This window comes from Bacteroides sp. An51A, from assembly GCF_002161565.1.
Classification (GTDB): Bacteria; Bacteroidota; Bacteroidia; order Bacteroidales; family Bacteroidaceae; genus Phocaeicola; species Phocaeicola intestinalis.
This window is the reverse complement of sequence record NZ_NFIC01000007.1, coordinates 1-57671: the sequence shown is the minus strand read 5'-3', so window position 1 is coordinate 57671 and position 57671 is coordinate 1. Positions and strand designations below refer to the sequence as shown.

Below are 57671 nucleotides of genomic sequence, written 5' to 3'. Positions count from 1 at the left end.
AGATTCTGGAAGCACTGAGCAAAGTGAACAGCTTCTCTTCCAGCCAAGACCAAACCCTCGCCCTGCTGGACGAAAATGGTACCGAAGTTCTGACGCTGACACGCAACACAGGTGAAAAGCTTTCGGGCAACTAATCACTTGACTGCAACACGGCTTGATGTTGATTGCATGGTGGATTGCACCTATATTCATCTAAAAAACTCAAATCGTAACCGCATCCACCTCAATCCGCATCAAGCAGCGTTTCTTTCACTTCATACGCTCGAAACGATAAATGAAAGAAACCATGGCATACTCTCTCAATTGTTCTTCATACCGTTCGCTGAAAGCCGTAGCACTGGCATAACGCGTAAAGCTTTTCCGCTGGCTCAGGATATCTGCCCAGTAAACTGACAATTCTCCTCGCCTCTCTTTCAAGAACTTCCACGAAATTTTCAAGTTCCACAAAAGTTCATTATCGCTTTTTCCATCCATACCGGTTCCACTACGGAATACATAACCGGCATCTGTACTTACCATGAAATGAAACGGCAAATTAACCGAACTTTCTATGCCGCACGTATAGTTCCGGGTATACGTATTACGGTTCTGTAACGAGTTCTTCGATTGGTAAAATGTCCATGTACCAGTCAAATCAATATTGCCCCACGACGGCAAGTAAGCCAACCGCACATTACTGCTCAATGTAGTAGCCCCCGTCACACTCCGGCTATTCTGAGTCCCGTCTTCATTGATTAAACTCACGTTGCGGTCGTATCCTCCCGAAGCATTTATGTTCACATGAAATTGCTTGATGCGCTTGTCGTAATACCCGTTTCCCATAATCCCCCAATTACCGTTAATATTAACCGGAAGAGTCTCGCGCCCTCCTGTCTCTCTATCATAATAGGTAGCACGCGTCACCGCGTTGAAGGTCTGATTCCACATAAGCGAAGCCATAAAACCTTTTTGGAAATTGTTGAATATCGCATGTATCGAATGCCGGTACGAAGGACGCAAGTGCGGATTGCTCCGGCGAATATACAAGGGCGAACTGTAATCGGTAGGTGCCATCATATCTTCCAACCGAGGCTGCGAAGTATTCCCGTTATAACTTAACACAAAAAAACGTCCGTCTTTCTGGTACGAAAAACTCAGTTGCGAACGCCATTCTACCGAACGTACCACTGTATCAGCATAATGTTCGCCCGTAGCCTGTTCAATAGAACGGCGTTGGGGAGTCATGTCCACACTTGCCACCATTCCCCAAACTTCATCCGTATAGTTGTAACGAAATGAAAGATTATGTCCAAGGGTACGACTATGACTTCTTGTACGCAGACTATCCACCTCATCCACTTCATATCCTTCCGGCAAAGCACCTAAGACAAAATGCCCGGTTTCCCGACGAGACAAATCATAAGTCATACCGTCTAAACGTTCATAATCATTCTCTAATCCGTACGAAAGCTGTATATGTGATTTCTTGGTAAAAGCATGTGTATAGCCCAAACGCACTTCATCATTCATCGAGCTTTGAGGCGTATGGCGGTACTGGTTCTGATAATAAAGCGAATCACCTCCCGACACATTCTGCAATTGGTAATAGTCTATAGAAGAAAGTGTATAAGCATGCTGGCGGTTCTTTTGATAAGTATGGTTGACATCAAGGCTTAAAAAATCTCCCTTCGTGCCGATTTTCTGCACCAGTTCCAGGCGCAAATCATAATTGAAACGTTTGCCTCGCCCCAAAGTTTGCTGACGGTTGTCGTTTATCCACATCTCCCTGCCTATCTCGTCAATATGGGCAAAAGGTGCTTTCGTATCAGCATCCAGAGGAGCATTGAAAGTAGCGGTACGGCTTTCGTTCCGGCTTTCATCATCGCCATAACCTCCCATAGCAGAAAAGATAAGAGTGGTCTGCTTGCTGATATCCCAGTTCATATCGAAACGTCCATTCGTATTCTGGTTCTTCCCCAACTGATCATTTTCCGACAAAAGATACTGATTACCACTACTCAAGTATTGTTCACTATATGTCCCTGATTGCCCTCCGTCACGGTTATACATGTAATTGACATTTCCCGACAGACTTAATCCTTCTTTCACATTCTTCGAAACATTCAGGTTGACCGAATTGGAAATGTTGTCTTCATCAGCGGTGGTAGAATTGCGGTTAGTCGAACGTGCGCTTACCATAAAATTATCCCCATTCTCTTTAAAACGCATCATCCTGCCATTCAGATCACGACGTTTGTGCGTGCCATAACCAGCTTCAATATTTGCCAGCAGGGTTCCATTAAACTCCCGTTTGGTTTGCAAGTCGAGCACATAATTTTTCTCATTCGATTTCATGCCGGTAATCTTTTCCTGTTCTGTCGGTTTGTCATACACTTTCAGCTGGCTGACAAATCTAACAGGCAGGTTTTCCAGAACCACATCTTTGTTTCCACGGAAAAAGTCTTTCCCGTTTACCGTAATCTGCCGAATAGGATAGCCGTTAAATTTCATTTCTCCGCTCTTCGGATCATACGACAACCCAGGGATGCGCCGTACCAAGGCTTCCAAATATGAACCTTCGGGAGTAGGAAATGCCGCTACATTGTAAATGGTAGTATCCCCCTTCTGTTCCATCGGTTTAAGTGGAGCTGTCACTACCACTTCCGAGAGACGTAAAGCTTCATCATGCATCCGCAACGTTCCCAACCGGATAGTATCTCCCACTTCATCAAGTACTTTCAGCAAAGGAACACATCCGGTAAATGAAGCCCTCAATAAATAGCCGATTTTACTTTTTCTCTTGAAGTCTAGACAAAAATGTCCACTGGTATCCGTAACCACACCTTTCACCAAGAGCGTATCCGGTAAACGAAAAACCGCCACGTTGGCATATGAAAGAGGTTCTTCATGATTCCCGTTTTCCAATACCAACCGTCCGGTCACTATCTGATGTTGAGCTTGTGCGGCTGTTATTCCCAAGAACCATCCGATTGCTATATATATAATAAGGTATAGATATTTCATGACTCTTTTACTAACGAAAGGGCAAAAATAACGAAAAACCCGACACATCCGCATTAATAAAGTCTAAATCGAACAGTAACAACCTGCCAATACTGCATTGATATCCGGTTCGAAAAAGCCACAATCTGCACTTCTATCCGACACACTGTCTAAGCATATCTACTTAGCTTGTCAGTTTCGACCGACATTTTGTCAGTCCACACAAAACAAAACAAAGGACTTTTACGCTTGGCACAGCATTTGTTTACTAATAAGCGTAACGCTTCGGTGTTACAAAATCAACTTAATTAGCAAACAAATAAAAAAAATACAATTATGGGAAAGATTATTGGTATTGACTTAGGAACTACAAACTCATGTGTAGCAGTATTCGAAGGTAACGAACCGGTTGTGATTGCCAACAGCGAAGGCAAACGCACCACTCCTTCAGTCGTAGCATTCGTAGACGGCGGCGAACGTAAAGTGGGCGACCCCGCTAAGCGTCAGGCTATCACGAACCCGAAACGTACAGTATATTCTATCAAACGTTTCATGGGTGAAACATACGACCAAGTTCAGAAAGAAATCTCTCGTGTTCCTTATCAAGTAGCAAGAGGAGAAAACAATACACCGCGTGTAGACATCGACGGACGTCTGTACACTCCGCAGGAAATTTCAGCCATGATTCTTCAGAAGATGAAGAAAACCGCTGAAGATTATTTGGGCCAGGAAGTAACCGAAGCCGTTATTACCGTTCCGGCATACTTCTCAGACTCACAGCGTCAGGCAACGAAAGAAGCCGGACAGATTGCAGGACTGGACGTGAAACGTATTGTCAACGAACCGACAGCAGCCGCTTTGGCATACGGTGTCGACAAAGCCAACAAGGACATGAAAGTAGCTGTGTTCGACCTCGGTGGCGGTACATTCGATATTTCAATACTGGAATTCGGTGGCGGCGTATTCGAAGTATTGGCAACCAATGGTGATACACACCTGGGTGGTGATGACTTCGACCAAGCTATCATCAATTGGCTGGTTCAAGAGTTCAAGAACGATGAAGGTGCCGACCTGACTACTGACCCGATGGCTATGCAACGTCTGAAAGAGGCAGCTGAAAAAGCAAAGATTGAATTGTCTTCTTCTTCATCTACCGAAATCAACTTGCCGTACATCATGCCGGTAGCCGGTGTGCCCAAGCACTTGGTTAAGACACTGACTCGTGCTAAATTCGAACAATTGACCCACGATTTAATCCAGGCTTGTCTGGAACCGTGCAAGAAAGCCATGAGCGATGCAGGCTTGAGCAACTCGGATATCGACGAAGTCATCCTTGTAGGTGGTTCTTCACGTATCCCGGCAGTTCAGCAACTGGTTCAAGACTTCTTCGGTAAAGTTCCTTCAAAAGGTGTAAACCCGGATGAAGTAGTAGCCGTAGGTGCAGCTATTCAGGGTGCCGTATTGAACAAAGAAGCTGGTGTAGGCAACATCGTATTGCTGGATGTCACTCCGTTGACCTTGGGTATCGAAACCATGGGTGGTGTCATGACCAAACTGATTGACGCCAACACGACTATCCCGTGCAAGAAGAGCGAAGTATTCTCTACGGCAGCCGATAACCAGACCGAAGTGACCATCCACGTATTGCAAGGCGAACGTCCGATGGCAGCACAGAACAAGTCAATCGGTCAGTTTAACTTGACAGGTATCGCTCCGGCACGCCGTGGTGTTCCCCAGATTGAGGTTACATTCGATATCGATGCCAACGGTATTCTGAAAGTATCTGCCAAAGATAAGGCTACCGGCAAGGAACAGGCCATCCGTATCGAAGCTTCCTCTGGCTTGAGCAAAGAAGAAATCGAACGTATGAAAGCCGAAGCATCTGCCAATGCAGAAGCCGATAAGAAGGAACGTGAGAAAGTAGATAAGCTGAATCAGGCAGACAGCTTGATTTTCACCACCGAAAATCAGTTGAAAGACCTTGGCGACAAGATTCCTGCCGACAAGAAAGCTCCTATCGAAGCCGCTCTTCAGAAATTGAAAGATGCCCACAAGGCTCAGGATTTGGCAGGCATAGACGCCGCAAGCGCAGAACTGCAGGCTGCCTTCCAAGCCGCAAGTGCTGAAATGTACGCACAGACCGGTGCTCAAGGCGGTGCACAAGCAGGTCCTAACGCTGGTCAGGCAAACAACAGCCAAAGCACAAACAACAAAGACAATGTGCAGGATGCTGATTTTGAGGAAGTGAAGTAAGTATCAGTAAACAACGATAACCAATCATAGAAAAGTAGGGTGTAGCTCAATGAGTTATGCCCTATTTTATTTTGTCAACGTACCCATTTCCATAATTACGACCCGACTTTAGAGCAGTATCCCTAAAGGCAAAACTGCTACAGCGCGGTAAGCATTCGATAAACTACAAGTTTTAAACCTTTATATACAACAATAGCGACTGTCACTATGAACCTAATAGTTTCAGTCGCTATTATTTTGTTGAACCTATATGTTGCATATGGCATTAGTTGTCAGATACCCCATTTTGTTTTGTCAATATACTTTCCGGATGTTTCAACTTCCATTTGTGTGGAAGCAGATCCAAAAGTTTCTCATGAGTTGCATTCTTGTGATAAGGCATTTGGGCGATTACATCATTCAGGTAATCCCTTGGGTTTACATCGTGTGCCTTACAAGTAGCCAATAGGGAACAGAGAACAGACATATTAACTGCTGCTTCGGGATTGGTCTTGAAGGCTGTCTCATAACCTACAAAACCATCGCATTGAAGATATCCTCTATATGTATATTGATTTGCCAGAGATTCGATGACCGCTCCTGCCCGGGATCCATCATCATAATAGAAAATGACCAGTTTTTCCATGACTGACCTTACCATCCATAGATATTCCTTGTCAGCCTTGTGCTTTTCCCTGTTGATGACTGGGACTGTGGTTTCATCCGCCTGTACATAGTCACAGGAGAAGACCTCCCGCTTGAGTACCTCATATAGAGGTTTGAGCAGCTCCATTGTTTTTTTGAACCATCCGTCCAGCATACTTTCGGTCAGGCCTTTCATTCCAAGATGTCGGTACTGTTGTATCTGACGGTAGAACGGGACATGATATTCATACTTCTGAAGCAGTATCTCGGCAAGCAGGCTGGTATCAGCGATGCACTTGTCAACAGGCATCAGCGGCATGGGGGCAATCTCCACTCCTTTCTGTCCAGCCGGAGGAAGCATGGTGCTGTCCTTGAGTGCATATTTGGGACGGATGATTTCCTTGACGTAAAGCATCCCCGGCTTGTGTTTGACGACTTTTGTTATCTCTTCGCCTATTCTACGGTATAAAGACAGGTCAACACCTGTCGGTTCTATTGTCTCGGTCTCCAGTACGGGTAAGTCCTCTATCATTTTTCGGTTCTGACGATTCTGCTTCCGTACTTCCGCCGATTCCTTTTCAATCTTCTCAACGGCTTCATCGCGCTTTTCTTCCGCCTGATGTTGGAGTCCGGCAAACTCGTCTGCAAAAAGATCGGGGATATTAGGATCATATGCGCGAAGCTTCTCCGATTTACGCCCAAAGAGTTGACGGTTCAGCCATGCGACCTGAGCCGTCAACTCTTTGATACGTTCCTGCAGGTTTTTAATCTGATCTGACTGTTCTTTATTGGTGGCAGACAACGAAGCAACAGTGGCATTCAGCCCTTCTATCGTCTTGAGCAAAATATCCTTTTCTTTCATTGCCTGCTTGTTTTTTGTTTGCGTAAAAATACTAAATATTAGCTAATTACACAACAAAACAAGCACTTTTATTCAACCTAAAAGCATGTCATACATGGTATTCCTTTCGTTCTGCCCTTAACCGCCGGAGTCTCTGTTCAGGATTCTCCTGAATACCCTCGACCATCATCACCAGGTCACGCCATTCCATGGAATAACTTTTTGACTCAGGATCGTATTTGGGCAGTTTGAAGCGACCGGCTTCCAGACGTTTCACATACATCACCATGCCTCCATCTTCTGCATGAAGCAATTTCATGAGTTTGCGGCTGGCCCCGATGAAGATGAAGACATCACCGTTCTTCACTTCACTGTTCATCTTTTCATGTACCACTCCGCACAACGAACTGATACCTTTGCGCATATCTGTAATGCCCGGACACAGGAAGTAGCGCATCGTGTCGTTCAAGTTAAACATGGCCGCCTCCAAGACTTTTGGTCAATAATTCCATAAGTATCTCTTCAGAACCATTTCCGAAGTGGGCACGAAGACCATTGGGAAATAGTAATGCCACACCATGGGGTATTTGTTCTTCAAGGGAAGATTCCGTAGCTGCCTGTTTGAAACAGATGGGAGCCAACTCTTGCTTGACACTATTCTTGCCAACTGAACATTTTTTACGCCAATAGTGATAGGTGGAATAACTCACTCCTATCTGTCGTAGGTACGACTTCAATGACAGGCCGCTTTGTTGCACCTGCATTTCTAATTCTTCAAATCCAGTTCTGTTCATTGCTATTCGGTTTGATTGTTATGCGGGGGCAAAATTACAATCAAACCATAGGACATGCATGTGTATTTCTTAGAATGCTTACGGAGCTATATGATACCGGTAATGAAGAGTGGATTATGATGACGATTGACCTGCTTGACAAAAACATGGATAAATGGGTGACATCCAGAAGAAATGGTAACAGATATCTTCTCGAAAAATTCAAACTAATCTACCTATTAGAAGATTCAGATGCATTGTTATATTGCTCAGATACAGAAAGGATTCGATACTAAAATATGCTATCTAATACCACTCAACATGCTGATATTTTTTAGAAGCTGTTTTGATTTCATTCGATAAATTTGTTAAGCATGATTTGTATGAATGCAAGCTGTACCATAGTTTCCGCAGTTTCAGCAAGGAATTCGTAATCGATGGTCAGCCTTCTGAAGTTTTCCAGCCATGAGAAAGAGCGTTCCACAATCCAGCGTTTGGGCAGTACCTGAAATTTGGACGGACATTCGTCCGGCCTGAGTATGACCTCCAATATCCATCCGAATTTCTTCTTGACCCAATCAGCCAAATCTCCCCTGTAGCCTCCGTCCGCCAAGATTTTCACCAAGCGCGGAAATTTATAAGCGAGTTTTTCTATGGCTTGTGGGGCGCCCTTGCTGTCATGCAGGTTGGCTTCATGGATTGTGACGGCTAACGGAAGGCCAAGCGTATCGACTATGATGTGCTCTTTCCGTCCCTTGATTTTCTTGTTCCCGTCTATACCACGGTCAGAATCAACATGATGGGAAGTCTTTACGCTTCTGGAATCCATGATGCCAAGACTGGGACTTTCCTCCCGTCCCGCCTGTTTACGGATAAGGGAGTGCAAGGCATCCATCACCTCTTCAAACACACCTTCAAGCTTCCACTTGCGGAAGTAGTAATAGACGGTTTGCCAAGGGGCGAAGTCAGAAGGAAGCATACGCCACTGGCAGCCGGTCTTGTTGATATAAAGGATGGCATTCATCCCGGCAGTCCGCTTTGTTGTAACTGCAGTTCTAATTCTTCAAATTCTAGTCTGTTCATAATACTTGAGGTTTGATTGTATTTGCTATCGCAAAGCTACAACAAAACCTTAAAGTGTAAAAGGTGCATTTGTTCAAATGCTTACTGATATTCTGATTGGAATATTATAAAAACATCCTCATCACTTAAACGTCTGCCGTCTGTCACTACATGTATATTCACATGATAGCCCATTAACAGCTTCTTCCTCCTGATAAACCATATGGTTGTGGACAGTTCTATCAAATCGGATAATGCCTGGCTGTTGAAAGTTGTCAAGAATCATATTATCAAATATCAGAATCAAGCAAATTATCAGCACTATTTCGAATCAGTGCCGATAATTTGCATACTACCGATTTTCAAATAGATTGCCAAAGTACGTCAGCCGATGAAAAATAAGAGTTAAGTAGCCCTAAGCTTCTCCACTTCCTGCCATTCTACATTAGAGACAATCGCCTGATATTGCTCCTTAGTCAGAACCGAATTAGAATCGTCCGAACATTCATATTTCCACGGCAGTTCATAGACAGTGCCCTCTTCCTGGTAACCCATATAGTTGTGAAAGGAGTCGGGAAGCAGCCGCACATAATCTTCTTCAAGCAGGATTTTCAGGAGCTTTTCTGCATCGTATATCAGCAGCGGTGTCCCGGCCTTATACAGAGCCGTAGCTACCTCAATAGCCAGCCCGACATTGGACGAGTAACTGTTGGAAACAACAATCTTCCATCCCTGAGGTTGAACATTTGAAGCTAAGATATTCAGACGTGAAAGCCCAAGTTCACCGTAATGGTCAGTTGCGAACCGCATGAAATCCTCCGGACTGTCAATGTCATACATTTCCATTACATCCCCGAACTTCTTCCGCTTGTAGTAGACTACATCACGCAATTCTTCCGGAACATCCTGCGGATCTGTATAGATACGCCCCCTGAATCCACGCTTCCGGTGATAAGCCTCATACACCTCGTTGGCAATGCGGTAATAGGTGCAATACTTTCGGATGGTCATGGTTTCTAAAAGAGGGGCAGAATGCCAGTGCACCGACTCCTCCAATGCCTTGATAGCCATTTCCCGATCTTCCACCTCAATTTTGAAATTCGGTACTATGCGGTTAAATACCTTTTGTGCAATCCGTCCTGTACGCTGCTGGTACGGCAGGTTATGTGCCACGTAATCGTTGAACCCATCGGAATTCGAGACAACGACATCAATCATCCTTTGCAGATAGTTGAAGAGGCGGGTCAGGTTCTCTCTGCACCACGTATTATCTGGCTCTGCATCCGTGCACTTGGAGTCATTCGTAATAATAAAGCTGATCCGCTTCCGGTCCGTAACACGGATTGACCGGGAATCCACGTATCGGTTCGAAGCAACATGGAACCACCTGGTCTCCATCGGGTTGAATGCCAACCAGTCAGCTAAGAACACCTCCCGGCTGTCATATTCCCCGAAAGCAATCAACTCCTCAACATCTCCCCATTCTTCCGGAGTAGGTCGCGGCACCTCGATATAGAATCCCCGGTATTCATCATCGCCCATTGCGGCCAACCGCTCGAACCGATGTTGAATATCAACCAGCCGTTCCAACATATCGCCATCAACAGCAATCTCCCATTGGCGGCTTTCGCCCAACGCCTCCAGATGCGAAGCGTTCAAGCCAACCTCCTTCGCCAAATCGGCAAGGAGCCTTCTATCTATGATCTTTCTTTCGTACATTTCTGTATGTCCATTAAATTTCAATAAACTTGCTCGGATCAAATCCGTTCATCAGGTGTTCATCTTCAAAAACATATCCCATCTGGTTACAGATTATACGGGTTCCGCCAATCACAGTGCCGATATTGGTATGCGAATGCCCGTAAATCCAGGCATCAATCCGGCTGTCAGCTATCAGTTCTCCATATTCACTGGCAAATGCGCTGTTCAGCACGGAATCCCTATGATGCTGAGCCACTACCTGAAGTGTCGGCAGGTGATGCGTAACCACTACGATATGAGGTGCCGTACTTTCCTTGATACTTTTCCGAATAAAGTCAATACAGGTCTCGTGCATCCAGTTGAACTCCTCCACCTGTAGTAGTTTTCCACTGAACTTAATCTGACGGAAATCGTTCATGCCTTTCCATACAAAATATTCATCGTTCGGATTGACCCGTGACCACAGCGTACTCAGCACGAAATCGGTATCATCAATGCGAACAACCTGATTCTGATAGTAGCCGACATTCTCCCGGAACATCCATCGCCATTGCAGCCCCCGTTCCATCACATCTGAATAGTTGTAATATTCGTGATTGCCGGGGACAATCAGCACCTGTCGGTAATTCTCTGAAGCCCATTTCCAGAACTTTGTCAGTGGAGCCACCTTGTCTTTCAGGTAGAATATGTCTCCGGCCAGCACCAGTACATCGCCGGTAACCGGCAGCTCATTATGTTTCAAATATCTGCTGTTTTCCTGGAACTCCAGGTGCAGATCGCTCATGTATTGTATCCCCATCTTATTGCTCTCCTTTCTTTGATTGTTCTATCTGCTTCTCTATGATTGCCTTTACCCGTGCAAATGAGACAGGGGTGAAATCGTTGTTATCTACTCCAACATCATACTGCGTGGGAAAAAGCATCTTTAGCCTCGGAGCGTCCTTCCCGGTGTTGTGCCTGCTGGTATGTACATGTCCGAAAAGCTGCCAGGTGCCATTGTATGAACCGCCATAGCAAAGGAACGGACAGTGATTCAGATAGATCTTCTGCTTATCTACCTCAATATACATCTGCATCACAACCTGTTCAAAGTATTTCCTGTAGTCCTGTCTCAGATTCTTTATGTCATGGTTGCCAATAATAAGATAGATTTTTCCATTCAGCCTGCTCAGTACGTTTATCCATTCAGCAGAACCTCCCAGACAAAAGTCACCTAAGTGAAACACGATATCATCTGGACTGACCACGCGGTTCCAGTTGGAAATAATCGTTTCATTCATATGGGCCACATCCTTGAAAGGCCTGTTACAAAACCTGATGATATTGGTATGATTGAAGTGGGTGTCGGATGTAAAGAACACCCTGCTTCCGTCAAATTTATAATTCATAATCTCCTTTAGTTTTGTGCGCATCACTGCGCGGTTCATACAAAATCTAATACCCATGGACGGAAATGACGGAGAAGGTCGTATGATGCGAACGTCACCAGTGGGCAAAATAAAACCGTTGAAAAGTTTGGCAAGGACTTTCCAACGGCTTCAATTAATTCTGGAGGGATATCTGCATCTAATATATCCCAGCCTGTTTATAATATGTTCGTTGGAAAGCGCTTTTGAATTTATCGAAGGATTCAATGCTTGAAGTTTGAACATATGGCATACGCTCAAAGCATGATGTGCTTCGATATGATATATTTGATAATATGTTCATTCTATTATGTTGCATCGTGTCTTTATAAATTTCCAATTGCATGGCAAAATTATAAAAGATTTCAGGAAATGCACCTAACTAGAGTCAGAAAATTCTTCTTTTCCTTAGGTCAAATATAGATTTTCCTCCGAACCTTGGTAAGATTTCCCTCCGTAATGGTCTGATGTCGGTTCATTTTGGGATATATGGCAAAATTTGTTTGTTCCCGTTTTCTATGACTTCTTTCTGTCATGCACAAAGCCTATAAGAAATATTCCCACCTGATTCTATACCGAATTTTTTGCAAAAATTCGGTATGCCTTTTATGACAATTTCGACAAATCTGTGTCTTTTTGTCAAAATTGTTATCACCTTCAATTACTTTTTGGGCAAATGTCATATGTTCGCTATGGAGAAACATAACCTACTGATTTGAGATGCACCGATTCTCTACCTATATTGAACATCCACAATACCATTCATTTGCCCAGAAAAATTCAAGGAAAAACATTGGAATATGAAATCTATCAACTAAATTTGCAACTACATACTCACCCCGCTTCCCATAAGAACAGCGCGCTCTGGGTGAGTCTTTTTTTGTAATTCAAAAGAGATATAAAAGAATGACTAGTCCTAAATAACTGCTGCAAGTTTTAGACAAAAATACAGCTCAGCAAGACTATCCTTACTGAACTGTATTTTTATAACTTTCAATTCTTATCCGTTTCTACGGATTACAACATATGTAACCCTCTTGATCATAAGCTTTTCGTTCATGATGAATTAAATCTATCAACTGTTGTAATTCAAGTATATCTGACTTGATATCCTTAAAACGGTAATACTGTTCATCATATCTTTTCCGGGAACCGGACTTCAGACGGCATTCTATATCATCCGGAATTAAATAGGAAGAACGTTCTTTGCCCAAATATTGCTGAAACTCAAAGAGAAAAATATTTATTCCTGCCAAATCAAAGTCACCGAAGTGAAGATAATGATTGGATATAGTACACAGCCATTTCCTAAGGTCGGTCGATTGCGGATATCTGGATACGAAAAGTACTTTATCTGAAAGAGCATGATTATGAAGATATCTATCAAAGAGTGTCCGCTGCCTGCGAATCATCCTGAAATTGTCCATATTTTCCACACCAATCACCACTGTATCTTCCGGAATTGTAAATTTCTCCCAGTCCGAGACAAAAAGGAAGCTTCCTTCCTGCGGATTTACCACAAATGGATTTTCGTCAAGAAAACACTCAATAGGTTCATAACTGTTTACAGGAAATCCCGGACAGGAACGGACCATGACGAGTTTGGAATTTCCTGTCTCCGCAGCCATTGTGGCACGGGAATCTGAAGCATTTGCTTCGATAATACGGAAACTCTCGTCCTTGTCTATAAGAAATCTTTTCAGAGCCTCAGCATCACGGGCACGATATGATTTTCTTGAGCCACGTGATACAACCAACAGCAGACCTTCTGCCAACAGCTCATCAAGCAACTTACTGTTCAGCCTCGACCCGGCAACCAGTTCACCGGCTAACAATGCTTGTATAGACGCACTTAGTGCCATATTATCCGATTAATTTATTCGTTTCAACAATTTCTCTACCCTTGTCCTTACTCCATGCTTACTTAACAGGTATGTATAGCGGTAGTCGTATGGATTATACGATGTAGGTGAACTGTTAATAAGATAGATATTGCGTGAATTGGCAAACTGCAGAATGCCTTTTATATTGGTAGGATGCAAGCGACCTATCTCATCCATCATGCAGTGTACGATAAAATCACCACTTTTTTTGGCAGCCTTTTTCTTAAACACATTGATGAGCATGATATTAACCATTGCTTTCACAAGAATATCCGTACCATCCGATCCTACATTATTAATACGTTCAACCCAGCCGGTGTCATTGTCGTTCTCTTTCACACGGAACTGTAAACGGAAAGCGTCCCCCAAAGATACAGTCGGACGATTCGGTTCGTTCTGCAACTGATGAGACAGGCTCTTCAAATAATCTACGACCTTACGGTTCACTTCATCCCGATTATTATTTGAAAAAAGATTCAGTTCGCCGATAGAAAAAGCATTCTCTATCGCATAATCGTGAATGGATATAAGCAGTTTCATGAGTTTGTCAGATGATTCATCTGCCCTGAGTTCAATACTCTTGATTACTCCTGCAAAATTCTTTTCTATAAAATCACGGTTTATATCCTGTATCACCCCATCCACATCCGACCTGCATTTCATCAGTGAACCGATTTCCGCCGAGATACGTCCCAAAATATCTTTATAATGCTCGCTGGTACGTCTGCGGAACTCCTCGATTTTATTATTGTCCATAAAGTCCTGCAAATCCGCTGCAATCTCCAAATAGTCATTGTCTGTTACAGGCATTGTATTGAAATGGAAAGCATTTTGGGGCTTAAAGTTACGATTGAAACTGACAACTATGGATTTAAGCTTGTCTATCGATTCACGCTTCTGATTGACTGTGCCCCGAAGTTGACTTAAAAGTTGCTGACAATCCAACTCGGTCTTCTTCATCTTGTCATCAGAGAGGAAAGCATCAGGCACCAGATGCTCATTTTCTACCATCTGATGATAAAACATCAAGCCTTCTCTCCTATGCGTCAGTTCACCACGAACCTTTTTCCAACGCTCTTCCATTTCTTTACATTTTTTCCCGATACGTGTCCGCCTGTCTTCATAACGCTGACGTATCATGGCGAGCCGCTGCTCTATAGTCTTAATTGCCTTTTTGATTTCCGGCTCCTTGGCAAAAAGATTTTGTTCTGTGTCGCGATATCTGATAACAATTGAACGTTCTTCATCAATCCTCATCAACAGAGCCTTTAAATCATTTAAAGCCCTGCGGTATTGCTCGAGCAGGTTCGTATCAACGCCCTTGCCTGCAAGTTCGGCTTTCTGCTGTTCGTTGAGTTGTTGCTTCTGTGCAGCGAATTCCTGATTACGTTCGGCCGCTACAGCATCTTGCGACTCCTTGAAAATACGCAATTCCTCATCGAGTGCTTTGGCTGCTTTATTAAACGATGAATCAAGCTCCTTAAGGTCCTTTTTATTTTTCAATTCATGCTTATTGCGCGCCTCTTTCTCCGAATTCACATGCAGTACTGCCTCATTAAAGGAATGTTCACGAACATCTTTTTCTCGGGCAATCTGTTCCTGTTCTTCCATCTCCAGCTTATGCCTACGGTTTTGCAGGTTCTGCCGCTTGGCTGGCACCTGTTCTTCTTCCACCTTCAACGATGTCATTTTCTGACGAAGCGGATTAACCTGTACAGCATATTTCTTGCCAAGTTTAGCTATCTCTTCCTGAAGAGTAACAGGCAATTGCGTAAGCTGATGATTAATCTGCCGCACCTGCTCTTCCAGGTTATTCTTCTCCAATCTATATTCGTCAGGGGTACGATGCACGGAGGCAATATTATCCAGGTTTAACTTTACGCCAAACATACCATTAGCCACAGTGTCCAACTGAGGGTCAAGCCCTTGAGCATATAGAATCCTCTCTTCGTCAACGACTTTGCCTATCGTGTTCTCCCAGCCTTCAGCGTTTTCACAAAGCCACTTGTAAAGAGAACCGTCTAAACGAGCCAATAAATCATGAATCTTCGCGATTTGTTCACGCATTTGTGTACGGTCAGCGTCAAGACGTTCCTGCTCACGCTGAGAGGCTTGTTTTATCTCCGTTTCTTTCATCTCATACTCGGCAGTAATCCGGGCAATCTGATTTTTTACCGCTGTCTGTTGGGCCGCATTCTCTTTTTCCGAAAAATTCAATTGTTGCAGTTCCTCATCTACTTGCTTTATTTCAGTAGCTTTGGGATGCCAATGCCGGAGTTCCTTCAGCGCATTTTCAGTCCTGTTCTGTTCGGTCAACAACATTTGCAGACGTTCGTCAGAGTCGTGTCGCCAGCTGTTGAAAGTCTCCATAACCTGATTCCTGTTTCTGGTACGTTCTTCTTCCAAGCTCTTACGCTTTATCTGAAGTTCGGTCTGTTTCTGATAATATGCTTCTTTCTGCATGTTCCCAAACGCCTGACGTGCATTTTCCAGTTTACCTCTTGCAATGTTGTACTTTTCTTCTATCGATGCATAAGCTTTCAACAAATCATCCAATAGCGTTTGTTTATCAGCAGCCTCCTGTCTGATAGCAGACTCACGACCGGCAAGAGCGAGTTTGTCATCAATACCCTCGTCAGCGAAATACTTTCTTGCCTGTGCTATTTCCTTCAATTTACCCTTTTGGGCACCAAGGTCCTGATTGAGTGCGTCTTTTTCTTTATCATATTCTGCCGTAAGTTCCTTTTCACGGTTATGCTCTTTCTCTATGTCCGCTTCAACTTCTGCGGCTTCTATCTCCAAAAGAGGTATATGCTTTTCACTATAAGCTACAGCATGATTAAGCATGTGCCATACGTCAGACAACTGCTGGTCGAGTGCTACAATTGTACGGCCCTGTTCAGCTATCTTCAATGCTTGCTGACGCACAGGGTAACTACCATCACGTGTTTGGCGGAACCAACAGTCTATCTCGTCATACTCCCGCTCAAAATCTGTAACAAGCCGTCTGTAGGTCTGCAAATCAATCGGCAAATCCTCATCAGTCATGGATTGTATAATCGTATTCTTTACAAAGTCCGCATCAAGTTTGGTATTCAGAAAGACATTCTGAATGCTTCGTGGGATATTCTGATAATGCGAGCTCTGCACCAATGCATAACGCGCATATTTATGGTCATGAGTGTTGCCGAAGATTATATCCTTGAACATCACACCGGACTCGATTCTTGCAGAAACAGCTACGTCTTTGTCTATACGTTCGCGAATCTTCACCCAGTCACTCAATACCTGCTTGTCATCGTCTATTAGCCATTCACGCTGATAAGGTGCATCAATAAACCGCCATGAAGCGCGTCCCTGATATCTGCCGACAAGTATCGTATATGCGCCATTGTCTCGAATCACTTCATAAAGTATATAAGAGTTTGACTGGCGAAAATAAAATTCATCAAACGATTTCTGTCCCTGTTGAATACCCAAATGCTGTTTATCCGCATTGTAGAAAAACAGCAGTGCCCTCAATACCGTACTTTTACCGACACCCTGAGTCCCTGTGAAATGCACATTCCCGTCTACAGATATCTCTGCATACGGAATATTGGCACTATTGATAAAAATAATCTTATTCAGGTATTTCATCTTCATTTGCAATTTGAATTATTTCAACCAATTCTTCGACATAGCGGAATGCCGAAGTAACCTTAAAGGTCTCATCAAGTTCGCTGATACACTCTGCAAAGCCCATGTTCTGCATTTCCTGAAGCAGTTTGTTTACTATTTCAACATTAGACCCCACACCGTATTTCTTGAACAAACGGTTTGCCTTTTCCTTCAGTTCGATATCCAGACTGATCTGTTCTGTCAAATGACTTTTGCGGAACTGATATCCTGCAGCAAATGACTGATTATAGCATTTCAGAAAATCCAGATAGTCAAGCCATTTTGAAAAGCTGTCCAATTTCTGCTCTATCGTCTGTTTACCCTCTCCTATTCTTGAAAAATAGAAGTAACCATTACCAGATTCCAGTTGCAGACCGATTTCCTTGAAGTATTCTGTATAATCTTCCAAATTCTCCTCGATATCCTCATACAGATGACGGACAGAGGCATCTGCACTGTCTACCGAAAGAAACTCTCCCCGGCTTAACCGCTCGTATATTCTTTGAGTATTATTTCGCATAAATTATAGGATATTCAATGTCTTGATAAATTGCATATTCGCCTGTTATCCGGCATTCATCAGGATGCAAGATAACCAGCTGACAGAAGAGGGTAGCATGTTCTTCTATGCTACGTTTTACTTTATAGTCATACCTCAGAATGAACTCAAACAGATTATAACTTGATGCTAAAAATGCATTCCAGACTTCGGCAGAATCCACCTCCTTCAGTTGCCGGATATGTTCTTGCAAGTCTTCCTCTGCCAGAGGCCCAGCTTCCGTTCTGGCTGTTTTCTGTACCCCATTCCGTTCAGCAATTCGTCTCAGCAACTTTACTACCTGATCGTTTTCCCTTAGCATTTCTAAAGACAGGCGAATCTTATTGTATGGGCGGGATTCCATCCAAAGAGGATTCCTTTCTTCCAGAACTTTTACAAGGTTCGTATCGGTCTTGATAAGCAACTGATCTTGCAGGTACTTCAACTTCCGTATCTTTTTGTAAAGTTGATTTTGCAGGTCTATCTGATTGATATAGGAAATAATCTGTCTGTCAATTTCCATTAGCGCATGATAGGCTTCTACAAAATCATGTTTCACATCGCTACAGGTCTTTGCCATGTGCGGATCATTGGCCATGATGAAAAAGGCGTGTTCATTATCCATCAGTTTTTCACATTCACGTATCATGGCACGAATGCTATGGCTCTTCTCATCCAGATTCTCCAGTTTCTTCTTTTTGATGACATAATTGGGTTCTTGCTTATAGGCATTGTCCATATTACGCTTCAAATCCACCACATTCTTCAGGGTCCTGAATCCGGTCTTCTTTAAAAGTTGCCGCACACTATCCTGATATCCGGCTTTGCGGTTGGGATTAGTCTCTTGCAAGAAATAACCGATATTCTCTTTCAGGGTGTTGATGCATTCCTGTACGCTTAATACGCTAATTTCCTCATTGACATTCAGCACTTCCTCAAAGAAGTTCAGATAGTCGCTCTCAATCTCAACCGCATTTCCGGATTCCACCAGCACACCATAATCAACCAGCTTTCTCAATCTTTGTTCATTTCCTCCGACAAGGTCAATGGCAAGACCCAACGGAAACTTCATAAGCTTCCGCTTCCCAAACATCTCACTTAGCAATCTTTGCTCACGTGAAAGCGTTTTCGTCAGTTCTTCTATACTTCTAAAATGCGTCAGGACATCCATATATTCAAAACGACCAGTCCATCACGTTCCTTGCGTTGATTTAGAATGATGTTTTTCATTCCCTATATTGTTATTCAAATGCAATATTACTATTTTTCATTCAAATAACAATGTCTGTTGCACAATATATGTACTATTTATGCACTACAAAATCATTATTGAGTAAAATTTCACATCGTTGTGACCAAGAACTGCCATATCATAAAACCTTGTATCCTACGTACACATAGCGGTTTTACTCCTCAAGTTGGGATTCCATACCGACACATTATAAGTTACAAATAAACTGTTCTGAATTTATCGTGCGATGATTGGGGATGAGTTTTCGAGGCATTTTTTGTTTCTGTGATGAGGAAGATAGCGGGCTATCTGACGAAACAGTTTCTTCTAAAAATCTTCCGCAAGGCTTATCCGAACAATTTTCCGGAAATTCGGTGAAATGGGTGTTCCTTTCCGTAATCTGTGTATGGACATAGAAGCTCTGCCAACGTAACTTTGCATCAGAAATTTAACTAATATATCAACGAATATGGAAACTGTAAAATTGAGAAACGGCGTAGAAATGCCGCAGTTGGGTTATGGAGTATACCAGGTATCACCGTCGGAATGCGAGCGGTGCGTTAGGGACGCCATCAGCGTGGGTTATCGGATGATAGATACGGCGCAGGCTTACTTTAACGAGCAGAATGTGGGCAATGCTATCCGCGCCTGCGGAGTGCCCCGCGAAGAGCTGTTCATTGTCACCAAGGTATGGATTTCCAATGCCGGATACGAGCGGGCGAAGACCAGCATCGACGAGTCGCTCCGCAAACTGCAGACCGATTACATTGACCTGCTGCTTATCCATCAACCCTTCAATGATTACTATGGCACATGGCGGGCCATGGAGGAAGCCTACAAGGCAGGCAAGCTGCGTGCCATCGGCGTGTTGAACTTCTATCCCGACCGCTTCATCGACCTGGCGGAATTCAGCGAGATTCCCCCGATGGTCAACCAGGTGGAGACGCACGTATTCAACCAACAGATAGAAGCGCAAAAGATTATGCAGCAATACGGCACGCACATCATGTCGTGGGGACCGCTCGCCGAGGGACGCAACAACTTCTTCGGCAACGAGACGCTGATTGCCATCGGCGCCAAGTATAACAAGAGCGTGGCGCAGACCGCCCTGCGCTACCTCCTCCAGCGCGGTGTCATCGTCATCCCGAAATCCGTCCGCAAGGAACGCATGGAGCAGAACATCCATGTGTTCGACTTTAGCCTGAACGACGAGGATATGCAGCGCATCCGCCAGTTAGACCTGGGTCACAGCCTGTTCTTTTCGCACTACGACCCGCAGACGGTGAAGTGGCTTTGTGATTATGGTAAGAGCAAATGATGAAAAAGATATTCCAAACATTATGCCTGCTGCTTGCCGTCAATTGCGCGACGGCTTGCAGCGGCACGGGAAACAATGGTCCCCTCGGCCCGATAGGTGAAGCTCCTGCCGAGGAAGACCCGGATGCGGAGCACATTTACCTGTGGCCGGAAGATAACATGCCGACCGTAACCAACTATACCGTAAACAACGGGAATTATCAGGACGACCCCGATTTCCGTCCCAACATGATATGGTATCCCGTGCCCGACGGCACGGAAGTGAAAGGAGCCGTCATGTTCTGTCCCGGCGGAGCATTCATGTTCCGTAGCGGAAACGAGGGCGCACCAGTTACCGAGCGGCTGGCGGAACTGGGGTATCAAAGTTTCGTGGTAAATTACCGGGTAGTCCTTATACGATGGAAGAAGGCAGCCTCGACCTGGCGCGCGCCATACACTACGTCCGCAGCCATGCCTCTGACTACGGCATCGCCCCCGAAGACATTGCATCGGTCGGCTTCTCTGCCGGAGGCATTCTCTGTGGCGACGAAGCCTTGCACTTCGATGAACTTGTGGACGGCACGGCGTTGGACAATGAATATGTACCCGACTCGCTCGATCAAGTCTCAGCCAACGTATGCGCCATCGGCATGATATATTCTTTCTACGGACGATTGAGCGTATCGAACAATAACGTGGACGACCTGCGTGCAGGCAATATCCCGCCCACCTTTTATACTTACGGCACAGAAGACCCGTTCTACCGCCAGTTCAACCAGAATGTTGAAGCAGTGCGGCAGGCAGGCGTACAGGTGGAATCGCACGTACTGGACGGTTGGCCTCACGGCTTCGGCGTGCGGGGAGAATGGACCACATGGTTCGATAATTTCCTGACAACGATTATGAAGCATTGATAGAAAGTCTTTGCGTTTCGATAGTCCTGATTACATAAAGAAAAGCATTCTCATATTTTCGTAGGAATGCTTTTCTTATATTATAATGGCTGTAGTCGTTGGCATTCTTTATTTTCAGTATCATGGACATAACTACTATAAATATTAATAGATTACCCGTTGACGGAATTGTGACCACAATATGCATTTTATTTGTCAGTCCCTTGTGCGGCTTTGCGGGTGGATATCTCCGCTTTTGTCCGCAAATATCTCCGTCCTTATCCGCAAATATCTCCGTCCTTATCCGCAAATATCTCCGTCCTGGTACGAAGATATCTCTGCCTGTAGGCTTTCATGTCCCAATTAATTCCGTCAACGGGTAATATCGTATTGAACTATCTACGGGAAGTGGAGCGTGCCATGCAATATCCGCCCAAAGCGTTCAGGTCATGCCGGGGTATCTTGACGTTGGAGAAAAAATACGGCCGCGACCGTCTGGTGGCGGCTTGCGCATGTGCGGACCAGAAGTTGCAATACGGGTATCAGGCCTTGCGCGAGGTGCTTGAACTGGGAGAAGACGCGGATTTCCTTCCCGATGAGGACGGGAAAGTACAGCCCGACATGACTTCCCCGGCTCCATTGACCCACAAAAACATACGTGGACGTGAATATTACAGAAAGGACAAACAATAAAACTCATGTGTATGGAAGTAAACAATAAAACAGCTCCCGTTACGGGACAACAGGACCAGAATACCATATCGCTGGATTTAATGAACCGTATGAAATTGCATGGCATGGCAGAGGCGTTCAGGGAAAGTCTTGCCGGCACCACTCCGCAATCCATGACTGCGGACACGTTCCTTTCCATGCTCCTTGCACGCGAATGGGACTATCGTGCGCAGGCTGCCATTGCACGGCTTACCAAGAATGCGGCATTCCGTTACAAGGCCTATATTGAACAGGTCGACTATGCCACGAACCGGGGCTGGATCGCAACCAGATGGAACGTCTCGCCACCCTTGATTTTGTGCATAAGGCACAGAACCTTTTCATTACCGGTTCTTCAGGAACGGGGAAAAGCTATCTGGCCTGCGCCCTCGGCCACGAAGCATGCAAAAGGGGATTCCGTACCTTATATGCCAATGCCCCGAAACTGCTCGGAGCGCTGAAAGTCGCCAAAGTCAAAGGTACACTTGAAACGGAACTCAAGAAGATTGAGCGATGCCGGTTACTCATCCTTGACGACCTGTTCATCGTGCCTCTTGACGCCAAGGAGCGTCCCATACTGCTTGACATCATCGAGGACAGGCATGAACGGAAATCCATCATCATCACATCGCAGTACCCCTCCTCCAACTGGTACGACATGGTAGGTGACCCGACAATAGCCGATGCAATCCTTGACCGCATCATACATACGGCTCATACCATAGAGTTATATGGTGAAAGTATGCGAAAGTTAAGGTCTAAGAAAAACGGGAAATTTTAAAAGGGTAAAATAAAATTGACCCCCAACACCAGGACTTTAAAGGGGCAATCATATTGTAGCCAAAGGTGGGCAAATCCTGTTTGGCCAAAAGGGTCAAAGTCGCGTGGCTTTTCCACTGGCGGCGTTCTACAACGAGATAACCGACTACCGCACGGCGGAGGACGTGGGCGTGGACCGTCCGAAGAAGAACGAGATACTGCACCACATACCGCCCACGCCCGACCAGGAGGTGTTTATCGAAAAGCTGATGCAGTTCGCCAAGTCGGGCGACGCGACCATTCTGGGCAGACCGCCACTGTCTGAAACGGAGGAAAAGGCGAAGATGCTCATCGCCACGGACTACGCAAGGAAGATGGCACTGGACATGCGCATGATTGACCCGGATTACGAGGACCACCCCGACAACAAGGCGAGCCATTGCGCCAAGATGATAGCGGAGTATTACCGCAAGTATGACGCGCACAAGGGGACGCAGTTCGTCTTTTCGGATTTGGGCACGTACCAGCCCGGTGGCGGCTGGAGCGTCTATACCGAAATCAAGCGCAAATTAGTAGAGGACTACGGCATACCCGCCCATGAAATCCGCTTCATTCAGGAGTGCAAGAACGAGAAGGCGCGGAAAGCGGTGATAGAGGCGATGAACGAGGGTCGTGTACGTGTGCTGTTCGGCTCTACCAGTATGCTCGGCACGGGCGTGAACGCCCAGCGAAGGGCTGTAGCCATCCATCATTTAGATTGTCCCTGGCGTCCGTCCGACCTGCAACAGCGTGACGGCCGGGCGGTCAGAAAGGGCAACGAGATTGCCAAGCTCTATGCGGACAACAAGGTGGATGTCATCATCTATGCGGTGGAGAAGTCGCTGGACTCGTACAAGTTCAACCTGCTGCATTGCAAGCAGACGTTCATCAGTCAGCTGAAAAGCGGCGCGTTGGGCGCACGAACCATCGACGAGGGGGCGATGGACGAGAAGTCGGGCATGAATTTCTCGGAGTATATGGCGATACTGTCCGGCAACACGGATTTGCTTGACAAGGCGAAGCTCGAAAAGAAGATAGCCTCATTAGAGGGCGAACGCAAGTCGTTCAACAGGGGAAAGCGCGATTCGGAATGGAAATTGGAGGGCAAGACAAAGGAGCTGAATGACAACAAAACCGTCATCGCCGCCATGACGGAAGACTGGGAGAAGTTCACCGCTGCCGCCAAGACCGGAAAGGACGACAACCGGCTCAACCCGATACGGATTTACGGGGTGGTTTCCGCTGATGAGAAAGCCATCGGCAGGAAGTTGCAGGAGATAGCCAAGAATGCCACGACTGGCGGGCAGTACCTGCAAATCGGCGAGCTGTACGGCTTCCCCATCAAAGTAGTCAGCGAGCGGATGATTTGCGACGGGCGCGAGACCATCGACAACCGTTTTGTCATCGAGGGGCATTATAAGTACAAGTACAACAACGGCCATCTGGCGATGGCAGACACCCACGCTGCCGCAGTGAACTTCCTCAATGCGTTGGAGCGCATCCCCGCCATCATCAAGCAGTACGAGGAAAAGAACCAAGTGCTGGAACGCGAGATACCGCAGTTGCAGGAGATAGCGGGCAAGACATGGAAAAAGGAGGACGAATTGAAGCAGTTGAAGTCCGAGCTTGCCGCCCTCGACCGCAAAATACAGCTGGAACTGGCACCCAAGCATGAGGAAACGCCAAGTCAGGGGCAGGAACAAGGCGGTCAGGCGGTGCCGAAAGCGGAGAACGTGCCGAAGCCGGACGATGCAGCCCGTGACTATATCCGTGACCATATTATAATAGGCAGGCCGGATATTCCCGGACACAAGGAATACCGGGGCGTGAAAATGTGACGGGAGGACGGCAAGGACGGTGATATACCGGGCCCGCCGTCCGCTTTTTTTTCGCCATTGTAACCCCGTTGTCATATCAAACCGTTACCTTTGGCAAATTAAACCGGAAGAGGAATATGAACAAGCGCAAGTTTTTCCGTGCGGCTTTGGGCTACTGCCTTCTTTTGCCGCTGGCATCCTGTTCGGAGGACGAGGAAATAATCGTACCGCCCGACCCTGTGTCCTATACCACGCTGGTGTATATGGCCGCCGACAACTCGATGGACTCTGAAGTGGACTATACCATCTCGCAGCTTAGGCAGGGCGCACGGCGCAGTGCGGGCACGGCGGTGGTCTATGTGGACAGGGAAGGTGAAACGCCGCGCCTGTTCAGTATCACGCAGCAAGGCGGGGAAGTCCCGCTGAAGTCGTATGCGGAGGAGAACTCCGCCAATCCGGAAACGCTGGCGCGGGTGATAAGCGAGGCCAAGGAGCTTGTTCCGTCCGACCGTTTCGGACTGGTGCTTTGGTCGCATTCGATGGGTTGGCTGCCAGGTGGTTACGATTCCGATCTTGTGCCGCAAGGCACGAGGGGGAATGCGGTTGACGGATTCCCGCGCACACGCTACATCGGCATCGACAACCATCCAGGGAATGACTCCTCGTCCGGCGTGATGGAAATCGATGCATTGGCGGATGCCCTCCCCGATGATGTGGCGGAATATATCTGGTTTGATGTATGCCTGATGGGGTGTATAGAAGGGCTGTATGAAATGCGCAACAAGGCGGACTATCTGATAGCTTCACCCACCGAGGTACTTGCGGAAGCCGACTATGACGCTTCGGGCATCCCTTATGCGAAGGTGCTTCCGTACCTGTTTGGCGGCGTGGAGGACTTGGAACAGGCCTGCGTCGCCTATTACGGCCACTACAACAGTATGGGGCACGACATACTGCGCTCGGCCACAATCGCGCTGGTGGATGCCGCCGAACTTGGCGGACTTTTCACTGCCACCCGGAACGTCCTGCAAGGTAGGTTGCACGACATGGAGGCTCTGGACACGTCTGTCTTGCAGGCGTACCACACGGACAACGTGCCCAACGTGTTTTTCGACATGGGCGATATAGTCCACACCGTTGTGGGAGGGCGGACGGACGAGTTCGACGCGCAGTTGCGCCGCACCGTCGTTTACAAGGCGGCCACGCCGCAGTTCATCAACAAGTTATCCATCAGTCAGGAACATTTCAGCGGACTGAGCATGTACGTGCCTTTAAGCAGGTGGAAAGGAAACTGCGAATACAGTTACTATTTCAATAATTTGGAATGGTCAGGGATTTATGAATGACGGAACTGGACATGATAATCAAAGCGGCATGTTCTGGATGACACACGAAAGGATGGCGGACACATATCCGGCCTCACACAGTTTCAGACGTACTTCCTTTGTCATCACGCACACTTTTTTCCTGACGGTGGCTTCCGTAAATCCGTACATGTCAGCCACCTCTTTGGCTGTATATCCATTCTTCATACTGACGAAGACCTTTTTGTCCAGTTCACCGAACCTTTCAAGCACTTCATCGGTAATCGTATGGATGGCTTCCACATCCAGTTTGGAGAATACCGTCGGGTTATTATCCGCGATGTTCACCACCATGCGCCATATTTCCTCGTCGTCCAACGACACAATGTTATGGCAACTCTCCACCATCCGGTAGAAATCCAATATGCGTTTGGCTATGACGGCATAAAGCAAACCTTTTATTGTATGCCGTTTTTCGTCATGGTTCCCGATGATTTTCCCCGCATTGTCCCATACGTACATCCACAGGTTTTGTGACAGTTCGGATGCGGCCTCCTTACTGCCCGTCCGCGAATAGAATAGCCCGAAAGCCCACTTCGCATACTTGCCGTAAAGACGTGTGAATGCTGCCGTATCCATGTTTTCCGCAATGGCAGAAAGCAGTTGGAAATCATCTTCTTCCTTATCTTGTCCTAAAGCCGAAACATCCATAATATTTATATTTTTGGACGATGCAAAATTAGCCATACAGTGTGACACTCGTGTTACGTGCCAGTAACATTTATAATAAAAGGTAAAATTCATAGGGAAAGACCTAAAAAGTATCGCATTAAGCCTTTTCAACGCAAAATCGGGTAACACTCGCCCCGTCCGCTACGAATTACATATAGGAAGCAATCCTTTAATGATATAAGAAGTTGATATTTCATTAAACGACCCTTTTACAATTATGCGTTACAACAAAGAAAAAGCACTGGTCCGGGGCAAGAAAAAAGACAAGGCATTTGTCCGCATCTTCGGCGGAATATTTGTGCTGGTGGGCATCATCCTGTTTACCGTCTGTATCTTCATCTATACCAGCGGTCACACATTCAAAGCAGAAGCTACACCTGTGCAGGCAGTTATCCTGGCCATGCGTGGGGCAAATCACGAATCGCTGGGCACACCGGTGGTGGAATACACAGTCGGCGGAAAGACCTATACTTCCACGCTCAATCTGTCTTCATCGTCCATGCATCCGGGCAAGCAGATTACTGTCTATTATCGCAATGGCAATCCCCAAGAGGTGCGTTATCTGGATGATAACAATTGGATAATCGGCCTATTGATGGCCATGGCGTTCGTGTTTGCCGGTATGGGACTGGCTTTTATTCTGGTAAGGCGGAAACACCGGCAGAAAATAGCCCGCCTGCTTGCTACCGGCGATACAGTGGAGGCGGAGATAACAGGCATCCGTGAAGATGACAACCAAAGCATGAACGGACGGCATCCCATCATCGTGAGTTGCCGTTATGTGGCATCCAACGGGCGGATATACCTGTTTCACAGCGGTTCTTTCTGGTATGAGAGTTACGAGATAGATCCCAAAAGAAAGGTGCGTGTCTATGTTGACCGCAATAATCCTTTCAATTATTATGTGGATGTTGACAGTGTGGTGGGATGAGAACGGAAAAAAACGTGTTTAAGGCAAATTATCCTTGGCAACCAGCATCAGTTCGCCCGCTTTCTTCATCAGCGTTTCTTCGGATACATCCGCTCCTTCCATAAAGATAACCAAGAGATGGTCGCCCACCAAAGCAAAAACGTTCAGCACACGCCGTCCTCCTGCCTCTGCGCAGGCTAAGGTGTAGTAGGTAATCCATCTCTTGTCTTTCAGCGTCAGCTCCAGGTAGTCCTGCGTTTCATAGATGTCAGGGTGCTCCCGGAACAGGTGGTCCTTGTAACGCATCAGCCTGCCCAGCAACGAAGCCATGGCAAAGGGCGTGGCCTGGTTGAGGGGTGTGCTGCGTGCTGATGTCAGTCTGAATCCTTGTATTCCGACGGAGGCATACAACACTCCGAAACGTTCCACGCCGCCGGCTATCCGTGTCACTGCATCCGTAGCAAGGGTGTCTCTGTCGGACACTGCTTCTATAGTTGCGTAGTAGAACATTGTTGTCTTGTCTACCCTCAAGGTATCCGGATTCACGCCCGACGCTTTCAGGCGGATTTCAGCGGCAGCTGTCGCGCAGGCACCTCCCAAGGTGAGCAGCGGCCAATATCCTCCGCCCTCTATCTGCATCGTGTCTTTCAATACCGGGGAAAGGATGCAAAGGCCCGTGCGTGGCGCAAACCCTTTCAACAGCTTTTGCAGCTTTGGTTTCAGGTCGGCGTTCATGTCGTAGATGAACTCATCCAGCCTGTCGCGATAGCTTTCTGGAATCATCAGCATGCTGGTCGTCCTTGTGTGTGTCAATCCCTGTGTGCCCCACACCACAAACATGGGACGTTTGCATTTGTCGGTAAAGCGCCAGGAAGACGTCCAGTCTTCATATCCGTCCTCGTCGGTATAACTCCATCTGTTATTTCCGGGGAGGTATTCGTGCAATTCCGTGGCATAAGCATTGTAGTAGCTGAAACCGGGCGGGAGGTTCAGATCGGAAACCAGCACGTAAGCCTCAAACCTGTTGTATATTATGTAGCCGAATGCTGTTACTAAGACCATGACAAAAGCAACGATAGCCGATGGAAGCCACCTCCATTTGCGACGGCTACGGAACACCCGTTGCCCCCTCTCCTGGTGTCTGAGTATCGCTTCGCCAATGTTTCCCACGTTTGTGCCCTGCCTCTTTAGTTTTTCCAAGCTGTTGACAAACGTCTTGTCCTCCTCATAGAATTGGCGGACAAGGAGGTGCGTATATAAGTAGAACTTGTACGGATGGTCGCGGTCCACGAAAACGGGCACGCGGCTTCCCACCTCAATCAGTCCCAACAGCCCCGCCTGCGAGCCGTTGAGCTGTTCCTTAACCTTCCATTTCCGACCGCCGGGCAGGGTGAATTCATAGACTGCCACGAAAGCCTCTCCGCCTTCCTCGACATCTATCTCTTTCTGGATGGCCGTGACGACGGCTTCGGCCTGGATGCCATGCCCTATCAGCTTCCGCTTCTCCCTCAGGATGCCCAGCAGGGAATAGGCGATGTAGCCTGTCACCACCAGACAGATTATACCCGCCCAGCAACTCCCGATGCCTTGGAAGCCATGCAGGAAAAGATTTACTATTCCCGACCCGCTGAACACTCCGGCAAGCAGCAATCCACCCGCTATGGCAACCAGCCACCAGCACAATTCCCGCTTTAAGATTCGCCGGTACGCCTCTTTCCGTATGTCTGTATCGTTCCTCATACCGCTATCAGTTATTTGGGGAGCGAATGTAACGAATGGATGTTTCGTTTCGGTTACGAATCTGTGTAATTGTTTGAAGCCCTCAAAAGCGGACGGCCGGGAATAAAATTTTCCCGTTTAATGTTTATTAACGCAAAATCGGGTAACACTCGCCCCGTCCGCTACGAATTACATATAGGAAGCAATCCTTTAATGATATAAGAAGTTGATATTTCATTAAACGACCCTTTTACAATTATGCGTTACAACAAAGAAAAAGCACTGGTCCGGGGCAAGAAAAAAGACAAGGCATTTGTCCGCATCTTCGGCGGAATATTTGTGCTGGTGGGCATCATCCTGTTTACCGTCTGTATCTTCATCTATACCAGCGGTCACACATTCAAAGCAGAAGCTACACCTGTGCAGGCAGTTATCCTGGCCATGCGTGGGGCAAATCACGAATCGCTGGGCACACCGGTGGTGGAATACACAGTCGGCGGAAAGACCTATACTTCCACGCTCAATCTGTCTTCATCGTCCATGCATCCGGGCAAGCAGATTACTGTCTATTATCGCAATGGCAATCCCCAAGAGGTGCGTTATCTGGATGATAACAATTGGATAATCGGCCTATTGATGGCCATGGCGTTCGTGTTTGCCGGTATGGGACTGGCTTTTATTCTGGTAAGGCGGAAACACCGGCAGAAAATAGCCCGCCTGCTTGCTACCGGCGATACAGTGGAGGCGGAGATAACAGGCATCCGTGAAGATGACAACCAAAGCATGAACGGACGGCATCCCATCATCGTGAGTTGCCGTTATGTGGCATCCGACGGGCGTATATACCTGTTTCACAGCGGTTCTTTCTGGTATGAGAGTTACGAGATAGATCCCCAAAGGAAGGTGCGTGTCTATGTTGACCGCAATAATCCTTCCAATTATTATGTGGATGTTGACAGTGTGGTGGGATGAGAACGGGAAGACGTGTTTAAGGCAAATTATCCTTGGCAACCTGTATCAGCTCGCCCGCCTTCTTCATCAGCGTTTCTTCGGATACATCCGTTCCTTCCATAAAGACAACCAGCAGGTGGCCGCCCACCGAAGCAATGACGTTCAGCACACGCCGTCCTCCTACCTCTGCGCAGGCTAAGGTGTAATCGGTAGTAGGCCAACCTTTGTTCTCCAAACTCTGCTCCAGATAGTCCTGCGTTTCATAGATGTCAGGGTGCTCCCGGAACAGGTGGTCTTTGTAACGCATCAGCCTGCCCAGCAACGAAGCCATGTCAAGGGGCGTGGCCTGGTTGAGGGGCGTGTTGCGTGCCGATGCAAGCTTGAAGCCATGTATCCCGACGGAGGCATACAACTCTCCGAAACACCCTATGCCGCCGGCTATCCGTGCCATCGCATCCGTGGCGAGGGTGTCTTCATCGGACACCGCCTCTATGGCTTTGTAAAAGAACATCGTCTTGTTCACCCTCAAGGTATCCGGATTCATGCCCGACGCTTTCAGGCGGATTTCAGCGGCAGCTGTCGCGCAGGCACCTCTCAAGGTGAGCAGCGGCCAATATCCTCCGCTTTCTATCTGCATCGTGTCTTTCAATACCGGGGAAAGGATGCAAAGACCCGTGCGTGGCGCAAACCCTTTCAACAGCTTTTGGAAAAGCCACGCGACTTTGACCCTTTTGGCCAAGCAGGATTGTCCCTTTTGGCCAAAATAGTATTGACCACTTAGTTCACCTATTGTTATAGATTTTTTTTGTGTAGATTTGAGTGCCCGAGTCCTGGTGTAACGGGGGTGATAATAAAATCTATACAAATGGATAAACGAATCAAAAACATTTTAAGATGTTATGCGGCCGGCATGGGAATCAAGGAAACGGCTTCCACGTTTCATACTTCCCGTAATACTGTCCGCAAGTATGTCCGCCTGTTCCTTTCAAGCGGCAAGAGTATTGAACAGCTTCTTTCCCTGTCCGACGGGCAGTTGGACGAGTTGTTCGGCTGTACGGCATCCCGGCATCGGGAGCCTTCTTCCAGGAGGATTGAACTGGAGGCCTTGCTTCCCGGCTATGTATCCCGCCTGTCACGCAAAGGCATGAGTGTCCGAAAACTGTTCAAGGAATACCATGCCGAATATCCTGACGGCTATCAGTTGTCTTCCTTCAAACGGGCTGTCCGTCAGTACAAGTTTCACGTCAAGGTCGTCGGTCATGTCGAGCACTATGCCGCCGACCAGATGTATATTGACTTTGCCGGTGACAGGCTTGAAGTCGTTGATGAAATGACGGGCGAGACGAAGAAAGCCGAGGTGTTTGTCGCCATCCTTCCGTTCAGCCATTATACCTACTGTGAAGCCGTGTGGTCTCAACGCAAGGAAGACCTGATAAAGGCATGTGAGAATGCCATGCAATATTTTGAAGGCGTTCCTGCGGCTATCGTCCCCGACAATCTGAAGGCTGCCGTCACACGAAGCGACCGCAACGAGCCTGTCATCAATGATGATTTCGCCGCTTTTGCCGAATATTACGGCTGTGCGGTCTATCCCGCCCGTGTGCGTCATCCCAAAGACAAGGCTTTGGTAGAGAATGCCGTAAAGCTCCTCTACCGTTCCATTTACCTTGACATAGAGGGAATGACATTCTCCGGCCTGGAGGAACTCAATACCGCCGTTCATGTCTCCCTGCTTGATTTCAATGAAAAGGTGATGGCCGGACGGGAGGTGTCACGCAAGGAAATGTTCCTTCAGGGAGAGAAGGACTATCTTCGGCCGCTTCCCGTGAAACGTTACGTAATGAAAGAAAGGAAGCTGATGACTGTCGGGAAGAACTCTTACGTCTCGTTGTTCAAACACCATTACAGCGTTCCGAAGGAGTATGTAGGCAGGCGCATGACGATTCTCTATGATGCCGGCACGGTGGAAATCTACTGTGGCATGAACCTTGTCGCCACCCATGACCGCTGTGACATTCCCTACGCTTATTCCTGGAAAAAGGAGCACAACCTGCCGGGACACTATGGCCCCTATGACAAGGACTTGGAGGAACTCTTCCGACGTGCCTCGGAAATAGACAATATCGTATTGAACTATCTACGGGAAGTGGAGCGTGCCATGCAATATCCGCCCAAAGCGTTCAGGTCATGCCGGGGTATCTTGACGTTGGAGAAAAAATACGGCCGCGACCGTCTGGTGGCGGCTTGCGCATGTGCGGACCAGAAGTTGCAATACGGGTATCAGGCCTTGCGCGAGGTGCTTGAACTGGGAGAAGACGCGGATTTCCTTCCCGATGAGGACGGGAAAGTACAGCCCGACATGACTTCCCCGGCTCCATTGACCCACAAAAACATACGTGGACGTGAATATTACAGAAAGGACAAACAATAAAACTCATGTGTATGGAAGTAAACAATAAAACAGCTCCCGTTACGGGACAACAGGACCAGAATACCATATCGCTGGATTTAATGAACCGTATGAAATTGCATGGCATGGCAGAGGCGTTCAGGGAAAGTCTTGCCGGCACCACTCCGCAATCCATGACTGCGGACACGTTCCTTTCCATGCTCCTTGCACGCGAATGGGACTATCGTGCGCAGGCTGCCATTGCACGGCTTACCAAGAATGCGGCATTCCGTTACAAGGCCTATATTGAACAGGTCGACTATGCCACGAACCGGGGCTGGATCGCAACCAGATGGAACGTCTCGCCACCCTTGATTTTGTGCATAAGGCACAGAACCTTTTCATTACCGGTTCTTCAGGAACGGGGAAAAGCTATCTGGCCTGCGCCCTCGGCCACGAAGCATGCAAAAGGGGATTCCGTACCTTATATGCCAATGCCCCGAAACTGCTCGGAGCGCTGAAAGTCGCCAAAGTCAAAGGTACACTTGAAACGGAACTCAAGAAGATTGAGCGATGCCGGTTACTCATCCTTGACGACCTGTTCATCGTGCCTCTTGACGCCAAGGAGCGTCCCATACTGCTTGACATCATCGAGGACAGGCATGAACGGAAATCCATCATCATCACATCGCAGTACCCCTCCTCCAACTGGTACGACATGGTAGGTGACCCGACAATAGCCGATGCAATCCTTGACCGCATCATACATACGGCTCATACCATAGAGTTATATGGTGAAAGTATGCGAAAGTTAAGGTCTAAGAAAAACGGGAAATTTTAAAAGGGTAAAATAAAATTGACCCCCAACACCAGGACTTTAAAGGGGCAATCATATTGTAGCCAAAGGTGGGCAAATCCTGTTTGGCCAAAAGGGTCAAAGTCGCGTGGCTTTTCCAGTTAAAAGCCATAAAAATAAAGAAATAATCCATTGTTCTTTGACATACATATGAAAAATAAGGGGGTTAGATGATAAAAAGCTCTGATTAGAGGCCTAATACGAACGGATTTTTGTAAATTCGCAAAATTTTTAGAAATCCGATATGATAATACAAGGTCCTGAAATATATTATGCGGCATCCTGCCTGATACTGGTCGTTACGTCACTGTTTTGTGCGTTGGTGCGTTATTTCCACATGTGCCGTCCGTTTGACGAGGAAGAAACCTATTTTTATCCGGCCCGCAAGCTCATCACAATTATCTATGCCTGTTTTGCCTTGCCTGTGGTATGGCTTTTCCGCATGGACAGCCCTGACGCATGTCTTTTTATGCGTGTTTTTCTTGTGCTGCTGTTACCCGGTGCGGGCGTGTTGTCGTTCCGCCGGTTTTTCTTCAGCAAGACAAGACACCGCAGACTGATATTTGTATTGTCCGGCATCATTCCTCTGGCTATTATGCTGGCCTGTTGGATATACGGCTGGATTGGCGGAGATACCCTCTACCGCCATCGTGATATGCTTCTTCTCCTTATCGGAGGATATTCCCTGCTGCTTACAGCCATGCTGTTGCATACCACAAGCTGGCTGTTGCGCCAGATTCGCCTACACATGCAGGAAGAATATTCCAACAGTGAAGATTTTCCGGTACGTTTTGCCGGTTTTGTCGTATTCATGCCGGTGCTGTATCTGGGAGCCGCATGGTGGCTGTTTATCACCGGCGACCATAATTACAACATGTGGTTCCAGCTGGTCATTTCTGTCATGCACATCGTACTTTTGATACGGATATTGCATCCGCAACGGAAAGAATACAGGGAAGTGGTGGAAGAAGCGGAAGAACTCATAGCGGAAAAAATAGAAACGGTACTGTCCGACCGGGGAAGCGGCAGCAGCCTGCTGTCTGTTGATGCCAAGGATGAACTGGAAGCGAAAATACGGGCAGCATTGACCGAGGACAGGCTTTACCTGAATCCGAACCTGAAAATCGGCGAACTGGCAGATGCGGTAAAGAGCAACCGGAAATATGTATCCATTGTCATGAAAGAACGTTTCGGTTCCTTTTATAAGGAACTGAACCGGCTCAGGATTGAGGCCGCTGTCCGATACCGGGAAGAACACCCTTCGGCAAGCCGTGAAGAAATTGCTACACATTGCGGTTTTTCCAATGTAAGGACTTACAGCCGAAACCTGAAATCCGGGATACAGGACAAGAACACAGAAGGACAATTTAAGGAAATTCCCTGAATTGTCCCTCATTATGAGCATTTTTCCTTGAATTGTCCTTCAAATTTTCTAAGATTGTCCTCTCACTTTCCGTAAAATCCGCTAACTTTGCAAACGGAATTTAATAATTGAATGACAATGTATTTTGATTTACAGCACATTTCAGGAAATATGGCAATCTGTTCAGGCAACATTCCGTTGTCCGCTGCATCGTGCATATACCTGTATTCAAAAAAGTGTCTTGTAAATTTGGATATGTGTGAGATTTGTGCAAACACACACACACACACACACACATTGCGACCGGCGTATCTTCGCGCGTTAATATACTTATTATCATCAATACATGCAAGGGTGGAAACTCCTTTTTACGGGAGCTTTCCGCCCTTTTCCGTATTCGTATGCCCCGTTTAACCCATTAAAACAAAAGTCGTATGAATACCGAAATAACCATTATAGCAAGTATATTCCTGTTGCTGGGCGGACTGGCAGCGTTTCCGTTTACGCTCGATTACAGCAATACTTCATGGATGCCCGTTGGATAATAGACAAATTGACGTATATTAATTAACCATAATAAATAAAAAAATGCAAGACAATAAAAAAACAACAAGCCTTGAGAGCTACGAAGCTCCCAAATGTGAGATTATTGAAATACAGAATGAAGGCGTGCTGTGCGGCAGCGATTACAGTGCCACACACCGTGGTTTTGAAGACAGCGACGAAGTGATTTGGTAAATTCTGAACAAATAAATATAACAATGAAAGCAAAAAACATGACCATCGCCGCACTGGCCCTGCTGTTGGCAGCCTGCGGCAACGAAGAAATCATTGAGAACAACGAAAGCGGCAGCACGGGGAAGGTACACATGACCTTTACCGCCGGAATGCCGCAGACACGTACCTCGCTGGGCGAGGACGGCCATGCCGTCAACTGGACGCAGGGCGACCTGGTAGCCATCTACGACGGAACGGAAACCATCTGCAAGTTTGAAGCAACCGAAGTCAGCGGCAGCACCGCCACCCTGGAAGGCGAGGCAGCCGAGACCGATACCTACACCGCCTTCTATCCCTACACCGACGACGGGACGCTGACCCTCACCCACGATGCCATCACCTTCACCCTGCCCGCCACGCAGACAGCCACGGCAGGCGGCTTTGCCGAAGGGCTGAACCCCTCGTGGGCACAGGCGACTGACGGCAGCAAAAATCTGACGTTCCAGAACCTCTGCGCCCTGGCCAAGTTCACCGTGGACGCAGAGGGCGTGACGGAAGTTACCCTGACCGCCAACCAAGAAAGCGACGCACTGTCAGGCGGGCTGACCTATACCATCGCCGATGGTACGCTGACCGCCACGGGAAGTGCTTCCCGGTCGGTAACGCTGACGGGAACCTTCACGAGAGGCGAGGAGTACTACTTCGTCGTGGCTCCCGGCACGCTGACGGGCGGCATTACCCTGAACTATATGGGTGAAGGCGGCAAGACATACGTCAAGACCACCCAAAAAGAGGTGACCTTCAACGCCGGAAAGATTACCTACCTGGGCGCACTGGATATCGCCAATTTCACCGAGGCCCTCAATGCGGCGTTTGCCAATGCCGTGGAAGATTTCAACCCAAATATCGGCTGGAGGGCGAACCCCGATGGCACCGTATCCCTGGATGAGTATAACCGAATGCAAATAATAATGAATGGGGGAACTTTCTTGTTTTTGCAAAATAAAAACATTACCAGCCTTGCCGGCATTGAGTACTTCACCGATCTGGAGACTTTGGATTGCATGGATAATCAATTGACTACCCTTGATGTAACCAAGCTGACCAATCTGACGGGTTTGATTTGCGCCGGTAATCAACTGACTACCCTTGATGTAACCAAGCTGACCAATCTGACGACTTTGATTTGCAGCGGTAATCAACTGACTGCCCTTGATGTAACCAAGCTGACCAATCTGACGGATTTGGAGTGCAACGATAATCAACTTGTCTCGTTGAATGTCAGTACTTTGGAAGAGCTTAAAATTTTGTGGTGTCATGGCAACAAGATGACGGCTCTCGATATAACCAATAACGCATATTTGGGGGATTTGAAGTGCGGGAACCAGCAAGATAATCAGCAACTGACCCTGACATTGTGGGACACCAAGAAGGCGTTTTGGGACAGGATGTTAAACATGTATTCAGATGAAAACAGCAATGTCACAACCAATGTTATAGAGGCTCCTGTCAATGCCGATCACGACGGCTACGAAGAGGACGGCGAAACGGTCGAATGGTAAAGGGCCGCTGATGCAACCCCCTGCCTTTCTGTTGTATTGTCCCGCACCCGATGCAACGGACCACGGAGGAGCATTCCGAACCCGAAGCGGAATCCCTCCCAAGCCTCTGCTGTAAGGGTATAGCACGGAAAAGGGCAATGCCCCGAAATACGAAAGGACATCAAACAGGAACTCCCGTTCCGGGCGGGAGCATTTGTGCCCGGCAACATCATACAGACACCGCAGCCCGCTACCGCAAGGTAAGCGGGCTGCATTTCGTCATTTTCGGCATCGTCTATATTTGGCTCAACGAACAGCACAGACGACAGGAATTAGAGATTACAAGCCAAAAGATAAGATGTTTACGCAAGGACATACACGAGGTATATGTTAAGAAGCTGTTTTGAATTTCTCCAAAAAGTTTTTCTTGGCTTGATGTATCCGTTTTCGTGTGTGCTTTGGGCGATTTTTTGGTCCTTTTCGCTCCTGTTCTTCGTCAGATAGCCCGCTATCTTCCTCATCACAGAAGCGAAAATGCCTCAAAAACTCATCCCAAATCATCACACGATAAATTCAAAACAGCTTCTAAAATGGTGGATTTATCCCTTATTGGTGAGACCGTGCTGGACTGGAATGAGGAAGATATGAATATATACCATAAGAAGCGTCTGGAGGTGGACAGTCTGCTCAGCCTGTTCAAGTCCAGCTATCGCAGCGAACGTATAGACAGCGTCTGCCGGCTGCTGGCTGAAAAGGAAAATCTGCTGAATAAAAAATGAATGTCCGCATTCATCCAATACATACCCCTAAAAAATGAATATGAATGTCCGCATTTCACCAATAAGGAGTTATTTCAGGGAGTTAAAGGGAGTTAGAAGCCAATACTTTTACTAATGGAAACCATAGCAGGACTATTGGCGTTTAACTCCTGTGAGCGAAGCGGGCATAACTCCTTTTAACTCCTTTCCATCCATTGGGATGTTTGCGGATATTCAAAAAATGAATATATACTGCATCCGCAGTTGAATATATACTGCATTCGCGGTTGAATATATACTGCATCCGCCTACGAATATATACTGCATCGGCAAACGCAGTACTACTGCATTTTCAACTCAGTCGAATTGGCTAATTGCGGACATTCATTAAATAAAATCATGCTGGTACTCAACGAGCCGCATTCATACGATACATCAAGGTCCAAGAGGTACAAAATAATTATTGCATTGAAATAAATGCGGAAGCTGCCGGAAACATCAGTTTCGACAGAGGCACAGACGTGGAACGCTTTAATGCGGAAATAGGTTATTGGATTGCCGAACCCTATTGGAATAAAGGGATTATGACGCAGGCTTTGCGTCAAGCTGTCAGCGATTATTTCAGCCAAACCGATGTCGTGCGGATTTTTGCTAAGGTCTATGCCGGCAATTTTGCCTCCATGCGGGCATTGGAAAAGGCAGGTTTCCGAAAAACAGGTATTCAGCATAAAGCTTGCTTCAAAAATGGACAGTTCCTGGATTGCCATTGTTTCGAGTTGTTGAAAGAATACGCATTATAGGCATTCATCCGTCAGGATTGGCATTGCCGACAGGTTTTCCGGATATAATTTGCCAAGACGAAAGAAAAAGACTATATTTTCAACGTAAAATTTTCGTATCCTCTTTAAAATTGAGAAGAGCCCCTGCAAGCCACGAGGAGTTTGCAGGGGCTTTTCGTTGACAGGGGTATGGCAATTATCCGCAAAACCGGCATATCCTCCCGAATTTTCTATAAGCCTGTTCAGAGGCATATTCCCTACCTTTACATCCGAATCATAAAGAATGAACGTATGAAATTACTGAAGAATCTTCTGTTGTCCGCCCTGATGCTATGGGGCGGCGTATGCGCTACCTATGCGCAAGAGAAAACGACGACGGCAAGCGTGCCCGTGGTCAAGTTGAACAACGGCGTGGAGATGCCCCGGTTCGGCATCGGCACGTTCCTCCAGCCCAGTGACGAAGTGTGCGAACAGTCATGCCTCACCGCACTGAAAGCCGGTTACCGGCACATCGACACCGCCCATGCCTATCAGGACGAGGCAGGTGTAGGCCGTGCCGTCAAGGAAAGCGGCATCCCCCGCGAGGAAATCTGGATTACCAGCAAGCTCTGGCCCACGGAATACGGCGAGGGCAAGACATTGAAAGCCATCGACGAGATGCTCGACCGTATGCAACTGGACTACATCGACCTGCTCTACATCCACCAGCCCGTAGGCGACTTCGTGGGAGCCTGGAAAGACATGGAAAAGGCAGTGAAGATGGGCAAGGTGCGCGCCCTCGGCATCAGCAACTTCGATGCCAACGACGAAGTATGGAACACGATTATGCAGGCAGCGACTATCAAGCCTCAAGTGCTCCAGATGGAATGCCACCCCTACGCCCAACGTGTGGAGATGCGCAAGAAAGCCGCTTCGGAAGGCATCCAGGTAGAATGTTGGTTCCCGTTGGGCGGTGCCATGAGCAACGGTGCCTTGTTCAAAGACCCTGTGATAAAGAAGATTGCCGAAGCCCACGGCAAGACTCCGGCACAGGTCATCCTGCGCTGGCACATCCAGGAAGGCTTCTCCGTCATCCCCGGTGCATCAAATCCCGACTACATCAAGGAGAACATCCAAATCTTCGACTTCCAGTTGACCGACGACGAGATGCAGCAGATGCGCTCGCTCAACAAGGAGAAGCGTTTCTTCAACGCCACGCTGGAGGATGTGGAGAAGATGGTTTGGGGGGCAAGGCTGTAAGTCCGGCGAAAGAGGAAAGACCGGTTGGCTAATAAACAACAACGGGAAACATGCAAGTTGCCATGTCTCCCGTTGTCGCTTATTATGTACCCTACCCTGTTTTACCCGTATGTCTCAATCAGGAATTTCACAAACTGCGGGTCGCCGAAGTTCACCGTCCCCGCATCGTGACTGTTTAGCGTAGCGATACGTTTCATTTCCTCATCGGTCAGCGTGAAGTCGAAGATGTCCAAGTTCTGGCGCATACGCTCCACATGCGTGCTCTTGGGGATAGCGACGATGCCCCGCTGCGTGAGCCAGCGCAGAGCCACCTGTGCGGCGGTCTTCCCGTAGCCTTTGCCGATGGAGGCGAGCAGTTCGTTCTTTACCACTCCTTCGGCACCCTCGCCGCCGAGCGGTCCCCATGCCATCATCTTCGTGTCGTGTTCCGCGAGAATCGGCTCGATGCCCTGTTGCTGGACGAGCGGATTGCATTGCAACTGGTTCACCATTGGCTTGATGTCCACATAGTGGGCGAAGTCGAAGAAACGTCCCGCCTGGAAGTTGCTTACCCCGATGGCACGCACCTTGCCTGCGCGGTAGGCTTTTTCCATCGCCCTCCACGAGCCGAACACGTCGCCGTATGCCTGATGGATGAGCAGCAGGTCGATGTAGTCGGTCTTCAGCTTGCGCAGGCTCTCGTCGATGCTTGCCGCAGCCTTCTCCTCGCCGGCATTCGATATCCATACTTTCGTCACCAGGAAAATATCCTGCCGGGGGACACTGCTCTTGCTGATGGCGTTCCCTACGCCTTCCTCGTTGAAGTAAGCCTGCGCCGTGTCAATCAGGCGATAACCCACGTTCAGCGCGTCGCTGACGCACCGTTCACATTCCTCCGGGGCTACCTTGAACACCCCGTAGCCCAATAGCGGCATTTCCACGCCGTTGCTCAGTTTGATTGTTTCCATGTTCGTCTTTGTTTAATCGGTTTTCTATAGGGACAAAGATACGGCGGAATGTCGAGCTATTCCATACAAGGATTACGGATGCTTGTGCCTTTTTTACGGATTATCCAAGAATACACGTTCAATGCCAATGGATGTGGAGGGGCAGAAAGTATATCGGGAAGTTTTGAAAAAGGAGTAAAAGTCTTGCTTTCTTGCCGATTCTTGTTAACTTTGCGAATGAAATCAATAAAAAGAAAACGTATGGATACCATTCAACTGAACATCAGCAAGCAGCAATTTTTCGGAATGTTGCAAGCCATGCCCGAACAGGACAAGCTGGAAGTGTTCGACCGCCTACGCAAATCACTGTTCGTTAGCCGATTCGACCGTCTGCTGAAATCTGTCCGTACCGATGAACTGAGCATGGACGACATCACCCGCGAAGTAGAAGCCGTAAGACAAAAACATTATGAAGAACGGAAACAATGAGCCGAATCGTGTGGTCATCGATACCAACATCTGGATATCATTTCTGATAGGGAAACGGTTGTCGGGATTGCATCGCCATATAGACAGCGGACGGATAAAGATTGTGGCTTGCGAAGCGCAGCTGCGTGAACTGGTCGATGTACTGAACCGTCCGCGCATCCGCAAGTACATCCCCGCTGGCTTTTGAGGCTGCTATGAAGCTGGCTTAAAAACGAAATACGGGCTCGCTACCCTCCCAATTTTTCTTATCGGTTTTCTTCCCAAAAACGGACAGCATCCGTCAGCCATCCTTCGGCAACCGTACCCGTGCCCAGCCCAAAGCCGTGGGGAAGCCCTTCGTAAGCATGAAATTCGGTCGGGATGCCAAGATTAGAAAGGCTTTGCAACCGCCGTTGCATGGTGCGCCACGGGGCGATGCCGTCGCTGGTGCCGACACAGGCGTAGGTCGCCGCGTCTTGCGGACTGACTGTGTTATACCCCGTATATTGCATGATGACGGCTGAGGCTTGCGGTATATCTTCGCGTCCGGTCAGTTGGAGGAGGTAGTCCGCATTACCGAGCACCGCTGCCATGCGTGCCCCTGCCGAGCCTCCCCACAGGGAATAGCCGGAAGCGCTTACGCCCCACTCGTCGACATGGTCATGGATGTAAGTGATGGCTTGGGCAAGGTCTTCGTAGGCATCGTCCGGACGGTAGATGAGCGCAAAGGCATTGTACCCAAGTTTGGACAGTTCGAGGGCATGGGGAAAGCTGTCGTGCATGGCTCCGACGTAGGCAAACGCACCACCTGCGTTGCAGACGGCAAAGGGGGCACCCGGATTCCCGCGGAAGAAAAACAGCCCCGTGTTGCGCTTCTGCGGGTCGGCCTGCTTCTCGGCTTCCGTATAGATGTCGATGAATACGCTGTCGGCGTGCGCTTTCAGGTAATTGCAGATTTCGACGGTCTTGTCCGGGTCGATGTAGTTGTACCAAACTAAGCGCAAATCTTCTAAAGTCTCGCCGCTCCAGTATCCCTCGTCCACGGGGAAAATCAGCCGTCCCCAGTCGCCGAAAGCCGGGTCGTTCATCACGTCGCTGATGCGGGTGGTGTGGGTGAAAATCTGTTGTGCTTCTATTACTTCTGTCCTTTCCATTTTTTCTGTACAGGCGCATAATCCTGTTGTCATGGCAGCCATTATCATTGCAAGGCAAGTCATTAATTTCATCGTTTCATGTAATTTTACGGCTGCAAAGTTCGGCATAATCCTTGTGCCGCCTATTACACGGATTACGGCGGATGACTACATTTTTGCGGTTGGTTTAACCTGTCATGTTTTAATATTCAGCTACAGTCTCTATGTTTAACAGGGGGGAACTCTGTGCATGAATAGTAATAATACGAGTCAACCCATACTGCGAATAAGACTTAAAGCAGTCAACCTTTTCTACAAAGCTACACAATTTGCCAGTCCTGTACAGCCAGTACTGCAGTTTTGCCTTGTCGGTACTGCAGTCCCAGCCTGTCAGGACTGCAGTCCTGACAGGGAGGACTGGCAGAAGGAATATCATGTATCTTGCTGCGCAGTTGATGTATGTTGAAAAGATGACTGGTCAAATGCGGAAAAACATCATCCCCTATACTCTGTCGGGCTTACCCCCAGATGCTGCTGCACGTAACGGCTGAAATAGGCAGGCGATGAGAAACCGAACAGGTCGGAAATACGCACGAAAGTCAGCGACTTGTCACGAAGCAGGCGGGAGATGTCGAGCACGGTGTAGCGGTTTATCCAATAGTTGGCGGCATAACCGCTTATCTTGCGGGAAACTTCTGACAAGTATTTGGGCGTGACGCACAGCTTGTCGGCGTACCAGTTCACTTCACGGTGTTCGCGGTATGTCCCGTTCTCCAGCATATTGAGGAAGCGGCTCATGATGGTGGCGCTTTGCAGCGGAATATTGTCTACTCCATACAGATGAGAATGGAAATCGAAGAAGTCGATGATGAGCATCTGTATGGAGGCTATCAGCAAGTCGCGGCGGAAGTGGTGGTCGGTCTGCGCCAGCCGCGCTTCCACCATCTCGAAGTCCCGGCGGCACAATTCCCATTGTTTGGCATCCAATTTCATGATGGGATTGCGGAACAGAGCCAGCTGACCTTTCATGCCATAGTTGCTAAGCGGTGTGGACAGCACGATGAATTCAGAAGTAACGTATATCACCTTTACCCGAAAATCGTCTGCCGGGCGAATGCGTTCCACCAGCTTGCCCTTGCGTACAATCATCAGGTCGCCGGCTTGCAGCTCGCGTTCCTCGTCGTTATATTTCAGCCGGCAATTGCCTGCCAGGCAAAGGGCATGGGCCAGATAATTGCTGTAAGCGTCCGTACCCAGTCCGTCAAGGGTATCCTTTATGATAATATTTTCCGTTTCTGCCATATCCTCATTCTTTTATTTCCTTTGCAAATATACTATTTATCAGACAAAAACGGAAATATAGGTATGCCCTACCGTAATTCTTATAACGAGGCTTCCCCCTGACTACCGTACTTTTGCAGCAATATAATAAAAAATGAATATCCGCATTTTGCCCAATTACTCCCTTCCAAATGAAACTATGCTTCAACCGCGATAGAAGCAAGGATAAATGGCTGAGTATCCAATAATACTTGGTCATAGAAGCAAGGATACTTGAAGGCGGAAGTTTACCATAAAACGCTTCTTATTCCCTATTGGGGAAATTGAGGATATTCATATAATAAAAATCAAAAGAACTGGGCATCGGCTTTGTAGCATTCTCCCCACTTGCCAACGGTTTGCTCTCCCGGTATTATACGGAAAACGACCGTTTCGATGCAGTCAACGATTACCGTGCTTCCATGCCCCAGTTCCAGAAGGAAAGCTTCGGACAGAACAAGGCGCTATTCGCTCTCCTTGATAAGCTGGCTGAGCAGAAACACGCTACTCCCGCTCAAATCTCTCTCGCTTGGATGCTGTGCAAGAAGCCGTGGATAGTCCCCATTCCCGGCACCCGTAAATTGTGCAGGTTGAAAGAGAACATTGGGGCGGCAGACATCCGCCTCTCTTCCGAAGAAATAAAGAATATAGATGCTGCTCTCGATACTATGCAAATGAGCGACGTGTTCAGCGGTTCGCCTATAAAAAGTAAAGAAGAGTGAAACTTTCGTTGATATTGGTGCTTCAATCCGTAATCCATGTATGGACCGGGAAGTCGGATTGGCGTAACTTTGCCGTATCAATTAAATCTGAAAGATATGAACAAATTCACTTATCAATACCCCGTCCGACAACACTTCGGCAAAGGGTGCGCTGAGAGCGCAATCAAAGAAGAAATGAAACAAGTAGGCAAGAACGTGCTGCTGGCTTACGGCGGCGGCTCGCTGAAACGCACAGGGCTGTATGACACGCTGATGGAATGGCTGCACGAGTGCGGCAAGAACGTGGTGGACTTCGGCGGCATCCTGCCCAATCCCACTTACGACAAGGTGCAGGAAGGAGCGCAACTGGTGCGCAAATACGGCATCGACTTCATCCTGGCCGTGGGCGGCGGGTCGGTCATCGACTGCTGTAAGATAGTATCGGCACAGGCACGACTGGACGAAGACATCTGGGACATGCAGTACACGCGGCATCAATTCCCCACGAAGTTTGTGCCAATGGGAGCCGTAGTCACCGCGTCGGGCACGGGAGCCGAGCAGAACAACGGGGCAGTCATCACCCACACTGCGAAGAAACTGAAACAACCGCTCGTCGGTGCTTACCACTCTTTCGCCATACTCGACAGCGACCTGACGAAGACTTTGCCGACGAAGCAGGTCGTCAGCGGAGCCTTCGACACGCTGAGCCATTGCATGGAGACCTATATGGGCCGTCCGCATGGAGACAATCTCTCCGACGAAATCAACGAGGCAGTAATGCGCAACGTCATCAAGAACCTGCGTGCCCTCATCGCCAATCCCGACGATGACTTTGCCCGCGGCGAACTGATGTGGGACTCCGCCCTCGCCGAAAACAGCCTGCTGAAACTGGGTAAGCAGACCGATTTCCAATGTCACATGCTGGAACATGCCGTAGGAGCCTACACCGACTGTAACCACGGGCAGGGACTGGCCGTCATCCACCCCACCCTCTACCGCCACCTTTTAAGTGAGGGCAAGGAGAAGTTGGCACGCATGGCAGAACGGGTGTGGAACGTGAAGGGCGATACAACAGACCAGACCGCCGCCCTCGGCATTGATGCCCTTGAATCCTTTATCCGGGAAATCGGCTTGCCCACCCGCTGGAGCGAGATGGGCATCACGGACGAGACAGTCCTGCGTGCCGCTGCCGACACCTGCCTGCTGATGCCCGGCTGCTGCAAGCAGTTCACAAGGGACGAGCTGTTTGAGGTATTGAGGGAACGGCTATAACGCATAACTTACTTAAATAAGCTATATGACACCCCCACATTAAAGAACGGTATCGGCGAACGGTCCTGTTTCACCACCGGCTCCACCTCAGTCTTACCTTCCTCGTCTTTCACATTGATGCCCTTTCGGTTCTTCTTATACAGTCCGCTTTTCATTACCATTGACACGCCTGCATGGACGGAAAAGTAGAGACGGTGGTTGAGGATGTACTCATAATGAATCTCAGGTTTCAGCACGGCGTCGGAATAGTAGGCCGTGGACGGGGCGTCTTCCAGCGTGGTGCGCAGGTAGAAGTTTTCGCTGCTCATCGAGGCTCCGGCTGAGATGCGCTGTTTCTCCAGTTCGTAACGCAGGTAGAACTGACTGGGCATGGTGATGTCTACGCTGAGGCGCGGATTGCGGAAGCGGTGCCACCACGTGACGACGGGCATGACGGGCATACTGCTGAACAGCGTCCGCGCCATAACGCCCAGGCTGAAGCTGGTGCGCTCGGTATTCTTCAGCAGCATGACGGCGGAGAACGTCCCATCGAACATGCCGAACCCTTTGTTCCACCCGTCCACGGACAACGCGGCTGAGACAATCATGGGTTTGTTGAATAGCCCGAAATAATACGACCCATTTAGCCCTCCCTCATAATAGTCATAAGCCGATTGCTGAAAGACCTCTGACGACTGTCCGGTCTGTCTGTCGTACACGGTAAATTGGTAGCGGCTGTATGCCAGGTTGGCGTAAAGCGAGACCTTTCTCAACTTCAGCAACGGAATCATGGTAGAAGCCTTCAGGGTATGCAAGTTTTTCTTGCGCATCTTCTCCACCTCCTGTCCGTCGAGGCTGAACGTGTAGTCGTGTGCCCACTTGGCCTCCCAATAGAGGTTGACCGTGCGGTAACGTGAGAAATTCTTCGCCATAAACGTGCGGAAATCACTGGCCAGTGAGTCGCTGATGACTTTATGCATGGCTTGCCATTGCACCGCAAAATATCAGCAGGATTGTCAATACAAAACTCTTCTTCATTCTTTCTGTTTTTATCTCCGGACGAAGCCAAATTTTTCATTCTTCATTTAAAACGCCTCCGCAAACTGGAACACAAACCCGCCCGTGTCCTTGCCGAAACCGTAATCGATGCGGATGTTCACGTTGTGCTTGAATTCCACACGCAAACGAAGGGAATATGCCCCGCAACGAGAGGGATGACAACTACCGGAAAGCCCGCCGTGCCTTTCTTGTTGGGTACGACCGCAGTGTGCCCCGCTTGCGCCAGACCAGCCATTGCATAGGCTGTGGACAGTGTAATCCGCATTGCCCGCAAAGCATAGACATTCCGAAGGAGATGCAACGCATCGACCATTTTGTGGAACGCCTGAAGCAAGATAACTTATAAGACAACTCCATAAAACAGAAAGAAATGAAAACCTGCAAGTACATCCTGTTCTGCCTTTTCCTGCTATACCTGGCACCGGCAAAGGCAGTTGAAGAGCCGGAAGATGACGGAAAGTATGTCACCATCAGCGGCATCGTAAAAGACAAGTCGGACAAGAAAGCCCTGTCGTATGCCAGCGTGTCCATCGCCGGAAGCGTGGAGGCCACCGTCACCAATGCCGACGGCGAATTCACGTTCAAAGTCAAAGAGCCTGTCAGCGAGACAGCCCTCGAAGTATCTCATTTAGGCTATGCCAATGCCCGTATCCACCTGAAAGAAGGGGACACGGAGCTGCATACCGTATGGCTGACGCCCGATACGCAAATGCTGGGCGAGGTAGTGGTCAGCGGACACAATCCTCGCGAATTGGTAGCGGAAGCCGTCATCGACCTGCACAAGACTCCCTACACGCAGGATGCCGGCCGGGACCGTGTGCGCATCCTCAAAGGCCGGCGCCTGCTCAGTCCGAAAGCCAGCGACACGTTGGCCGTAAAACTGCTGGGCGGACCTACCGCAGCCATTTACCTGGACGTAGTGAAGAACCCCGACCTGTTGCTCAGTCCGGAGGTACTCCCATTGTATGATTTCCACCTGGAAGAACCTGCCACCATCGACGAACGTCCCCAATACGTAGTCAGCTTCATGCCCAATCGCAAGCTGCCTTACGCCATTTATTACGGCAGGTTCTACATCGACAAGGAACGCCTCTCCTTCACCCGCGCCGAGTTCAATCTGGACGTGAGCGACCGTTACAAGGCAACGCAAGCCATCTTGCGTAGCAAACCTTTTGGCTTACGCTTCAAACCGGAGGAAGTCGCTTATCAAGTCAATTACACTGACCATAACGGCAAGACTTACTTGAGTTATGTCCGTAATGAAATCCGTTTCAAATGCGATTGGCGGCGTAGGCTGTTCTCTACTAATTATGCCGTTGTGTCGGAAATGGTAGTAACGGACATTGAACCGTCCACCACCAACATCCCCATCCGTGAAGCCTTTGGAAAAGATCAAATCCTTTCTGATGATGCCTCCCTGTTCTTTGACAAGGACTTTTGGGGAAATTACAATATCATTCAGCCGGAAGAGTCGTTGGAGAAGGCGGTTAGCAGGTTGAGGAAAATGTATTAGAAAATAAAATACTTCATATTCAGATACGGTCAGTTTGGTTATCAACGATGACATCGCTTTTCCAGATAATATCATTGCAAGACGCATCCGGTTGCGGAAGTCTGCGGATATAGGTACGTCGGCAAACGTTAATAATCTTACACCAGACGAAGCTATCTGGAGTCAAAACGCATGATTACGGCATAGAGCATTACCACTAAATGTGTCCAACTGTCGAAACGTTTCACATAGCGTTCACCGCCATGTTCACGACTCAATTGAAGGATTCTGTCCTTACACAGGAATTTTATCACCTGACTATAGAGCTGCTGTCCGCTAAAATGTGTACTTTTCACATGGTTACTTCTTTTTTGTGTGGTAACCACAAAGTAACCACATGGGGCTGAATTTACCAAATAAAAATAGCCTTTTTTTGACAGATTACAGTTTTAATACTTCGTCAAATTAATAGCGAATCCGTTGATAACAAATAAGTTGAACAGACACCGGGCAAGGGGGATCTGGAAAAGCAAGGCGAAGATTACAATCTTGTGGACTGGTATCTTGACGTACTCCACAAATACAAGGACAAGCTGCTTCGCATAATACGTTATGTCGTTGCAGATGCATGGTTCTTAAAAGCAAAGTTCGTCAATGAAGCCTGTCTGCAGGAATTCCATGTCATCAGCAGCCTCGAATGATGATGCCACCTCGTGGTATTCACATAACGGTGTCCACACAGGCAAACGGGGACGACCGCACATCAAAGGCGAGAAGATTGATTTTGAGAAACTCGACCTTCAGCGTTGCAAGATTCTCGACATTGAAGGAGGAAGGGCTTACTCAGTCAAGACCTATTCAAAGGCAATGAAACGCAACATCAAAGTCGTGGTCCATTATCCCGAATCGGGAGGGCACAAGGTTTATTTTTCTACCGACCTTGAAATGTCGGCTAAAGACATCACCGAATACTACCGTACAAGATTTCAGATCGAGTTTTGCTTTCGGGATTCCAAGTAGTTTACCGGACTCAACGATTGTCAGGCAAGGGACTTGAGGAAACTTGATTTCGCTTTCAATGCTTCACTGGCATCGGTAAACATCGCAAAAGTCATGCGGCAACGATACTATCCGTCGCTTTCCATCGGACTGCTAAAGGCCTATTTGGGTAATATTTACATGCTCAAAAGAATTTTTAGCAAGTCCGGTCTGAAACCGAACAGAACTTTTAATACTAAACTTATCAAAGAACTATTTGGCATAGTGGCAGAAGCCGCTTAGCCGATATGTTGAATTTTTAATGGACTATTGACATAAAGAATCCGTTACTAAATTCCGGTATTCAATAATTATAGCTTTATATTTAATTGTAAAATTCTTTTCCTGTCAGTTTTAAGATTCTCGATTTGATGGCACCTTTATTTCTGGCAAATATTTGCATAAGTCCAGATATCTTTTTCCATTGAGAATAAAGGTACAACAATCTTTGGTCATCTTCATCAGTCCAACGTTCATAAGCATTAGCATACATTGCTTTCTGTTGTGCCATGTATGAGATTGTTGTATCCTTTTGAGGCTTGGAATATCCAATGGGTGACTCTATGGAATGAGTCTGCAGAAATGTATATCATTACAACATTGTTAAGGATGAAGCCTAAGAATGCATCCAAATCCATGTCCGAATGTTCGCTGAAATATTCCTTGTAACACATAAGGGTATTACACGTCTTTTGAATAGACATGTTTTCCTTTTTGTCGTTAGCCTTAGTAATGTGGATGCATTTTTATCTGCTGCCCAATTACCCACTTTTGACTATAAAAAACTTTCGATATCGATACTATACGCTAAAAAGCATATCAGATTGTACATACCCCACTAACGATGATAGGCGGCAAGGTGTTTTTTCCCACACCTGCCGCCTATCTTACCAATAGTTAGCTATCTTGCTTTATCTCTCAATAGCAGCCTGCGCCGCAGCCAAACGTGCGATAGGCACACGGAATGGAGAACAGCTGACATAGTTCAATCCTACTTTATCGCAGAACTTCACTGATGAAGGCTCGCCTCCATGTTCGCCACAGATACCGCATTTCAAATCAGGACGTACTGAACGGCCTTTCTCTACTGCCATTTGGATAAGCTGGCCTACACCGTTCTGGTCAAGTACCTGGAACGGGTCTACTTTCAGAATCTTCTTCTCTAAATAAACCGGTAAGAAGGAAGCGATATCATCGCGCGAATAGCCAAATGTCATCTGCGTCAAGTCATTCGTTCCAAATGAGAAATATTCAGCATGCGAAGCGATGCGGTTAGCGGTCAGAGCCGCACGTGGAATTTCAATCATCGTACCTACCTTAAACGGCACTTCTATACCTTCTTGTTCGAAAACTCTCTTAGCCGTAGCGCGGATGATGTTTTCCTGTGCTTCGAATTCGTACAAGATACCAATCAACGGAACCATGATTTCAGGATGCGGGTCGTAACCTTCTTTCTTCAGCTCACAAGCGGCACCCAAAATAGCCTCCGTCTGCATTTCGGTAATTTCGGGATAAGTATTTCCCAAGCGGCATCCGCGATGACCTAACATCGGGTTGTGCTCGCACAGGCTTTCTACACGCTGGTGGATATAATCTACCGTAACACCCATCGCTTTCGCCATTTCCTCCTGGCCTTTCTGGTCGTGCGGAACGAATTCATGCAAAGGCGGGTCGAGCAAACGTACATTTACAGGATAACCGTCCATTGCTTTGAATATGCCCTTGAAGTCATTCTTCTGGTAAGGCAACAACTTAGCAAGTGCCTTCTTGCGTCCTTCTTCATCCGGTGCCAGAATCATTTCACGCATAGCGATAATCTTCTGATTGTCAAAGAACATGTGTTCCGTACGGCAAAGTCCGATACCTACGGCACCAAACTTACGGGCTACTTCCGCATCGTGGGGAGTATCCGCATTGGTACGTACCTGCAAGCGGGTATATTTGTTACACAAGTCCATCAGTTTTGCAAAGTTTCCTGATACTTCAGCTGCCTTGGTAGGCACCTCGCCCTGATAAACTTCGCCTGTACTACCGTTCAAGGAAATATAGTCACCTTCTTTCAGCACGACGCCATCGATTTCTACCGTGCGGGCTTTATAGTCTACATTGATAGCTCCTGCACCCGACACACAGCATTTACCCATACCGCGAGCCACTACGGCAGCATGTGAAGTCATACCGCCACGTGCGGTCAAGATACCTTCAGCAACGGTCATTCCAGCCAAGTCCTCGGGAGAAGTTTCGATACGTACCATAACCACCCGATGACCATCGGCACGCCATTTAGCCGCATCTTCTGCAAAGAATACAATTTGACCTGTAGCAGCACCCGGAGAAGCGGGAAGTCCGCGAGTCAAGACCTTAGCGTTACGGAGTTCTTCTTTATCGAATACAGGGTGAAGCAGTTCATCCAACTTATTCGGTTCGCAACGCAAGACAGCTGTCTTTTCATCGATTAAGCCTTGTTCCAGCATCTCCATGGCGATACGCACCATGGCAGCACCTGTACGCTTTCCGTTACGGGTCTGCAAGAACCAAAGTTTTCCTTCCTGTACTGTGAATTCCATATCCTGCATGTCATGATAGTGGTTTTCCAGTTTGGTCTGCAACTCGTCAAGTTCTTTATAGATTTCCGGCATGGCCTCTTCCATCGAAGGATATTTGCTGGCACGTTCTTCTTCTGAAATGCCTTGCAGTTGCGCCCAGCGTTGAGAACCGATTTTAGTAATCTGTTGCGGCGTGCGGATACCTGCTACTACGTCTTCGCCTTGGGCGTTAATCAGGTATTCACCGTTGAAGAGGTCTTCGCCTGTAGCGGCATCACGAGAGAAGCAAACGCCGGTAGCAGACGTGTCGCCCATATTTCCGAATACCATTGCCTGTACGTTTACGGCAGTACCCCATTCAGCCGGTATGCCTTCCATTTTCCGGTAAAGGATAGCACGTTCGTTCATCCACGAATCAAATACGGCACAGATAGCTCCCCACAATTGTTCGTAAGCATTGGCAGGGAATTCTTTACCGGTTTGAGTCTTAACAGCTTCCTTGAAGCGTTTTACCAGTTCTTTCAGGTCGTCCACTTCCAGTTCATTGTCCAAGCGGACCCCTTTCTTTTTCTTCACGTCTTCGATAATCGCCTCGAACGGGTCGATATCATCTTTATTGGCAGGCTTCATGCCCAATACAACATCGCCATACATCTGCACGAAACGGCGGTATGAATCCCATGCGAAACGTTCGTTGCCTGTCTTGCGTGCCAATCCGGCAACCACTTCGTCATTCAATCCCAAGTTCAGGATAGTGTCCATCATGCCCGGCATAGACGCGCGTGCACCCGAACGTACAGATACGAGCAACGGATTTTCTACATCACCGAACTTTGATTTCATGAGTGTTTCGACTCCCGCAATAGACTTTTCGACGTCATCTTTCAACAGAGCTACTACATCGTCTTTGCCTTTTTCGAAATATTCGTTACAAACTTCTGTAGTAATGGTGAAACCGGGAGGAACAGGTACGCCAATCAGGTTCATTTCAGCAAGGTTAGCGCCTTTACCGCCCAGCAGGTTTCTCATGTCTGCTTTTCCTTCGGCATGTCCGTTTCCGAAGGTGTAAACTCTTTTTGTTTCCATTTCTTTTGGTAAGATTTATTAGGTTATTATGTTTCTCATAAGTAGAGTGTCTGCAAAGCTATGGAAAATTTGCAACATATCAAATACAAATAAGGTGTTTTTGGGCATGTTTTGACAAACAGACTTGCCAAAAGCGGCTCTCAGGCTTTTTCATACCATTATGATTGGCTGGCCATATAGATAGCTTCGTCTGGTGTAAGATTAATAATCTTGCAACGTATGCACCTATATGTGCTTCCCTCCGCACCTGTATCCGCGGGCTTCCGCAACCGGCTGCGTCTCGCAATGATACCATCCGGGAAGGCGGTTGTCAAGAGTTTGGGGGAAATTATGCAGGGATGTGAAAAATAAATGCGGATAAATTCGGACTTCCTTTAAAATCTTTCCGGAATATGAAGGAAAATGCTTACCTTTGCACACAAACTTGATTTATTAGAAAAACAACGTGACAAGAAAGAAGAAAGAACTTCCTTTACTGGAAAAGGTAACGATAACGGATGTGGCGGCAGAGGGAAAAGCTGTTGCCAAGGTGAATGATTTGGTCATCTTTGTGCCATACGTAGTGCCGGGCGATGTTGTCGATTTGCAAGTCAAGCGGAAGAAAAACCATTATGCGGAAGCTGTAGCCGTAAAGTTGCACGAAAAGTCTCCGATGCGTGCAGAGCCGTTTTGCGAGCATTACGGTGTGTGTGGCGGATGCAAGTGGCAATGTCTGGCGTATGCCGACCAGATTCGGTACAAGCAAAAGCAAGTGTATGACAACCTGACCCGCATCGGGAAAATCGAATTGCCGGAAATCAGCCCCATCATCGGTTCGGAAAAGACGATGTATTATCGCAATAAGCTGGAATTCACATTCTCGAACAAGCGTTGGCTGACCGAAGAAGAAGTGAAGCAGGATGTGAAATACGAGCAGATGAATGCAGTGGGTTTTCATATCCCCGGTGCGTTCGACAAAGTACTTGCCATCGAGAAATGCTGGCTCCAGGATGATATTTCCAATCAAATCCGCAACGCTATCCGCGACTATGCATACGAACATCAGTATGCTTTTTTCAACCTGCGCACGCAAGAAGGCATGTTGCGCAATATGATGGTACGCACTTCTTCTACCGGAGAGTTGATGGTCTTGTTGCAATGCAAGATTGTGAATGACGAGGAATTGGAGAAAATGAAGGAACTCCTTCAATTTGTAGCGGACAAGTTCCCTCAAATCACCTCCTTATTATATGTGGTCAATAACAAATGCAACGATACAATCGGCGATTTGGATGTATGCGTATTCAAAGGGAAAGACCATATTTTCGAAGAGATGGAAGGGCTTCGGTTCAAGGTAGGTCCCAAGTCTTTTTATCAGACCAATTCAGAACAAGCCTATAATTTATATAAGGTAGCCCGTGACTTTGCCGGATTAACGGGCAATGAGCTGGTATATGATTTGTATACCGGAACCGGAACCATCGCTAATTTCGTTTCCCGTCAGGCTAAAAAGGTAATAGGAATCGAATATGTGCCCGAAGCGATAGAGGATGCCAAAGTCAATTCAGAATTGAACGGCATAAAGAATACCTTGTTTTATGCAGGCGATATGAAAGATATCCTGACCGAAGATTTTATCCGCACGCATGGACGGCCCGATGTGATCATTACCGACCCGCCTCGGGCAGGCATGCATGGCGATGTCATTCAGGTGATATTGGCGGCAGAACCGGAACGCATCGTTTATGTGAGTTGCAATCCGGCTACACAAGCCCGCGATTTGCAGTTACTCGATGTGAAATATAAAGTAAAGGCAGTCCAGCCGGTAGATATGTTTCCACATACGCATCATGTGGAAAATGTGGTATTGTTAGAAAAGAAAATTCATTAAAAAATAATAGACGTGGCAATAAAAGACTTTAAGACAAACAAGCCTATTAAGGCGCATGCTACTTCGAAATATACAATTTACCGGGTAACCGAACCTGCCGGATTGATGGAATTCCTGATGAAGAAAATGGCAGGAATAAGCCGCACACGGGTTAAAGCTTTATTGACTAACCGGGTGGTATTGGTGGACAATACGATTCAGACGCTTTACAATTATCCGTTGCAACCGGGCATGTGTGTGCAAATCAGCCGGGAAAAGCACAAACACGAATTCCATCATCCGATGCTGAAGATTTTGTATGAAGATGCATACATCATCGTTGTCGAAAAAAAAGAAGGATTACTCTCGGTTGCTACAGAACGTCAAAAAGAGCGGACGGCACAACATATATTAAATGAGTATGTAAAACGGATTCATAAAGGGAACCGGATTTATGTCGTCCACCGTCTGGATAGGGAAACATCAGGTATTATGATGTATGCCAAAGATGAAAAAACGCAGCATACATTACGTGATAACTGGCACGACCTTGTGCGCGACCGCCGCTATGTAGCAATTGTACAAGGAGAGATGGAACAAGATGAAGGCACGGTATGTTCTTGGCTAACCGACCGTAAGCTATACGTAAGTTCCTCTCCGACGGATGACGGAGGCAAATATTCGGTGACTCATTATCACACCATCAAGCGTGCCAATGGCTTTTCGTTATTGGAATTGCAACTGGAAACGGGGCGGAAAAATCAGATTCGCGTACACATGCAATCATTAGGGCATCCCGTTGTAGGAGACGAACGTTATGGATGCGAAATGAATCCGTTGGAAAGATTGGCCCTTCATGCCTTTAAATTGTGTTTTTACCATCCAGTAACACACGAATGGATGGAGTTTGAGACCCCATACCCCACTCCTTTCAAGACATTGATGCTAAGAAGATAAGAAAAAACTGTTTTCGAGGATGTTTTCTCGATTTTATGAGAATGATAGCGGGCTATCCGACGAATACAATTTGCAAAATAAACCTAAGCAAAGTTTAAACAGATTCTAAGAAGCTGTTTTGAATTTCTCCAAAAAGTTTTTCTTGGCTTGATGTATCCGTTTTCGTGTGTGCTTTGGGCGATTTTTTGGTCTTTTTCGCTCCTGTTCTTCGTCAGATAGCCCGCTATCTTCCTCATCACAGAAGCGAAAATGCCTCAAAAACTCATCCCAAATCATCGCACGATAAATTCAAAACAGCTTCTAAAAACAGTTTCTCAGGAGGAATGATATTCCACCAACTTTTTGATAGGGTTTTGTAGAAATGTGCCGGTGCACAAGCCGCAACAGGCAGCTGCTTCCTCTATCTCAGCACGGAAATGCCAGGCTATAGAGCCTACAAACGAAACAGGCAGGCGTCTGGAGTAAAGCAGAACGTTACGCCGGAAGAACTCTCCGAAATGTTGAAGTAGGAAAGTATGCACCTCCGGGTCGTGTTTGTGCGCATGGATAAACGGTGCAAGACTTGCCAGAAAACGGTTGGCCTGAGGATGACGATACACGCGTTCAATGATACCTTGCGGGTCGAGGCGCAACGTGTCCAACAAGGCATCGCGAAGCTTCAGGGGAAGTTGGCTCTTAAGGCAATCTGCTACAAAATGCTTGCCCAAGTAAGCCCCGCTTCCTTCATCGCCCAGAATATAACCTAAAGGGGAAATATTTTGGGTGATACGCTCTCCATCGTACAAGCACGAGTTAGAGCCGGTACCCAAAATACAAGCAATGCCCGGACGGTGTTGACACAAAGCGCGTGCAGCTCCCAACAAATCCGTTTCTACCTCAATGTGCGCCTTAGGGAAAAGGTCTTGCAGCGCTTCGGTGACAGGAGCCGATACGGATGGCAGACATCCGGCACCATAGAAGAAAATACCCGTACATATATCTGCAGGTACTGTGCATCGGGGTACCAACTGGTCTTCGAGAATATGGCGGATATATTCAGCAGACTGATGGAACGGATTGATACCTTCGGTCTGCACTTGCATGTAAGCCCCACCGATGGTATCATAACACCAGTCAGTCTTCGTTGCTCCACTGTCGGCTATCAGAATCATTTGAGTTTTTAAGTTTTTGAGTTTTTAAGTTTTTTGAGTTTGTCAGCACACAGGCACTCACAGATTTTCATTTTCTCCTTTTGTCATGCTGAGCATCGGCAAAGAATCTCGTGGACATCATGTGTATGCATCCGGGATGCTTCACTTCGTCCAGCATGACAAATTAATTTGTGGTGAAACTCAAAAACTATTAATGACAATGTCCGCATCCGCCTCCACAACACCCATCTTCATCGTGGTGATGATGCCCTTCTTCACCGCATCCTCCGCCACAACCTTCGCAATGTCCTCCGCATCCTCCGCTCATGGCGTTCACGATTTCTTCGATTTCTTTATTCGTGGCAGGACGCATCTCAATAATCTTACCCTCGAACATCAGGTCTTTACCGGCGTGAGGATGGTTCAAGTCGATTACTACCTTATCATCGGTAATTTCGCCCACGTTGGCATAGAAGCGATGCCCTTCGTTGTCGTTCAGCATGATGATATTGCCCGGATAAATATTCTCGCTATCAAAATTCCCATCGGGATCGCAGAACATCGCCTTCGATACCTGGCGCACATTGTCCTCATCACGCTCGCCGTATGCTTCGGCACAAGGGATGGTGAAACTGAAGTCGGCCCCCTTTTCCAAGGCAGTGATTTCTTTTTCGAAACGGTCAAGCGTATATCCGATTCCAGAAATAAACTGGAACGGATGTGCGGCAGGTGCTTCTTCGATAAGTTCTTTTTCTCCGCCGTTCATTGCGTAAAGGCGGTATGATACAGTGATGTATTTATTTTCCATGTCTAATATAAATATATTTATTGCGGCACAAAGATAATACAAAAAAGTGAGATACAGAGAAACCGTTCTGAATTTCTCAATGGCATCGCTGCAACCTTCTATGAAGGCAGAGTCAACCAGCGAGTGCAACATTACGAAATATTTTTGAAAAAGACCTCAGCCGGAGTCAAGAAATTGAGT

At 47.4% G+C, this 57671-nt stretch carries 48 protein-coding genes and 7 pseudogenes (1 of these 55 running past the window's edge); 29 read left to right on the top strand and 26 right to left on the bottom strand.

What is annotated here, in order from left to right; genetic code table 11:
* On the top strand, positions 1-134 hold the end of the coding sequence (locus B5G04_RS14185) for an META domain-containing protein (protein WP_087397830.1). Its footprint begins 676 nt before the window's first position; only the last 134 of its 810 coding nucleotides appear in the window; the start codon falls outside the window, past its left edge; it ends in the stop codon at positions 132-134.
* A gap of 115 nt (positions 135-249) precedes the next feature.
* On the opposite strand, the gene B5G04_RS14180 is transcribed toward B5G04_RS14185, so the two are convergent.
* Positions 250-3003, bottom strand: a complete 2754-nt coding sequence (locus B5G04_RS14180; protein WP_087397828.1) for an outer membrane beta-barrel protein — start codon at positions 3001-3003, stop codon at positions 250-252.
* Between the two features lie 315 nt (positions 3004-3318).
* Between B5G04_RS14180 and dnaK the strand changes: the two genes are divergently transcribed.
* Complete coding sequence (gene dnaK / locus B5G04_RS14175) at positions 3319-5235, top strand: molecular chaperone DnaK (protein WP_013617574.1); 1917 nt, start codon at positions 3319-3321, stop codon at positions 5233-5235.
* Between the two features lie 265 nt (positions 5236-5500).
* On the opposite strand, the gene B5G04_RS14170 is transcribed toward dnaK, so the two are convergent.
* From B5G04_RS14170 to B5G04_RS14110, 11 genes are all read right to left on the bottom strand, one after another.
* Positions 5501-6721, bottom strand: a complete 1221-nt coding sequence (locus B5G04_RS14170; protein ID WP_087397826.1) for a transposase — start codon at positions 6719-6721, stop codon at positions 5501-5503.
* An 88-nt stretch (positions 6722-6809) separates the two neighbouring features.
* Positions 6810-7178, bottom strand: coding sequence for an IS66 family insertion sequence element accessory protein TnpB (gene tnpB, locus B5G04_RS14165; protein WP_143270472.1), 369 nt, complete (start codon positions 7176-7178; stop codon positions 6810-6812).
* On the bottom strand, positions 7171-7494 hold the full coding sequence (locus B5G04_RS14160) for a hypothetical protein (RefSeq protein WP_087397824.1): 324 nt from the start codon (positions 7492-7494) through the stop codon (positions 7171-7173). Before B5G04_RS14160 ends, tnpB begins: the two co-directional genes overlap by 8 nt.
* Before the next feature lie 331 nt (positions 7495-7825).
* Positions 7826-8497: an IS5 family transposase gene (locus B5G04_RS14150; protein WP_239414118.1), complete on the bottom strand. Its 672-nt coding sequence runs from the start codon at positions 8495-8497 to the stop codon at positions 7826-7828.
* A 443-nt stretch (positions 8498-8940) separates the two neighbouring features.
* Positions 8941-10254 (bottom strand): hypothetical protein, encoded by a 1314-nt coding sequence (locus B5G04_RS14145; RefSeq protein ID WP_087397963.1) that lies wholly within the window; start codon positions 10252-10254, stop codon positions 8941-8943.
* Between the two features lie 13 nt (positions 10255-10267).
* Entirely contained in the window at positions 10268-11035 is a 768-nt protein-coding gene (locus B5G04_RS14140) for a metallophosphoesterase (RefSeq protein ID WP_087397820.1), read from the bottom strand.
* A 1-nt stretch (position 11036) separates the two neighbouring features.
* A complete protein-coding gene (locus B5G04_RS14135; RefSeq protein WP_087212640.1) occupies positions 11037-11624 on the bottom strand; it encodes a metallophosphoesterase in 588 nt (195 codons plus the stop codon).
* Between the two features lie 1028 nt (positions 11625-12652).
* Entirely contained in the window at positions 12653-13504 is an 852-nt protein-coding gene (locus B5G04_RS14125) for a hypothetical protein (protein WP_087397817.1), read from the bottom strand.
* A 9-nt stretch (positions 13505-13513) separates the two neighbouring features.
* On the bottom strand, positions 13514-17164 hold the full coding sequence (locus B5G04_RS14120; protein WP_087397962.1) for an ATP-binding protein: 3651 nt from the start codon (positions 17162-17164) through the stop codon (positions 13514-13516).
* The gene (locus B5G04_RS14115; RefSeq protein WP_087212630.1) at positions 17148-17705 is read right to left on the bottom strand and encodes a hypothetical protein; all 558 of its coding nucleotides are present in this window, start codon (positions 17703-17705) and stop codon (positions 17148-17150) included. Before B5G04_RS14115 ends, B5G04_RS14120 begins: the two co-directional genes overlap by 17 nt.
* Entirely contained in the window at positions 17695-18795 is a 1101-nt protein-coding gene (locus B5G04_RS14110) for a hypothetical protein (RefSeq protein WP_239414117.1), read from the bottom strand. Before B5G04_RS14110 ends, B5G04_RS14115 begins: the two co-directional genes overlap by 11 nt.
* Positions 18796-19423: 628 nt before the next feature.
* Between B5G04_RS14110 and B5G04_RS14105 the strand changes: the two genes are divergently transcribed.
* From B5G04_RS14105 to B5G04_RS14075, 7 genes and pseudogenes are all read left to right on the top strand, one after another.
* Entirely contained in the window at positions 19424-20272 is an 849-nt protein-coding gene (locus B5G04_RS14105) for an aldo/keto reductase (RefSeq protein ID WP_087397811.1), read from the top strand.
* Positions 20269-20904, top strand: a complete 636-nt coding sequence (locus B5G04_RS20745; protein ID WP_343211176.1) for a hypothetical protein — start codon at positions 20269-20271, stop codon at positions 20902-20904. The genes B5G04_RS14105 and B5G04_RS20745 overlap by 4 nt, the downstream gene beginning before the upstream one ends.
* Positions 20901-21164, top strand: a complete 264-nt coding sequence (locus B5G04_RS20740) for an alpha/beta hydrolase fold domain-containing protein (RefSeq protein ID WP_343211175.1) — start codon at positions 20901-20903, stop codon at positions 21162-21164. The genes B5G04_RS20745 and B5G04_RS20740 overlap by 4 nt, the downstream gene beginning before the upstream one ends.
* Positions 21165-21524: 360 nt before the next feature.
* A pseudogene (locus B5G04_RS14090) lies at positions 21525-21836 on the top strand (IS21 family transposase); the annotation flags it as partial.
* A gap of 11 nt (positions 21837-21847) precedes the next feature.
* A pseudogene (istB, locus tag B5G04_RS20255) lies at positions 21848-22635 on the top strand (IS21-like element helper ATPase IstB).
* A 115-nt stretch (positions 22636-22750) separates the two neighbouring features.
* Positions 22751-24490, top strand: a pseudogene (locus B5G04_RS14080) (helicase-related protein); the annotation flags it as partial.
* A gap of 116 nt (positions 24491-24606) precedes the next feature.
* Positions 24607-25815, top strand: coding sequence for a clostripain-related cysteine peptidase (locus B5G04_RS14075; RefSeq protein ID WP_087397804.1), 1209 nt, complete (start codon positions 24607-24609; stop codon positions 25813-25815).
* Between the two features lie 18 nt (positions 25816-25833).
* Here B5G04_RS14075 and B5G04_RS14070 read toward each other — a convergent pair whose 3' ends face one another.
* Complete coding sequence (locus B5G04_RS14070; protein WP_087397803.1) at positions 25834-26484, bottom strand: sigma-70 family RNA polymerase sigma factor; 651 nt, start codon at positions 26482-26484, stop codon at positions 25834-25836.
* Between the two features lie 238 nt (positions 26485-26722).
* On the opposite strand from B5G04_RS14070, the gene B5G04_RS14065 reads away from it, so the two are divergent.
* Positions 26723-27436: a DUF3592 domain-containing protein gene (locus B5G04_RS14065; protein ID WP_087397801.1), complete on the top strand. Its 714-nt coding sequence runs from the start codon at positions 26723-26725 to the stop codon at positions 27434-27436.
* A gap of 18 nt (positions 27437-27454) precedes the next feature.
* Here B5G04_RS14065 and B5G04_RS14060 read toward each other — a convergent pair whose 3' ends face one another.
* Positions 27455-29155, bottom strand: a complete 1701-nt coding sequence (locus tag B5G04_RS14060; RefSeq protein WP_087397799.1) for a DUF3592 domain-containing protein — start codon at positions 29153-29155, stop codon at positions 27455-27457.
* Between the two features lie 237 nt (positions 29156-29392).
* Between B5G04_RS14060 and B5G04_RS14055 the strand changes: the two genes are divergently transcribed.
* Positions 29393-30106 carry a DUF3592 domain-containing protein gene (locus tag B5G04_RS14055; protein WP_087251583.1) on the top strand — a complete coding sequence of 238 codons (714 nt, stop codon included), beginning with the start codon at positions 29393-29395 and terminating at the stop codon, positions 30104-30106.
* A gap of 16 nt (positions 30107-30122) precedes the next feature.
* On the opposite strand, the gene B5G04_RS14050 is transcribed toward B5G04_RS14055, so the two are convergent.
* On the bottom strand, positions 30123-30824 hold the full coding sequence (locus B5G04_RS14050) for a hypothetical protein (RefSeq protein ID WP_087397797.1): 702 nt from the start codon (positions 30822-30824) through the stop codon (positions 30123-30125).
* A 126-nt stretch (positions 30825-30950) separates the two neighbouring features.
* Between B5G04_RS14050 and istA the strand changes: the two genes are divergently transcribed.
* The 6 genes and pseudogenes from istA (at position 30951) to B5G04_RS19915 (ending at position 37358) form a co-directional block, all read left to right on the top strand.
* Positions 30951-32516, top strand: a complete 1566-nt coding sequence (istA, locus tag B5G04_RS14045; RefSeq protein WP_087397795.1) for an IS21 family transposase — start codon at positions 30951-30953, stop codon at positions 32514-32516.
* Between the two features lie 11 nt (positions 32517-32527).
* Positions 32528-33315 (top strand): annotated as a pseudogene (gene istB / locus B5G04_RS20250) (IS21-like element helper ATPase IstB).
* 259 nt (positions 33316-33574) lie between these two features.
* Entirely contained in the window at positions 33575-34714 is a 1140-nt protein-coding gene (locus B5G04_RS14035) for a hypothetical protein (protein WP_087397791.1), read from the top strand.
* A gap of 567 nt (positions 34715-35281) precedes the next feature.
* On the top strand, positions 35282-35431 hold the full coding sequence (locus B5G04_RS19920) for a hypothetical protein (protein WP_022233798.1): 150 nt from the start codon (positions 35282-35284) through the stop codon (positions 35429-35431).
* Positions 35432-35454: 23 nt separating this feature from the next.
* Complete coding sequence (locus tag B5G04_RS14030; protein WP_087397789.1) at positions 35455-36972, top strand: leucine-rich repeat domain-containing protein; 1518 nt, start codon at positions 35455-35457, stop codon at positions 36970-36972.
* Positions 36973-37109: 137 nt separating this feature from the next.
* Positions 37110-37358 (top strand): hypothetical protein, encoded by a 249-nt coding sequence (locus tag B5G04_RS19915; RefSeq protein ID WP_158100107.1) that lies wholly within the window; start codon positions 37110-37112, stop codon positions 37356-37358.
* Here the strand turns inward: B5G04_RS19915 and B5G04_RS19910 are convergent.
* On the bottom strand, positions 37342-37512 hold the full coding sequence (locus B5G04_RS19910; protein WP_158098033.1) for a hypothetical protein: 171 nt from the start codon (positions 37510-37512) through the stop codon (positions 37342-37344). The genes B5G04_RS19915 and B5G04_RS19910 overlap by 17 nt on opposite strands.
* Positions 37513-37541: 29 nt before the next feature.
* Here B5G04_RS19910 and B5G04_RS14025 point away from each other — a divergent pair, with 29 nt between their 5' ends.
* From B5G04_RS14025 to B5G04_RS14010, 3 genes and pseudogenes are all read left to right on the top strand, one after another.
* Positions 37542-37730, top strand: a complete 189-nt coding sequence (locus B5G04_RS14025; RefSeq protein WP_087397787.1) for a hypothetical protein — start codon at positions 37542-37544, stop codon at positions 37728-37730.
* 401 nt (positions 37731-38131) lie between these two features.
* Positions 38132-38509 (top strand): annotated as a pseudogene (locus B5G04_RS14020) (GNAT family protein); the annotation flags it as partial.
* A gap of 270 nt (positions 38510-38779) precedes the next feature.
* Positions 38780-39727 carry an aldo/keto reductase gene (locus tag B5G04_RS14010; RefSeq protein ID WP_239414115.1) on the top strand — a complete coding sequence of 316 codons (948 nt, stop codon included), beginning with the start codon at positions 38780-38782 and terminating at the stop codon, positions 39725-39727.
* Positions 39728-39828: 101 nt separating this feature from the next.
* Here the strand turns inward: B5G04_RS14010 and B5G04_RS14005 are convergent, their stop codons facing one another.
* Positions 39829-40674: an aldo/keto reductase gene (locus tag B5G04_RS14005; RefSeq protein WP_087397783.1), complete on the bottom strand. Its 846-nt coding sequence runs from the start codon at positions 40672-40674 to the stop codon at positions 39829-39831.
* A gap of 240 nt (positions 40675-40914) precedes the next feature.
* Here B5G04_RS14005 and B5G04_RS13995 point away from each other — a divergent pair, with 240 nt between their 5' ends.
* Both B5G04_RS13995 and B5G04_RS13990 read left to right on the top strand, forming a co-directional pair.
* Positions 40915-41142, top strand: coding sequence for a hypothetical protein (locus tag B5G04_RS13995; protein ID WP_013617930.1), 228 nt, complete (start codon positions 40915-40917; stop codon positions 41140-41142).
* Positions 41123-41329: a putative toxin-antitoxin system toxin component, PIN family gene (locus tag B5G04_RS13990; RefSeq protein ID WP_087397779.1), complete on the top strand. Its 207-nt coding sequence runs from the start codon at positions 41123-41125 to the stop codon at positions 41327-41329. The genes B5G04_RS13995 and B5G04_RS13990 overlap by 20 nt, the downstream gene beginning before the upstream one ends.
* 58 nt (positions 41330-41387) lie before the next feature.
* Here B5G04_RS13990 and B5G04_RS13985 read toward each other — a convergent pair whose 3' ends face one another.
* Positions 41388-42347, bottom strand: coding sequence for an alpha/beta hydrolase (locus tag B5G04_RS13985; protein ID WP_239414114.1), 960 nt, complete (start codon positions 42345-42347; stop codon positions 41388-41390).
* 402 nt (positions 42348-42749) lie between these two features.
* Positions 42750-43556, bottom strand: coding sequence for a helix-turn-helix transcriptional regulator (locus tag B5G04_RS13980; RefSeq protein ID WP_087397777.1), 807 nt, complete (start codon positions 43554-43556; stop codon positions 42750-42752).
* A gap of 335 nt (positions 43557-43891) precedes the next feature.
* Here B5G04_RS13980 and B5G04_RS13975 point away from each other — a divergent pair, with 335 nt between their 5' ends.
* The gene (locus tag B5G04_RS13975) at positions 43892-44296 is read left to right on the top strand and encodes an aldo/keto reductase (protein WP_087397775.1); all 405 of its coding nucleotides are present in this window, start codon (positions 43892-43894) and stop codon (positions 44294-44296) included.
* Positions 44297-44392: 96 nt separating this feature from the next.
* Complete coding sequence (locus B5G04_RS13970) at positions 44393-45547, top strand: iron-containing alcohol dehydrogenase (protein WP_087397773.1); 1155 nt, start codon at positions 44393-44395, stop codon at positions 45545-45547.
* Positions 45548-45555: 8 nt separating this feature from the next.
* Here B5G04_RS13970 and B5G04_RS13965 read toward each other — a convergent pair whose 3' ends face one another.
* Positions 45556-46506, bottom strand: a complete 951-nt coding sequence (locus B5G04_RS13965) for a DUF6268 family outer membrane beta-barrel protein (protein ID WP_087397772.1) — start codon at positions 46504-46506, stop codon at positions 45556-45558.
* Between the two features lie 203 nt (positions 46507-46709).
* Between B5G04_RS13965 and B5G04_RS13960 the strand changes: the two are divergent.
* Positions 46710-46931 (top strand): annotated as a pseudogene (locus B5G04_RS13960) (4Fe-4S dicluster domain-containing protein); the annotation flags it as partial.
* A 24-nt stretch (positions 46932-46955) separates the two neighbouring features.
* The gene (locus B5G04_RS13955) at positions 46956-48098 is read left to right on the top strand and encodes a carboxypeptidase-like regulatory domain-containing protein (protein ID WP_087397770.1); all 1143 of its coding nucleotides are present in this window, start codon (positions 46956-46958) and stop codon (positions 48096-48098) included.
* 158 nt (positions 48099-48256) lie between these two features.
* Here B5G04_RS13955 and B5G04_RS13950 read toward each other — a convergent pair.
* A pseudogene (locus tag B5G04_RS13950) lies at positions 48257-48433 on the bottom strand (DUF4372 domain-containing protein); the annotation flags it as partial.
* A gap of 298 nt (positions 48434-48731) precedes the next feature.
* Here B5G04_RS13950 and B5G04_RS20565 point away from each other — a divergent pair.
* Complete coding sequence (locus B5G04_RS20565) at positions 48732-49097, top strand: hypothetical protein (protein WP_239414112.1); 366 nt, start codon at positions 48732-48734, stop codon at positions 49095-49097.
* Positions 49098-49440: 343 nt separating this feature from the next.
* Here the strand turns inward: B5G04_RS20565 and B5G04_RS19400 are convergent, their stop codons facing one another.
* Together B5G04_RS19400 and ppdK are read right to left on the bottom strand one after the other, a co-directional pair.
* Positions 49441-49626 (bottom strand): hypothetical protein, encoded by a 186-nt coding sequence (locus tag B5G04_RS19400; protein WP_143270471.1) that lies wholly within the window; start codon positions 49624-49626, stop codon positions 49441-49443.
* A gap of 400 nt (positions 49627-50026) precedes the next feature.
* Positions 50027-52747 carry a pyruvate, phosphate dikinase gene (gene ppdK / locus B5G04_RS13935; RefSeq protein ID WP_022040112.1) on the bottom strand — a complete coding sequence of 907 codons (2721 nt, stop codon included), beginning with the start codon at positions 52745-52747 and terminating at the stop codon, positions 50027-50029.
* Between the two features lie 445 nt (positions 52748-53192).
* Between ppdK and rlmD the strand changes: the two genes are divergently transcribed.
* Both rlmD and B5G04_RS13925 read left to right on the top strand, forming a co-directional pair.
* Positions 53193-54617, top strand: coding sequence for a 23S rRNA (uracil(1939)-C(5))-methyltransferase RlmD (gene rlmD, locus B5G04_RS13930; RefSeq protein ID WP_087213506.1), 1425 nt, complete (start codon positions 53193-53195; stop codon positions 54615-54617).
* A gap of 12 nt (positions 54618-54629) precedes the next feature.
* Positions 54630-55553, top strand: coding sequence for an RluA family pseudouridine synthase (locus tag B5G04_RS13925; protein ID WP_022040110.1), 924 nt, complete (start codon positions 54630-54632; stop codon positions 55551-55553).
* 105 nt (positions 55554-55658) lie between these two features.
* Here the strand turns inward: B5G04_RS13925 and B5G04_RS19905 are convergent, their stop codons facing one another.
* The 3 genes from B5G04_RS19905 to B5G04_RS13915 all read right to left on the bottom strand — a co-directional run bounded on the left by B5G04_RS19905 (position 55659) and on the right by B5G04_RS13915 (position 57491).
* Positions 55659-55829 carry a hypothetical protein gene (locus tag B5G04_RS19905; protein WP_158098125.1) on the bottom strand — a complete coding sequence of 57 codons (171 nt, stop codon included), beginning with the start codon at positions 55827-55829 and terminating at the stop codon, positions 55659-55661.
* Between the two features lie 38 nt (positions 55830-55867).
* Positions 55868-56704, bottom strand: coding sequence for an ATPase (locus tag B5G04_RS13920; protein ID WP_087397763.1), 837 nt, complete (start codon positions 56702-56704; stop codon positions 55868-55870).
* Between the two features lie 190 nt (positions 56705-56894).
* The gene (locus B5G04_RS13915) at positions 56895-57491 is read right to left on the bottom strand and encodes an FKBP-type peptidyl-prolyl cis-trans isomerase (protein ID WP_022040108.1); all 597 of its coding nucleotides are present in this window, start codon (positions 57489-57491) and stop codon (positions 56895-56897) included.
* Positions 57492-57671: the final 180 nt, after the last annotated feature.

Excerpts from the sequence above, each read along its gene's own strand:
- B5G04_RS20745 (WP_343211176.1), top strand. The coding sequence starts at position 20,269 with ATGATGAAAAAGATATTCCAAACATTATGCCTGCTGCTTGCCGTCAAT.
- B5G04_RS14035 (WP_087397791.1), top strand. The coding sequence starts at position 33,575 with ATGATAATACAAGGTCCTGAAATATATTATGCGGCATCCTGCCTGATA.
- istA (WP_087397795.1), top strand. The coding sequence starts at position 30,951 with ATGGATAAACGAATCAAAAACATTTTAAGATGTTATGCGGCCGGCATG.
- B5G04_RS13995 (WP_013617930.1), top strand. The coding sequence starts at position 40,915 with ATGGATACCATTCAACTGAACATCAGCAAGCAGCAATTTTTCGGAATG.
- B5G04_RS14010 (WP_239414115.1), top strand. The coding sequence starts at position 38,780 with ATGAAATTACTGAAGAATCTTCTGTTGTCCGCCCTGATGCTATGGGGC.
- B5G04_RS19920 (WP_022233798.1), top strand. The coding sequence starts at position 35,282 with ATGCAAGACAATAAAAAAACAACAAGCCTTGAGAGCTACGAAGCTCCC.
- B5G04_RS13915 (WP_022040108.1), bottom strand. The coding sequence starts at position 57,491 with ATGGAAAATAAATACATCACTGTATCATACCGCCTTTACGCAATGAAC.
- B5G04_RS20565 (WP_239414112.1), top strand. The coding sequence starts at position 48,732 with ATGAAGCCTGTCTGCAGGAATTCCATGTCATCAGCAGCCTCGAATGAT.
- B5G04_RS14110 (WP_239414117.1), bottom strand. The coding sequence starts at position 18,795 with ATGAAGTTTCCGTTGGGTCTTGCCATTGACCTTGTCGGAGGAAATGAA.
- B5G04_RS14145 (WP_087397963.1), bottom strand. The coding sequence starts at position 10,254 with ATGTACGAAAGAAAGATCATAGATAGAAGGCTCCTTGCCGATTTGGCG.
- B5G04_RS13920 (WP_087397763.1), bottom strand. The coding sequence starts at position 56,704 with ATGATTCTGATAGCCGACAGTGGAGCAACGAAGACTGACTGGTGTTAT.
- B5G04_RS14150 (WP_239414118.1), bottom strand. The coding sequence starts at position 8,497 with ATGAATGCCATCCTTTATATCAACAAGACCGGCTGCCAGTGGCGTATG.
- B5G04_RS14065 (WP_087397801.1), top strand. The coding sequence starts at position 26,723 with ATGCGTTACAACAAAGAAAAAGCACTGGTCCGGGGCAAGAAAAAAGAC.
- B5G04_RS19915 (WP_158100107.1), top strand. The coding sequence starts at position 37,110 with ATGCCCCGAAATACGAAAGGACATCAAACAGGAACTCCCGTTCCGGGC.
- B5G04_RS14125 (WP_087397817.1), bottom strand. The coding sequence starts at position 13,504 with ATGGCACTAAGTGCGTCTATACAAGCATTGTTAGCCGGTGAACTGGTT.
- B5G04_RS14140 (WP_087397820.1), bottom strand. The coding sequence starts at position 11,035 with ATGGGGATACAATACATGAGCGATCTGCACCTGGAGTTCCAGGAAAAC.
- B5G04_RS14160 (WP_087397824.1), bottom strand. The coding sequence starts at position 7,494 with ATGAACAGAACTGGATTTGAAGAATTAGAAATGCAGGTGCAACAAAGC.
- B5G04_RS14055 (WP_087251583.1), top strand. The coding sequence starts at position 29,393 with ATGCGTTACAACAAAGAAAAAGCACTGGTCCGGGGCAAGAAAAAAGAC.
- B5G04_RS14135 (WP_087212640.1), bottom strand. The coding sequence starts at position 11,624 with ATGAATTATAAATTTGACGGAAGCAGGGTGTTCTTTACATCCGACACC.
- B5G04_RS14115 (WP_087212630.1), bottom strand. The coding sequence starts at position 17,705 with ATGCGAAATAATACTCAAAGAATATACGAGCGGTTAAGCCGGGGAGAG.
- B5G04_RS14030 (WP_087397789.1), top strand. The coding sequence starts at position 35,455 with ATGAAAGCAAAAAACATGACCATCGCCGCACTGGCCCTGCTGTTGGCA.
- B5G04_RS13970 (WP_087397773.1), top strand. The coding sequence starts at position 44,393 with ATGAACAAATTCACTTATCAATACCCCGTCCGACAACACTTCGGCAAA.
- B5G04_RS14180 (WP_087397828.1), bottom strand. The coding sequence starts at position 3,003 with ATGAAATATCTATACCTTATTATATATATAGCAATCGGATGGTTCTTG.
- B5G04_RS20740 (WP_343211175.1), top strand. The coding sequence starts at position 20,901 with ATGATATATTCTTTCTACGGACGATTGAGCGTATCGAACAATAACGTG.
- B5G04_RS19400 (WP_143270471.1), bottom strand. The coding sequence starts at position 49,626 with ATGGCACAACAGAAAGCAATGTATGCTAATGCTTATGAACGTTGGACT.
- B5G04_RS13965 (WP_087397772.1), bottom strand. The coding sequence starts at position 46,506 with ATGCATAAAGTCATCAGCGACTCACTGGCCAGTGATTTCCGCACGTTT.
- B5G04_RS19910 (WP_158098033.1), bottom strand. The coding sequence starts at position 37,512 with ATGATTTGGGATGAGTTTTTGAGGCATTTTCGCTTCTGTGATGAGGAA.
- B5G04_RS14005 (WP_087397783.1), bottom strand. The coding sequence starts at position 40,674 with ATGGAAACAATCAAACTGAGCAACGGCGTGGAAATGCCGCTATTGGGC.
- B5G04_RS13985 (WP_239414114.1), bottom strand. The coding sequence starts at position 42,347 with ATGAAATTAATGACTTGCCTTGCAATGATAATGGCTGCCATGACAACA.
- ppdK (WP_022040112.1), bottom strand. The coding sequence starts at position 52,747 with ATGGAAACAAAAAGAGTTTACACCTTCGGAAACGGACATGCCGAAGGA.
- B5G04_RS14025 (WP_087397787.1), top strand. The coding sequence starts at position 37,542 with ATGGTGGATTTATCCCTTATTGGTGAGACCGTGCTGGACTGGAATGAG.
- B5G04_RS14075 (WP_087397804.1), top strand. The coding sequence starts at position 24,607 with ATGAACAAGCGCAAGTTTTTCCGTGCGGCTTTGGGCTACTGCCTTCTT.
- tnpB (WP_143270472.1), bottom strand. The coding sequence starts at position 7,178 with ATGTTTAACTTGAACGACACGATGCGCTACTTCCTGTGTCCGGGCATT.
- dnaK (WP_013617574.1), top strand. The coding sequence starts at position 3,319 with ATGGGAAAGATTATTGGTATTGACTTAGGAACTACAAACTCATGTGTA.
- B5G04_RS13980 (WP_087397777.1), bottom strand. The coding sequence starts at position 43,556 with ATGGCAGAAACGGAAAATATTATCATAAAGGATACCCTTGACGGACTG.
- B5G04_RS13990 (WP_087397779.1), top strand. The coding sequence starts at position 41,123 with ATGAAGAACGGAAACAATGAGCCGAATCGTGTGGTCATCGATACCAAC.
- B5G04_RS14060 (WP_087397799.1), bottom strand. The coding sequence starts at position 29,155 with ATGAGGAACGATACAGACATACGGAAAGAGGCGTACCGGCGAATCTTA.
- B5G04_RS14105 (WP_087397811.1), top strand. The coding sequence starts at position 19,424 with ATGGAAACTGTAAAATTGAGAAACGGCGTAGAAATGCCGCAGTTGGGT.
- B5G04_RS14120 (WP_087397962.1), bottom strand. The coding sequence starts at position 17,164 with ATGAAATACCTGAATAAGATTATTTTTATCAATAGTGCCAATATTCCG.
- B5G04_RS14070 (WP_087397803.1), bottom strand. The coding sequence starts at position 26,484 with ATGGATGTTTCGGCTTTAGGACAAGATAAGGAAGAAGATGATTTCCAA.
- B5G04_RS14170 (WP_087397826.1), bottom strand. The coding sequence starts at position 6,721 with ATGAAAGAAAAGGATATTTTGCTCAAGACGATAGAAGGGCTGAATGCC.
- B5G04_RS13955 (WP_087397770.1), top strand. The coding sequence starts at position 46,956 with ATGAAAACCTGCAAGTACATCCTGTTCTGCCTTTTCCTGCTATACCTG.
- B5G04_RS19905 (WP_158098125.1), bottom strand. The coding sequence starts at position 55,829 with ATGATTTGGGATGAGTTTTTGAGGCATTTTCGCTTCTGTGATGAGGAA.